Annotated in this window: 45 protein-coding genes and 4 tRNA genes (1 of these 49 running past the window's edge); 21 read left to right on the top strand and 28 right to left on the bottom strand. The window is 43.9% G+C overall.

Translation table 11 applies throughout. The features are described 5' to 3' along the window. On the bottom strand, positions 1 to 128 hold the start of the coding sequence (locus JMX83_RS08145; protein WP_201600439.1) for an aldo/keto reductase. It extends 913 nt beyond the left edge of the window; only the first 128 of its 1,041 coding nucleotides appear in the window; it begins with the start codon at positions 126 to 128; its stop codon lies off the left edge, out of view. Between the two features lie 64 nt (positions 129 to 192). Further along, on the bottom strand, positions 193 to 690 hold the full coding sequence (locus JMX83_RS08140) for an FKBP-type peptidyl-prolyl cis-trans isomerase (RefSeq protein WP_201600437.1): 498 nt from the start codon (positions 688 to 690) through the stop codon (positions 193 to 195). A gap of 283 nt (positions 691 to 973) precedes the next feature. On the opposite strand from JMX83_RS08140, the gene JMX83_RS08135 reads away from it, so the two are divergent. Both JMX83_RS08135 and JMX83_RS08130 read left to right on the top strand, forming a co-directional pair. After that, on the top strand, positions 974 to 1,291 hold the full coding sequence (locus JMX83_RS08135; protein ID WP_075107839.1) for a hypothetical protein: 318 nt from the start codon (positions 974 to 976) through the stop codon (positions 1,289 to 1,291). A 131-nt stretch (positions 1,292 to 1,422) separates the two neighbouring features. After that, complete coding sequence (locus JMX83_RS08130) at positions 1,423 to 2,127, top strand: DUF1294 domain-containing protein (RefSeq protein WP_227675785.1); 705 nt, start codon at positions 1,423 to 1,425, stop codon at positions 2,125 to 2,127. A gap of 142 nt (positions 2,128 to 2,269) precedes the next feature. Here the strand turns inward: JMX83_RS08130 and lspA are convergent, their stop codons facing one another. The 4 genes from lspA to JMX83_RS08110 form a co-directional block, all read right to left on the bottom strand. Then, complete coding sequence (gene lspA, locus JMX83_RS08125; protein WP_201600434.1) at positions 2,270 to 2,914, bottom strand: signal peptidase II; 645 nt, start codon at positions 2,912 to 2,914, stop codon at positions 2,270 to 2,272. Further along, positions 2,907 to 5,768, bottom strand: a complete 2,862-nt coding sequence (gene ileS, locus JMX83_RS08120; RefSeq protein ID WP_201600432.1) for an isoleucine--tRNA ligase — start codon at positions 5,766 to 5,768, stop codon at positions 2,907 to 2,909. The genes lspA and ileS overlap by 8 nt, the downstream gene beginning before the upstream one ends. Positions 5,769 to 6,216: 448 nt before the next feature. After that, a complete protein-coding gene (locus tag JMX83_RS08115) occupies positions 6,217 to 6,765 on the bottom strand; it encodes a protein disulfide oxidoreductase (protein WP_201600429.1) in 549 nt (182 codons plus the stop codon). Positions 6,766 to 6,901: 136 nt separating this feature from the next. Beyond that, positions 6,902 to 8,539: a carbon-nitrogen hydrolase family protein gene (locus JMX83_RS08110; protein WP_201600426.1), complete on the bottom strand. Its 1,638-nt coding sequence runs from the start codon at positions 8,537 to 8,539 to the stop codon at positions 6,902 to 6,904. Between the two features lie 542 nt (positions 8,540 to 9,081). Here JMX83_RS08110 and JMX83_RS08105 point away from each other — a divergent pair. Then, entirely contained in the window at positions 9,082 to 9,711 is a 630-nt protein-coding gene (locus JMX83_RS08105; RefSeq protein WP_201600424.1) for a BLUF domain-containing protein, read from the top strand. Positions 9,712 to 9,827: 116 nt separating this feature from the next. Here JMX83_RS08105 and JMX83_RS08100 read toward each other — a convergent pair whose 3' ends face one another. Next, complete coding sequence (locus JMX83_RS08100) at positions 9,828 to 11,270, bottom strand: FAD-binding oxidoreductase (RefSeq protein WP_201600420.1); 1,443 nt, start codon at positions 11,268 to 11,270, stop codon at positions 9,828 to 9,830. Positions 11,271 to 11,604: 334 nt separating this feature from the next. Between JMX83_RS08100 and serA the strand changes: the two genes are divergently transcribed. Next, complete coding sequence (gene serA / locus JMX83_RS08095) at positions 11,605 to 12,831, top strand: phosphoglycerate dehydrogenase (RefSeq protein WP_201600417.1); 1,227 nt, start codon at positions 11,605 to 11,607, stop codon at positions 12,829 to 12,831. 89 nt (positions 12,832 to 12,920) lie between these two features. On the opposite strand, the gene trhO is transcribed toward serA, so the two are convergent. The 5 genes from trhO to metX all read right to left on the bottom strand — a co-directional run bounded on the left by trhO (position 12,921) and on the right by metX (position 18,435). Then, the gene (trhO, locus tag JMX83_RS08090; protein ID WP_201600414.1) at positions 12,921 to 13,994 is read right to left on the bottom strand and encodes an oxygen-dependent tRNA uridine(34) hydroxylase TrhO; all 1,074 of its coding nucleotides are present in this window, start codon (positions 13,992 to 13,994) and stop codon (positions 12,921 to 12,923) included. 191 nt (positions 13,995 to 14,185) lie between these two features. Continuing rightward, a complete protein-coding gene (locus tag JMX83_RS08085; RefSeq protein WP_201600411.1) occupies positions 14,186 to 15,313 on the bottom strand; it encodes an HNH endonuclease in 1,128 nt (375 codons plus the stop codon). 146 nt (positions 15,314 to 15,459) lie between these two features. Continuing rightward, entirely contained in the window at positions 15,460 to 16,041 is a 582-nt protein-coding gene (locus tag JMX83_RS08080) for a tetratricopeptide repeat protein (protein ID WP_201600408.1), read from the bottom strand. A gap of 400 nt (positions 16,042 to 16,441) precedes the next feature. Continuing rightward, positions 16,442 to 17,059 carry a methionine biosynthesis protein MetW gene (metW, locus tag JMX83_RS08075; protein ID WP_075107829.1) on the bottom strand — a complete coding sequence of 206 codons (618 nt, stop codon included), beginning with the start codon at positions 17,057 to 17,059 and terminating at the stop codon, positions 16,442 to 16,444. Then, complete coding sequence (gene metX, locus JMX83_RS08070) at positions 17,056 to 18,435, bottom strand: homoserine O-acetyltransferase MetX (RefSeq protein WP_227675788.1); 1,380 nt, start codon at positions 18,433 to 18,435, stop codon at positions 17,056 to 17,058. The genes metW and metX overlap by 4 nt, the downstream gene beginning before the upstream one ends. Positions 18,436 to 18,892: 457 nt before the next feature. Between metX and hemH the strand changes: the two genes are divergently transcribed. Together hemH and JMX83_RS08060 are read left to right on the top strand one after the other, a co-directional pair. Beyond that, positions 18,893 to 19,912 carry a ferrochelatase gene (gene hemH, locus JMX83_RS08065; protein ID WP_201600401.1) on the top strand — a complete coding sequence of 340 codons (1,020 nt, stop codon included), beginning with the start codon at positions 18,893 to 18,895 and terminating at the stop codon, positions 19,910 to 19,912. A gap of 272 nt (positions 19,913 to 20,184) precedes the next feature. Beyond that, positions 20,185 to 20,940 carry a BPSS1780 family membrane protein gene (locus JMX83_RS08060; RefSeq protein WP_201600398.1) on the top strand — a complete coding sequence of 252 codons (756 nt, stop codon included), beginning with the start codon at positions 20,185 to 20,187 and terminating at the stop codon, positions 20,938 to 20,940. Positions 20,941 to 21,073: 133 nt separating this feature from the next. On the opposite strand, the gene JMX83_RS08055 is transcribed toward JMX83_RS08060, so the two are convergent. The 4 genes from JMX83_RS08055 to JMX83_RS08040 form a co-directional block, all read right to left on the bottom strand. After that, positions 21,074 to 21,424 carry a hypothetical protein gene (locus tag JMX83_RS08055; RefSeq protein ID WP_075107827.1) on the bottom strand — a complete coding sequence of 117 codons (351 nt, stop codon included), beginning with the start codon at positions 21,422 to 21,424 and terminating at the stop codon, positions 21,074 to 21,076. A 376-nt stretch (positions 21,425 to 21,800) separates the two neighbouring features. Beyond that, entirely contained in the window at positions 21,801 to 22,226 is a 426-nt protein-coding gene (locus JMX83_RS08050; protein WP_201600395.1) for a hypothetical protein, read from the bottom strand. Positions 22,227 to 22,482: 256 nt separating this feature from the next. After that, positions 22,483 to 25,461, bottom strand: coding sequence for a DNA polymerase I (gene polA / locus JMX83_RS08045; RefSeq protein WP_406947622.1), 2,979 nt, complete (start codon positions 25,459 to 25,461; stop codon positions 22,483 to 22,485). A 207-nt stretch (positions 25,462 to 25,668) separates the two neighbouring features. Then, positions 25,669 to 26,082, bottom strand: a complete 414-nt coding sequence (locus JMX83_RS08040) for an Ohr family peroxiredoxin (protein WP_201600394.1) — start codon at positions 26,080 to 26,082, stop codon at positions 25,669 to 25,671. 258 nt (positions 26,083 to 26,340) lie between these two features. Here JMX83_RS08040 and JMX83_RS08035 point away from each other — a divergent pair, with 258 nt between their 5' ends. The 12 genes from JMX83_RS08035 (at position 26,341) to rimI (ending at position 36,579) form a co-directional block, all read left to right on the top strand. Further along, positions 26,341 to 27,243: a hypothetical protein gene (locus JMX83_RS08035; RefSeq protein ID WP_201600392.1), complete on the top strand. Its 903-nt coding sequence runs from the start codon at positions 26,341 to 26,343 to the stop codon at positions 27,241 to 27,243. 182 nt (positions 27,244 to 27,425) lie between these two features. Continuing rightward, a complete protein-coding gene (locus tag JMX83_RS08030) occupies positions 27,426 to 29,021 on the top strand; it encodes a peptide chain release factor 3 (protein ID WP_201600390.1) in 1,596 nt (531 codons plus the stop codon). Positions 29,022 to 29,247: 226 nt separating this feature from the next. Continuing rightward, positions 29,248 to 30,093 (top strand): DUF3298 and DUF4163 domain-containing protein, encoded by an 846-nt coding sequence (locus tag JMX83_RS08025; RefSeq protein ID WP_227675784.1) that lies wholly within the window; start codon positions 29,248 to 29,250, stop codon positions 30,091 to 30,093. A gap of 116 nt (positions 30,094 to 30,209) precedes the next feature. Continuing rightward, on the top strand, positions 30,210 to 31,412 hold the full coding sequence (locus JMX83_RS08020) for an FHA domain-containing protein (RefSeq protein ID WP_201600386.1): 1,203 nt from the start codon (positions 30,210 to 30,212) through the stop codon (positions 31,410 to 31,412). A gap of 237 nt (positions 31,413 to 31,649) precedes the next feature. Next, positions 31,650 to 33,146: an anthranilate synthase component I gene (gene trpE, locus JMX83_RS08015; protein WP_201600384.1), complete on the top strand. Its 1,497-nt coding sequence runs from the start codon at positions 31,650 to 31,652 to the stop codon at positions 33,144 to 33,146. Positions 33,147 to 33,340: 194 nt separating this feature from the next. Beyond that, positions 33,341 to 33,416: transfer RNA gene (locus JMX83_RS08010), tRNA-Thr, on the top strand. 67 nt (positions 33,417 to 33,483) lie between these two features. Continuing rightward, a tRNA-Tyr gene (locus JMX83_RS08005) sits at positions 33,484 to 33,567 on the top strand. Positions 33,568 to 33,651: 84 nt separating this feature from the next. Continuing rightward, positions 33,652 to 33,725 (top strand) — tRNA-Gly (locus JMX83_RS08000). Between the two features lie 103 nt (positions 33,726 to 33,828). After that, a tRNA-Thr gene (locus JMX83_RS07995) sits at positions 33,829 to 33,903 on the top strand. 211 nt (positions 33,904 to 34,114) lie between these two features. Beyond that, positions 34,115 to 34,432 carry a DUF6122 family protein gene (locus tag JMX83_RS15230; protein WP_071002261.1) on the top strand — a complete coding sequence of 106 codons (318 nt, stop codon included), beginning with the start codon at positions 34,115 to 34,117 and terminating at the stop codon, positions 34,430 to 34,432. Positions 34,433 to 34,708: 276 nt separating this feature from the next. Next, positions 34,709 to 35,899: an elongation factor Tu gene (tuf, locus tag JMX83_RS07990; protein ID WP_201599904.1), complete on the top strand. Its 1,191-nt coding sequence runs from the start codon at positions 34,709 to 34,711 to the stop codon at positions 35,897 to 35,899. A 191-nt stretch (positions 35,900 to 36,090) separates the two neighbouring features. Further along, entirely contained in the window at positions 36,091 to 36,579 is a 489-nt protein-coding gene (rimI, locus tag JMX83_RS07985) for a ribosomal protein S18-alanine N-acetyltransferase (protein WP_201600381.1), read from the top strand. A 79-nt stretch (positions 36,580 to 36,658) separates the two neighbouring features. On the opposite strand, the gene JMX83_RS07980 is transcribed toward rimI, so the two are convergent. From JMX83_RS07980 to trxB, 3 genes are read right to left on the bottom strand one after another with little or no spacing between them, the layout of a single operon-like run. Continuing rightward, entirely contained in the window at positions 36,659 to 37,093 is a 435-nt protein-coding gene (locus JMX83_RS07980; RefSeq protein WP_201600378.1) for a MerR family transcriptional regulator, read from the bottom strand. Positions 37,094 to 37,126: 33 nt separating this feature from the next. Beyond that, positions 37,127 to 37,939: a leucyl/phenylalanyl-tRNA--protein transferase gene (gene aat / locus JMX83_RS07975; protein WP_201600375.1), complete on the bottom strand. Its 813-nt coding sequence runs from the start codon at positions 37,937 to 37,939 to the stop codon at positions 37,127 to 37,129. Then, a complete protein-coding gene (gene trxB / locus JMX83_RS07970) occupies positions 37,940 to 38,962 on the bottom strand; it encodes a thioredoxin-disulfide reductase (protein ID WP_201600372.1) in 1,023 nt (340 codons plus the stop codon). Positions 38,963 to 39,508: 546 nt separating this feature from the next. Here trxB and JMX83_RS07965 point away from each other — a divergent pair. Together JMX83_RS07965 and JMX83_RS07960 are read left to right on the top strand one after the other, a co-directional pair. Further along, on the top strand, positions 39,509 to 42,835 hold the full coding sequence (locus JMX83_RS07965) for a DNA translocase FtsK 4TM domain-containing protein (RefSeq protein WP_201600369.1): 3,327 nt from the start codon (positions 39,509 to 39,511) through the stop codon (positions 42,833 to 42,835). A gap of 232 nt (positions 42,836 to 43,067) precedes the next feature. Then, complete coding sequence (locus JMX83_RS07960) at positions 43,068 to 44,561, top strand: amidase (protein ID WP_201600366.1); 1,494 nt, start codon at positions 43,068 to 43,070, stop codon at positions 44,559 to 44,561. Positions 44,562 to 44,610: 49 nt separating this feature from the next. Here the strand turns inward: JMX83_RS07960 and JMX83_RS07955 are convergent, their stop codons facing one another. The 8 genes from JMX83_RS07955 to dapC all read right to left on the bottom strand — a co-directional run bounded on the left by JMX83_RS07955 (position 44,611) and on the right by dapC (position 53,607). Beyond that, positions 44,611 to 45,504, bottom strand: a complete 894-nt coding sequence (locus JMX83_RS07955; protein WP_201600363.1) for a DODA-type extradiol aromatic ring-opening family dioxygenase — start codon at positions 45,502 to 45,504, stop codon at positions 44,611 to 44,613. Between the two features lie 85 nt (positions 45,505 to 45,589). Further along, positions 45,590 to 46,078, bottom strand: a complete 489-nt coding sequence (rlmH, locus tag JMX83_RS07950) for a 23S rRNA (pseudouridine(1915)-N(3))-methyltransferase RlmH (RefSeq protein WP_201600360.1) — start codon at positions 46,076 to 46,078, stop codon at positions 45,590 to 45,592. A gap of 89 nt (positions 46,079 to 46,167) precedes the next feature. After that, the gene (locus JMX83_RS07945) at positions 46,168 to 46,716 is read right to left on the bottom strand and encodes a DUF421 domain-containing protein (protein ID WP_201600357.1); all 549 of its coding nucleotides are present in this window, start codon (positions 46,714 to 46,716) and stop codon (positions 46,168 to 46,170) included. Between the two features lie 149 nt (positions 46,717 to 46,865). Beyond that, the gene (locus JMX83_RS07940) at positions 46,866 to 47,351 is read right to left on the bottom strand and encodes an ABZJ_00895 family protein (RefSeq protein WP_201600354.1); all 486 of its coding nucleotides are present in this window, start codon (positions 47,349 to 47,351) and stop codon (positions 46,866 to 46,868) included. A gap of 152 nt (positions 47,352 to 47,503) precedes the next feature. Continuing rightward, on the bottom strand, positions 47,504 to 49,546 hold the full coding sequence (gene dacB / locus JMX83_RS07935) for a D-alanyl-D-alanine carboxypeptidase/D-alanyl-D-alanine endopeptidase (protein ID WP_201600352.1): 2,043 nt from the start codon (positions 49,544 to 49,546) through the stop codon (positions 47,504 to 47,506). Between the two features lie 99 nt (positions 49,547 to 49,645). Continuing rightward, positions 49,646 to 50,251, bottom strand: a complete 606-nt coding sequence (locus tag JMX83_RS07930; protein ID WP_201600350.1) for a 3'-5' exonuclease — start codon at positions 50,249 to 50,251, stop codon at positions 49,646 to 49,648. Positions 50,252 to 50,285: 34 nt separating this feature from the next. Further along, positions 50,286 to 52,232: a DUF294 nucleotidyltransferase-like domain-containing protein gene (locus tag JMX83_RS07925; RefSeq protein ID WP_201600348.1), complete on the bottom strand. Its 1,947-nt coding sequence runs from the start codon at positions 52,230 to 52,232 to the stop codon at positions 50,286 to 50,288. 142 nt (positions 52,233 to 52,374) lie between these two features. After that, entirely contained in the window at positions 52,375 to 53,607 is a 1,233-nt protein-coding gene (gene dapC, locus JMX83_RS07920) for a succinyldiaminopimelate transaminase (protein WP_201600346.1), read from the bottom strand. A gap of 260 nt (positions 53,608 to 53,867) precedes the next feature. Here dapC and JMX83_RS07915 point away from each other — a divergent pair, with 260 nt between their 5' ends. Then, on the top strand, positions 53,868 to 54,539 hold the full coding sequence (locus JMX83_RS07915; RefSeq protein ID WP_201600345.1) for a hypothetical protein: 672 nt from the start codon (positions 53,868 to 53,870) through the stop codon (positions 54,537 to 54,539). Between the two features lie 22 nt (positions 54,540 to 54,561). Here the strand turns inward: JMX83_RS07915 and glnD are convergent, their stop codons facing one another. Further along, complete coding sequence (glnD, locus tag JMX83_RS07910; RefSeq protein WP_201600343.1) at positions 54,562 to 57,318, bottom strand: [protein-PII] uridylyltransferase; 2,757 nt, start codon at positions 57,316 to 57,318, stop codon at positions 54,562 to 54,564. Positions 57,319 to 57,671: the final 353 nt, after the last annotated feature.

Genomic DNA, 57,671 nt, shown 5'->3' with positions numbered 1-57,671 from the left:
CCTTCAGAGAGTGCCATGTCCATTTGCTCATGAGCCTCAGCTTCATTGTTTTGCTGACCCCAAGTCATCGTACCTAGACAGATCTTAGATACTTTTTCATCGAGTTGCGGTAAATTTTGATACTGCATGCAAGTCTCCTTTTTGACTGTTTTTATCGATATTTATTTTTAGAAGGGTTGTACTTATTGATATTTACATCAATTGGATACCAGTAACACCAGGCGGTGTGACCTTAAAGACTTTTACTTTGAATAGCACGTCTTGTCCTGCCAGTGGATGGTTGAAGTCTACTTCGACTTGGTCCTCATCGATGGCGCTGATCGTACCGGGCAGGGTGTTTTTGCCTTTGTCTTCGAACTCAACCATCATACCAATCTCTGGGTTGTCAGCGACGAGTGCAAACTGAGTACGACTAAAGTGTTGGATGTTTTCAGGATTCCACTCACCAAATGCTTGCTCTGGTTCAAGGTGCGCAGTACGAGTGTCACCGGCGCGTAGGTTCATCAGTACTTGCTCAAAACCAGGTAACAAACTCTCATCACCGATAGTCAATGATACAGGCGCATCACGATTAAAGGTCGAGTCGATGATGGTACCGTTTTCTAGTGAGACTTCGAAGTGTAGCTTAACAAGGCTACCGTGAGTGATACGCGTGTCTTCGTTTGGATTAATAAATTGAGATTGGGTCATAATGGCTATTTCTTTTATAAATTATAGTTGATACGTTAGTATTTGCAGCTGTATTTTTAGTAGACAAATAGTCTAGCATAGTCACTATATTACATGCTGTTATATCAGAGAGTAGTATAAAAACGTAGATAGGAAAATCTCAAAAACCGACTAAAATTCAATTTTTTCTGTCAAAAGGTAAATTTAAGTTGACTTAAGTTTCTAAAATGTATATAAATGTTTACTCTTCGTTAACAAGCCATTTATATCTAATTGTATTTAATTTAACAACTTTGAGATGACTATGAAAAAAGCTATTTTGGTAATTGGTGTATTTGCATTATTAGCACAAGGTTGTGCGACTCCACATGTCGTACAGACTAAGAAAGTAAGTGATGTTAATTTATCATGCCAACAAATTCTTGGCGAAATTGAAGAAGCTGAACAGTTTGAAAAAGAAGCACGTGCTGAACGTAAAGTGACTGGTAAAAATGTAGCTGCTGCCGTATTATTCTGGCCTGCATTGATCGGCACTTACTCTAATACGGAAGAGGCGATTGAAGCAGCCAAAGAACGCCGTGAGAACTTAAATAAACTTTATGAGCAGAAAAAATGTAGCTAATGTTATGTCAAAAATATAACAAGTAGTAGGATAAAAAAGCTGAGAATATTTTCTCAGCTTTTTTTATGGTAAAAGTAATCCTTTATAATCGATACTATTGAATCAGCTACTCACCTGAGTACGATTATGTTATGACTATATTTGTTTTATTTCAAAATGATTATGAGAAGGTAGGTATGGATAATCGGCAGCAGGGCACTGTCAAAAAATGGCAGGACGATAAAGGGTTTGGCTTTATTGAAACTGAAGCGGGTGAGTCTGTTTTCTTTCATGTGAGTGAGTTTAGAGCGCAGCGCCGTCCTGATGTTGGCGAGCAAGTCGTCTTTAGTATTGGACAAGATGCAGAAGGGCGCAGACGAGCCACGCAAGTACAAGAACTTGGTTTTGTAAAGCAAAAAATGGCACAAAAAAATCAGCAAATCCGTCAGCGCAACCAAAGACGTAGCCATCAAGCGGAGTTTGAAGCAGGACAAAAGAAACGTTCGTTCCTTGGACTGGCTTTTTATGGTGTCTTAATTTTATTAGTAGTAACAGATAAACTGAGTTGGCTAGTGATCGGTTGGTATATAGTATTAGGAATTATCACTTATGGGATTTATGCCAAAGACAAAGCTGCTGCCCAAAGTGGCGACTGGCGTACACCTGAGTCTACATTGCATATACTAAGCGCGCTTGGCGGTTGGGTAGGGGCGCTATTGGCTCAGACGTATCTGCGGCACAAATCACAAAAGCCTGAGTTTCGTGTCACTTATTATTTGACCGTTGTCATTAATATGGCAGGCTTGCTATTTTTATTGGCAGGTGGCGGACTAGAGACTGTGACAAACTTATTATGATTTTTGCTATAAGAACGATACAGATACCGCAATGATTAGTAGCATCGACGTATATAAAAATAAATAAAATAGAAGACAAAAAAAGGTGGGTTACGACTGCGTAACCCACCTTTTTATTTATAAGTAATAATACTATTTAGAATTATGATTGTGGCATTTCACGCTTCTTTTCCAAAAACAGCATATCGATGACAATCAGTACAACCCCGAGAGAAATCCCAATATCTGCGATATTAAAAATCGGATAATGCCAAACATCAGCATAATGCACATGAATAAAGTCAATCACATGACCATGTAGCAAGCGATCGATCAAATTACCAAGCGCACCGCCCAATACCATGGCAAGTCCAAGCGAGAGTAGCGTGGCTTTGCGAGGCGCTTTGAGTAAATAGATAATCAAAAATAGCGACATGAGTAATGCGAGCCCTGAAAAAAACCACTTCTGCCAACCGCCAGCATCTGCCAAAAAGCTAAATGCTGCGCCGTAATTATAAGCGAGTGTCCAGTTGAGAAATGGCTCGATCACTGGCACTGGATCATGAAAGGTCAGCTTGGTTTCAGCCAGCCACTTCGTCCACTGGTCAATGACAATGATAATCAGCGCCAGCGCATACCACATAAAAGCACGACTACCGTTAGCTGCCATCTTTGGTGTCTTGGTCAATCGACTTCTAGGTGTGGTCGAGCTACCTGTAGTCGCATGAGCAGGCTGAGGCGATTTATCGACTTCAGCTTGCGACGGCTTATTGTGCTGGCTGTCAGATGAGTCTGTTGGGTTAGGCATAGTGACGCACCTCGCCATCGCCACTGACATTAGTCATGCAGCGCGCGCATAGCTCAGGATGGGCGCTATCCGTGCCGATATCATCACGGATATGCCAGCAGCGTACACACTTAGTACCAGTGGCAGCGCTAACTTGTACCACTAGGTCTACAGCCTCTTCTGTATTCGTTTTGGTCGCTTCATCTGCTTGTACGGTGCTATCAGTAGGTGCTTCGCTCATTGGCTTTAGTTCTGCGTTACTAGTGATGAGTACAAAGCGCAGTTCTTCATCAAGCTTGGCTAGACTTTCATACATTGCACCGTCAGCGTATAGGCTCACATCGGCAGATAAGTTGGCATTGATGATTTTTTCGCCACGTGCGGTTTCGATATGCTTGTTTACCATGTCTTTGGCAAACATAATACGCTGCCAGTCATGATTGCTGATGGCGCTTAGCTCAAATGCTGGGAACTCGTACCACTCTTGAGTAAACACGTAGCCACCTTTATCAGCCTCACGTTGGTTCAGCACTTCCCAAGCCTCTTGAGCCGTGAATGATAAGATCGGTGTGATCCAGCGAATCAGTGCATGAGTGATGTGATAGATGGCCGTCTGTGCAGAGCGACGCGGCTGTCCATTTGCCTGCGTGGTGTACTGACGATCTTTAATGATATCTAAATAGAAGCTACCCAAGTCCTGCGAACAGAACGCCGTCACATGCTGGGTGACTTGGTGAAAGTCCATCGCATCATAAGCGCTCATGATTTGTGCTTGCACGGTTTGCGCGCGCTCAATGATGAATTTATCAAGGCTGACCAATTCATTGATATCAATGCTGTCAGTCGCTGGATCAAAGTCATCGGTATTGGCAAGTAAGAAGCGTAGTGTGTTACGGATACGGCGATATTGATCTATTGCCCCTTTAAATGATGCTTTACCGGCGCTCATCTCATAGCGATAATCGCTAGATGCAATCCATAGGCGTAGCATATCCGCGCCCGTTTTGTTGATCTCTTCTTGCGGTGTGATGATATTGCCCAGTGACTTACTCATTTTGCGACCGTTTTCATCGACCACAAAACCATGGGTCAATACTTGCTTAAACGGTGGGCGCTCATACATGGCTTCCGACGTCAGTAATGACGTCTGGAACCAGCCACGATGCTGATCAGAGCCTTCTAAATACATGTCAGCTGGGTTGGTCAATTCATCGCGTTGCTCAAGTACGGCGAAATGCGTTGTGCCTGAGTCAAACCAAACGTCCAATGTGTCCGTTGCTTTGTCGTAATCAGCTGCTTCACTACCTAAGAAATCCTCGCAGCTAGCATCAAACCACGCTTCAACACCGCCCTCATTGATTTTTTGCGCGGCAGTTTCCATCAGCTCAAGCGTGTTTGGATGCAGCTCGCCCGTTTCTTTGTGCGTAAAGAAAGTGATGGGCACGCCCCACGTACGTTGACGTGAGATACACCAGTCAGGGCGACCCGTCATCATGGCTTCGATGCGGTTTTGTCCCCATGCTGGTGTCCAGTTGACTGTAGGGATATCAGCAAGCGCACGAGCACGTAAGCCTTTGGTTTCCATATTGATAAACCACTGCGGGGTCGCACGGAAAATAATCGGCGACTTGTGACGCCAGCAATGCGGATAGCTATGTTCAATTTTGGTATGGCTGATTAAATGGCCGTTCTCATGTAAGGCAGCGATGATTTTTGGATTGGCTTTATAGATGTGTTCACCAGCAAATACCGCAGCACTGTCTAAATAAACGCCCGTACCGCTCACTGGGTTTTCCACTGGTAAGTTGTATTTTAGACCCACGATATAATCGTCAAGACCATGACCGGGTGCAGTATGTACCAGACCAGTACCACTATCGGTGGTCACGTGATCGCCCAAGATGAGTGGTACTTGACGGTCTTCAATCAGTGGATGCTGAGCGCTCAATCCTTCAAGCTCACTGCCTGATACGGTCGCTAAGATGCCATTATTTTCTAATTTCAGCTCACTCAACGCAGTTTCTACAAGATCAGCTGCTAGTAGCAGGTTGCCTTTTTCGGTCGCAACCACGCTATAGTCATGCTCAGGATGTACTGAGATGGCTTGGTTAGCAGGCAGTGTCCACGGCGTGGTCGTCCAGATAACCGCAGCGATGTTGTCTGCGATATCTGCCAATGCGGTCACTTTGTCCGTACCGAGCACATCAAAGCTGACATAGATGGCGTCAGAGACTTTGTCTTGGTATTCGACTTCAGCTTCTGCGAGAGCAGAGCTACAGTCCAAGCACCAGTTAACTGGCTTCATACCGCGAGTCACATGACCATTGTCATAGATCTTGGCAAGCGCGCGTACGATGTTGGCTTCTTGATGGAAGTTCATGGTCAGATAAGGGTTGTCCCAATCGCCAAATACGCCTAGACGCTTAAAGTCTGCTTTTTGCAGTTCAATCTGCGTGCTCGCATATTCACGGCATAGACCGCGAAATTCGGTAGCAGACACTTTTTGACCCACTTTACCGACCTTGGCTTCGACTTTTTGTTCGATTGGCAGACCATGACAGTCCCAACCAGGGACATAAGGCGCATCAAATCCTGACAAGGTTTTTGATTTTACAATAATGTCTTTTAGTACTTTATTGACTGCGTGACCCAAGTGAATCTGACCGTTGGCGTATGGAGGGCCATCGTGCAAAATATACTTAGTCGCACCAGCACGCGCCTGACGAATTTTACCGTACACGTCATCCGCTTCCCAAGCAGCCAACCAATCTGGCTCGCGTTTGGCAAGGTTTGCGCGCATTGCAAATGGTGTATCCGCAAGATTCAGCGTGTCTTTGTAATCTTGGCTTGGTGTGTCAGTGCTTTTATCAGTCATAGAAGGTATCTTTTTAAAAGGTAGGTTTGTGTGTCGGTTAAAACCGGCTACAAGGCTCGATGTTCAATGTATTTCAATATAGTACTGAGGGTTACGCTGTGTTGATAATGCTTAATTACTAATAGTAGGTATATTGCTCATGATAGTCGGTTTATCAACCGTCATGTCAATAAATACTCATTGTCGCTCATTAGTCCGCAAATAGTTACGTCAATAATAAATGGTAACGAGACGATTGCAACAGAAAATATGCTAGTAAAAATAATTCAAGAAAATATTTAGATCGGCAGCTATTATATGACAAAAAGGGTAGGGTAAAAAGAGCTGTGCAGTATCGGACTTATTTTGTCTAAGGTCGCGCTTTTATCTACATACAAGGTCATCTATTAAATCATATGCTGGTTGCTTATAAGTGTTTATTTATTGAATATAAGACATCAGTTAATGACTAAAAAACAGAAGATAGCCAAAGTCGCAGCTTTAATGACCAAAGTGGTTGAATGCCTGTCAATCCTTGTGTCATCTTACCATTCTCTAATACCACATAAGATGGTGTGACTTGTCCTTGCCAATCTGCAAAGATATCACCTTCTTGGTCATTTATCGCGGTGAAGTCAAACTGATGCTGATCGAGGTAGCTGCGTAGCTCTTGGTTTGAGCCTGACTGTACGGCGATAGTGACAACGGGATAGTTATCTGCTGCTAGTTTATTGATGGTGGGCGAGGTAAAGCTACAGACGGAACACCACGTACCCCAGAAGTATACCAGCGTCGGCTGCTCATGACTCATCGCTGCCAAGTCGATAGTTTGCCCTTGGTAATCGGTCAGTTGTAGCTGAGGGCTGGCAGGCATGATAGGCTGTCGCCACCAATTGACCGCGCTATAGATTACGACAAACATCAAAGCGTATAGCGCAACCGTTTTAATTAGCGAAATTACTTTCTGCTTTAGCTGCTTTTTTGATTTGATGTCTTTTTGATCCAGATCAGTCGTCATGGCGTTGGCTTTTTAGTTTAGATATTTTTATTGAGCAAAAATTTAACAGGTATCAGATAAAAATAAACGGCTGAGATTCAGCCGTTTTATTTATGAAGTTTACTCTTAAGTCATTATGTCAAGCGCACACAACCAACTATGGCTTTTGCGCACGATTCTGTAATGGATCACCGATAAGCACACTGCCTGAGTTTTCACGGCGTTCTTCGTCACTTAATTTGCTTGCAGGAATTTTAGATTTACGTTTCCATTTTAAGCTAAATAAGTCATCACGGCGGTCAATCAAGTTATGTACTGAGCCTTCGTGACGAACGTGAGTCAGCTTGTCTAAGTTCACATCTGAGAAAAATACCATTTCGGTATTGGCGGTGGTTTCTGCCATAATCGCATCATGTGGGAATGCAAAATCTGACGGTGAAAAAATCGACGACTGTGCGTACTGAATATCTAAACTTTCGACTTGTGGCAAGTTGCCTACCGAGCCGCAGATCATTACATAGCATTCGTTTTCAATCGCACGTGCTTGAGCACAGTGACGCACACGCAAATAGCCGTTTTTGGTATCTGTCCAGAAAGGCACGAACAAAATATCCATGTCATCAAGTGCTAATAGGCGTGCAAGTTCAGGGAACTCAACGTCATAACAGACCAAGATACCGATACGACCAGCATCAGTATCAAATACTTTGACCTCGTCACCACCTTCGATGACCCAAGCGCTACGCTCATGCGGCGTGATATGGATTTTACGTTGCTCTTCAACCGTACCATCACGGCGACACAAGTAGCTGACATTGTATAAGGTATCGTCTTCGTCTAAGAATGGCATAGAGCCTGTAATGACGTTGACGTTATAACTGACGGCCAAATGCGAAATCTCATTTTTGAACCATTCGGTATAACCTGCCAAAAAGCGAATGGCGATATTTTGATCGGTTTCTTCGCATAGACCCATCAACGGTGCGTTAAAGAACTCTGGTAAACAAGCAAAGTCTGAGTTGTAATCAGCCATGATATCAACGAAAAACTCGACCTGTTGTAGTAGCTCTTCAGGTGACTCGACTTCGCGCATTTGCCACTGAATACCACCAATACGCACCTCAGATTTGCGTGTGTTGGGCTTATAGTCTTTTGGCTCATAGTAGATATTTGACCACTCAAGCAAGGTAGCAAACCCTTTAGATTGTTTGTCATCTGGTAGGTAAGCGGTCAAGATACGCTTGACGATAAACCCGTTTGACAACTGAAAAGACAATGCAGAGTCGTGAATTTCGCGGCTCTCAACGGCATCAATATACTCGCCTGGGCTCAAGTCTTGGTGGTTATGATAGTTAGGGATGCGGCCACCAGCCAAAATAGCGCGGTAGTTTAACTGACGACACAGCTCTTTTCGGGCGTCATAAAGGCGACGACCAAGGCGATAGCCACGATATTCAGGATCAATCAGTGCGTCTAGACCATAAATGGCGTCGCCTTCAGGATTGTCGCGGATAATTTCTTTTTGCCCGATCAAATCATCATAGGTATGCGGGTTGGAAAACTTTGCATAATCGACACGCATGGACAGTACAATACCAATCAATTGATCATGGTCAAACATTGCAATCTGACCTTCAGGAAACGCATCAATCAAAGTATGAATGGTCGTCTTAGACCAAGCACCACCTAGGTTTGCATAGACGCGGTCCATCAGTTCTTTTAGTTGTGGGTAGTCTTTTTTCTTGATCTCAGCGATCGTCAGGTGAAGGTCGTCTAATTTTTCAATTTTGCTCATAATATTCCTGTGTTAAATCTCTACTAAATGTGATGATATTTGATATGACAGTATTAAAGGGGCGAGTGACGCAAGTTTTTGCATAAAAAAGCAATAAAAACATTCCAATAGAAGAATATTGCCGTTACAATAATTATTGTCGTGTTTACAATAGGTTACGATGAGATTCTATCTCATTTCGAATACGAGTTTTGATGTTTATCACGGTTGAAGCAGTTCTCAATTGATGAAAAGTTAATGTATTAAAAACCGTCATCGTGATCGATATAATGCTAACACTTATTGAGTTACTTGGAAGAGCTGAATAAGCGGTTCCTCATATATTAAGTTAGATTAACCTTATATTTTCTTGTATCGACCTTATATACTGTCAGCGCCCTTTAGTTTGTTTATTATCATAGCAAGCTGTATGAGTAATAATAGTCTCAGGTAGTAAATATTTGCTACGTTTTTGTGAGTCAATATCTTCATTTACTTCAGGCATAGTATCGTTTTGCTTGTCATATTTAGCCGTATGTGTTCGGCCGTAGGATTATTTTATTATGCCCTTAACTCGTAGCAATAGAATCAAGCAATGGGATGAAATAGAAGAGTCATCATTGGTTCAGCTGGTCTATGTCAGTACGTTGACCATTGCGTCACGTCTAAACACCTCTATATTTGAGGATGTAGAGGCCCATGCTCGCGATTATAATGAGCAGCACGGCATTACCGGTACATTATGTTATGGCAATGGTCAGTTTTTGCAGTGCATCGAAGGCGAACAGAAACATGTATTTGCGCTACAAAAACGCATTTTTGCTGATAATCGTCACAAAAACGTTGAAGTATTATTATTGCAAGAGATTGATCATCGCAGCTTCTCAGACTGGCGTATGCGTCTGCTGTTTTTGGAGCGCTGGCTATGGTCACCTGCAACCAAAGAGCAAGCGGCGCAGCTTTCACCATTTTTACCATTTGCACCGCACGGCTGGTCACCTGATCGTACTGAGCAGTTTTTGCAAATTATCAAAAATTTCGACACCCCGCCACATATCAAAGCAGCGGGCATTACTTACAATGCGCTAGGCAATATGTTCCGCCATATAGCGGCACCGCATCAAGCATTTTTGATTATTCAAGGGTTTTTGAGTGTCTTGCTAGTTGTGGCGCTGGTACTGTTATATCTATAAATCATGTTTTTTTAAACGTAAATTTGGGTTTTCCAAATATAAAGTTGCAAACATAAAAAAGACGCTAGCCTTTAGGTTTAGCGTCTTTTTTTTGAGATAAATCGTTAGCCTACCAATCACATATCAAAAATCTTGCCACGATTCATAATGTTGTTTGGATCAAACACCTTTTTGACCTCACGCAAATACTCAATCTCCGTCTCACTACGGCTGTATTGCAGATACGGCTTCTTCGTCATACCCACCCCATGTTCAGCAGACACCGACCCACCATAGCGCTGCACCGTCTCAAACACATGCTTATTCACCACCTGACACTCGCTAAAGAACTCATCCTTGCTCATGTTTTCAGGCTTCAAGATATTCAAATGCAAATTACCATCACCAATGTGACCAAACCAGCACACCTCAAAGTCAGGATAGTTACTGCTCACAATCGCATCAATCTCTGCGATAAAATCGGGCACATGACTGATCAGCACGGACACATCATTCTTATAAGGGGTAAATACCGAGATGGTCTCTGAGATGTACTCGCGTAGTTTCCACAGCTCAGCTGCTTGCGATAAGCTTTGACTCATCACCCCATCAACAACCCAGCCCTCTTCCATACACTGCTCAAAGATGGCCATGGCTTTTTCCATGATTGGCTCGTATGGTGCTTCAAACTCTAATAAGGTATAAAACTTGGTACGTGACTCAAACGGCTCTTGTACTTGACCATGGGCCATCAGCTTATCAATCGCCACCTCATCAAAGAATTCAAAGGCAGTCAAATCAATCTGGGCTTGAAAGGCAGAGAGCACATTCATGACGTCACTAAAGCTGTCCATACCCAGTACCATGACGTTTAAGTCTTGCGGCTGACGCTCAAGTTTGATTTGCGCGTGAGTGACAAGACCAAGGGTACCTTCAGCACCGATAAAGAGTTGACGTAAGTCATAACCCGTGGCGTTCTTGACCATGCCGCGGTTGAGATGCAAGATGTCACCTTTACCAGTAACGACCGTCAGTCCCATGATCCATTGACGGGTCATGCCATAACGGATGACTTTGATGCCGCCGGCATTGGTACCAATATTGCCACCCATTTGACTAGAGCCTGCAGAAGCAAAGTCGACAGGATAGTAGAGGTCTTTTGATTCGGCAAACTGTTGCAGCTGTTCGGTAATGACGCCGGCTTCAATCTCGACGATGCGGTCGGCTGGATAGAACTGGCCAATATGATTCATTTTATCCATGCTGACGACGATCTCGCCATTGGCGGCAACGGCGCCTGCAGAGAGTCCAGTACGACCACCGCTTGGGGTTAGGACGACGTTGTGTTCATTAGCAAGCAGGACAATCGCTTGGACTTGTTCGGTGGTCTTTGGAAAGACGATGGCAGCGGCGGCTGGGGCGAAATGTTTGGTCCAGTCTTTACCCCAGTGCTCTAAGCTCTCTGCGTCGGTTTTGATTTGGGTCGGGTCAAATTGATGAGTGTCAGTCAGCGTGCTTAGGATCGTTTGCACAGCATTGGTATGGGCTTGGGAGGTGGACTGTTCGGTAGTTAGCGTCATGGTCAAATCTCAATATTAGCGTAAGCACGATGTTGGGACTGTTTATTATATAGCGAAATGACTATAAATTCAGTGAGGAGTCGGCTCGTGATGGTAATAAGTGGGTGATAGTTTTTAAATAAAAAATGAGACAAATAATAAAAGTGGTTTGTTTGATTTCAAACCGAATGATTCACTATAGCATAAAAATTTTTCAGGCTTGATAATCAATAATTCATCTAATCTGCTAACATCGGCGTCAAATTTTGTGTAAGATATCGGGACTGTTTTCGTTTCATCCATCACAGATTATCCAACAGGTAATCTTATAAAACAATTATAGGACAGTTCTCATATGGCGTTATCACTACAAAAAGACAAAATCCGGTTTTTATTGCTTGAAGGTCTACATGACAATGCCCTAAAAGTATTGGAAGGCGCTGGTTATCACAACATCGAGAATATCAGTCATGCGTTAGATAAAGAAGAGCTGATCGAAAAGATCAAAGATGCTCACTTTATCGGTATTCGTTCGCGTACTCAATTGACGCGCGATGTACTTGAGCATGCAAACAAACTTATCGGCATTGGTTGCTTTTGTATTGGTACCAACCAAGTCGATCTAGATGCCGCTCGTGACTTGGGTATTCCTGTCTTTAACGCGCCATTCTCGAACACCCGTTCAGTGGCTGAGCTGGTATTAGCTGAAGCCATCATGCTATACCGCGGTATCCCTGAAAAGAACGCAACTGTACATCGCGGCGGCTGGGGTAAGTCTGCGACTAACTCACATGAAGTGCGCGGCAAGACCATCGGTATCGTCGGTTATGGTTCTATCGGCTCGCAGTTGTCTGTGCTAGCAGAAAGCTTCGGTATGAAAGTCATCTATCATGATGCCGTGACCAAATTGCCACTAGGTAATGCGGTACAAGTTGGCAGTCTAGAAGAGTTACTATCAACCGCTGATATCGTGACCTTGCATGTACCTGATGTGCCAAGCACCCGCTATATGATGAAAGCTGAGCAGTTCGCTCAAATGAAAGAAGGCAGCTACTTTATCAATGCGGCTCGCGGTACGTGTGTCGAGATTGACGATCTGGCGGATGCGCTTGAGTCTGGTAAAATCTTGGGCGCGGCGGTTGATGTGTTCCCGAAAGAGCCAAAATCAGCTGACGAAGAGTTTGAGTCACCACTGCGTAAGTTTGATAATGTGATTTTGACGCCGCATATCGGTGGATCAACGCAAGAAGCGCAAGCGAATATTGGCCTTGAAGTAGCAGATAAGTTCGTCAGATACTCTGACCAAGGTGATACGGCGACTGCGGTTAACTTCCCAGAAGTTTCTATTCCGTTCAAAGAAAACTCGCATCGTCTGCTACACATTCACAAAAACGTGCCAGGCGTACTATCTCAGATCAACCGTCTGTTTGCCGAAGCTGGCATTAACATCCTAGCGCAGAGCCTGATGACAGAAGGTGATGTTGGGTATCTAGTGATGGATGTCGATTACAATGATTCGACCGCTGCACTCGATCAATTAAAAGATGTAGAAGAGACTATCCGCGTACGTATCTTATTTTAATTGGTACGAATAGCTGATATAAAAAAGAGAGGCTCTATTCATTAGAGCCTCTCTTTTTTTACTTCTTTTTTATTGTACTAATGCTAAGTTTAATGGGCTTTAGCGTTGTTTGCAGCTTCTGCTTGTAGACGAGCTTCCGTCTTAGCAGCTTTGCGTTTTTCTATGACATCCATCACGTCACTACCAATATGAGCTTCACCGCGCTTTTTCGCTAGCTGCATTTGATGCTCACGCTCACGGAATCTTGCTTTTTGCTCATCGGTTGCTTTGTCGATACAGTGTGGGCAGGATTCGCCTTTGACATAGGCTGGGCTTTGCATGTCATCGCTAGTGATTGGCATACGGCAAGCAAAACACTGCTCATAGTTGCCTTTTTCTAAGTTATGATTGACTGATACACGGTTATCAAACACAAAGCAGTCACCTTGCCACATAGAGTCACTGGCTGGGACTTCTTCTAGGTATTTTAGGATGCCACCTTCTAAATGGTAAACTTCTTCAAATCCTTGCTCGCGTAGATAGGCAGTCGACTTCTCGCAGCGGATACCACCCGTACAGAACATGGCGACTTTTTTATGCTTGGTTGGATCCAGCTCTTTTGATACGTATTCTGGAAACTCGCGAAAGGTCTCAGTGTTTGGATTGACGGCATTTTGGAATGTACCGATTTGCACCTCGTAATCATTACGTGTATCAATCAGGGTCACTTCAGGATCTGAGATCAATGCGTTCCACTCGCTAGGCTTTACATAGCGACCGACCGATTGTAATGGATCGATGTTTTCTACGCCCATAGTGACGATTTCTTTTTTTAGCTTTACTTTGGTGCGATAGAACGGCTGTGCATTGGTATAAGACTCTTTAAAGGTAAAGGTACCAATGGCTCCAATACTGCGTAGGTAATCAAGGATAGTGTCGATGCCTTGACGCGTGCCAGAAATCGTACCGTTAATGCCTTCGCTTGCAAGCAACAAGGTGCCTTTGACATCGTTATCTAACATCGCATTTAAAATCGGCTCACGATACTGCTCAAAGTCAGTAAAGCGTGTGAATTTATAAAGTGCGGCGACGACGATATTATTGGTTTCACTGTCGTAGGCGGGGGCTGATTGATTGTCAGTTATCGAGGCTTCTTTGATATTACTATCTTGAGTGGTGCTCATGTCTTTCTCCTGCTGGCTAGGTCGCAAACCTAGTGCGTTGGGTTTAAAGTATCTTTTCAGTTTAAAGCATTAACAAAATTGTGGGATTGATGAATGCGCGCGTAGTGTAGCAAATTTTGGCAGGGTTTTGAATAGTTTGTAGTGCTTGGCTTGATGTTATAGAAAACATTATATGAAAAATTTAGTATTTTTCAGCCTTGTTTATAGATAGATTTTCTATGATATTTTAAATACTTCTTATGCTCAGACGAAATATTTGATAGCTTCATCTCTTTATTGATAGATAAGGCTTGAAGGTCATTGGCACTGATTTTATTTGAGATTAGTATGTGACCTAAATCATCGAAACTTATAAAACCTGCATCAAAACACACATCCAAATTTGGTGATAGAAGTAAGCCGTTGTAAAGGCTAAGACGTTCTATGTCTCCGCATTCAGACCAAGGTTTGATATGAGATGCTCTTAATAGTTTAAGTTCCTTACATCCAGTGACAGCACAAGCAGACCAATATTCGATAAGACTTTGTCTAAACTGACCTTGACCAATACGTGATTTTACAATTGAGTCTCTTTCTGTACTACTACAACTTAAATACTCACTAACATCAGCAAGCTTATCTTCTTTTTCCATTTGTGCAGAAAGCATCCAAGCAAACGAGTGAGCATCTAACAAGCTAACCTCATTTTTTAGTTCTTCAATTAGCATTATTTTGATAGTACTAATAAGTTGTAAATAAACAAAGTAATTTTCCCAAGAACAACGTTGACTAGTTTTGAACTCTATTCCTAATAATGAGAATGCTCTATCAAAATAAGTAGGTGCGATAGGTAAGTATTTTGAGTTATCTTTAATAAAATAAAGATAAGCTAAAAGAGAATAATTCCTTCCAAAAATTTTAATCAACTCATCAAATATTTGTTCGTCATTTGATGAATAGTAAAGATTAAATAAAACGCTCTCAATTTCCTCTGTCTTAACAGGGTTACCAATTGCTTCAAAAAGTGGTTGATGTGGTCGATTTTGTTCGCCATAGCGATTTTGCCATGGAACTAAATTATTATCTGGAAACTCAATGGCCTCAATGGTTGCCAATATAATTTTCCCACTTCCAATGTCATGATTTTTCCATGTATGAAACGAAAGCTTATTGCGAGCAACTCTGTAAATCTGATACTTATATCCTTCTTGTTGATCTGTATAAGGATGTGAAGCAAAAGACACAAAAGGTATATTTGACTTTTCTTCTACAAACCTTATAAAAGCATCGTACTGTTTTTCAAAGAGGTATGGATTTGTTATTGGGGTAACTGTTTGCATAACATTCCTTCGACTTAGGAGGCTACAAGTTTATTAGGCGTATATGATTAAACTGATTTCACTTTATATAAATTTTTTGCTTTCGTACACAAAAAATCCAGCTCAAAGGCTGGATTTTTACTATACGCTAAATATCTAGTTAGAGTTTATTTACTCTGGAACCAAGTATCTGCTTTGTTGCGGGCACTAGCGATATCTGCACTAGATAAGTTCAATGCCAATTGGCCGATTTTACCACGCGCCTTGTTACGAACTTTTTCATCGAGCATGCCATCACGGGCAGCTAAGTCATACCATTTATAGGCATCTACCAGATTTTTTTGTTTTTCATCTAACAATGCAAGTGTATAGCTGGCACGGTTGTCGCCACGCATCGCGGCTTTTTCTAGCCAAAGACGCGCTTGTTGCAAGTTAGGCTGTACGCCTTCACCGCGTAAGTACATGATAGCAAGGTTCAACTGAGCAGGAGCAACCCCTTGTTGAGCGGCTTTGGTGTACCACTGGATGGCTTGTTGAGTATTTTGAGCGATACCTTCGCCTTTTTGCAAGCGCTTGGCTAGATAAAACTGAGCATGATCGTTACCTTGGGCAGCGCGACTAGACAGCTCGCTCACAGGCATCAGCTCAAAACGTGAGGTATCAAGCGGTACGTTTGATATTAACTCAGCATTGGCCAAACCAGCACAAGAAAATAATGCAGTAAACAACGCAGCTTTTAATAATTTCATAGCAGCTCCAAAATTAGGCAGTTAATAAGCAAAAATTGTACCGCTAAGCATTGTCTCGCTAAAGACAGTTAGACGGCGATAACAATTAGGTGACATCTTGCGATATGAACTTACCTAATCATCAGCAATAGAGTTTTTAATTTTGTATTATCGATTTGGCCCTAACTGATTAGACAAATGGTCGTAATAGTGGGGTAACTGACAACATTTTGCTAGCTTAACACCCAAACTTACGAAACTCAAATACTAATTACAAGATTTAATCGCTGCTTATACCTGATTGTCCCCAGTAAAATCATAGAGTTACTATAAGACAATCATTAGTTAACAATTTGCTAAGATAAATGGTTCGTCAATAACGGTCATTTTGTCCTTTTAAGCAAAAATCAAATATCTGACATTACTTCGTTTTTTTCTTTGTCACTCGATAGATAGCGACATCTGCGAGTAAATTGGGTGCCTGTCTAATCAATGCTGTCATTAGTGGGGAATGACCTTTATCAGAGTCGCTTACCGCAAAGCGATTGACGATATGAATATCATGCTGCGCACACAGTTGCTCAAAGTCTTTAAAGGTACATAGATGAATATTGGGGGTGTTGTACCATTCATAAGGCAGTGCCTCAGATACAGGCATCATCCCTTTGAGCCCTAAATGAAGACGGTTTTGCCAATGGGCAAAGTTAGGGAAGGTGATGATCGCCTCTCGGGCGACGCGCAGCATATCGAGCAGCAGCACATCAGGCGATTTTACTGCTTGTAGCGCGCGTGCCATGACGACGGTATCGAAGCTGTTATCAGCGAAGCGTGCCAAGCCATCGTTGAGGTCTTGTTCAACAATCGACAAGCCATTGCCAATGGCCTCGTTGATTTTGTCTTCGTCAATCTCAAGCCCGTATCCGGTGACGCCTAACTTCTGCTGTAAGTGCGCAAGTAGCTCGCCATTACCGCAGCCCAAATCCAGTACATGTGCTTGCGGTGCAATCCAACGCTCTGCTAACTGGTGATCCATTCTCATGAGCGCTCTCCTGTTGGTTGCTGATGGTTATAGCGACTATTTTTTGAGTGGCTGTCGGTGATAAAGGGCGCGGTTAAGAACCCTTTGACAGCGCCCATATAGCGAGGAATATCAAATAAGAACGAATCATGTCCATGCGGCGCATCAATATTGATATAGCTAACAGGTTTGCCAGTAGCCATCAGTGCATCGACAATTTCTTGCGAGCGTTCTGGTGCAAAGCGCCAATCGGTGGTGAATGACACGACCAAATATTGGCATTGTGTATGGGCGAATGCAGCTTTGAGCGCAGAAAGCTCTTGCTGACGATCAGACTCAATATCTTCAATCGTTGCTACCGCGTCTTCTAACTCATTCTGTGCATTGGCTTTGCTAGACTCGACTGACGCTGCGATAGAATTTTCTAGTTGTACGGCTGACTCTGTATTATCTTTTGCTACCGCTGATGAGTAGTCACGCGTCGGGTCGAAATAATCTAGCGCCTTGGTCATGAGTAGATAAGTATTGGCATCGAAATTTTCGCTGAAGCGCTCACCTTGATAGCGCAGATAGCTCTCGACTTGGAATTCAACATCATAGCCATACATAAACTTGCCAGATTTTAAGTCACGACCAAACTTGGCTTTCATCGCATCATCAGTCAAATACGTAATATGACCAACCATACGAGCCAAGATAAGGCCGCGGCGAGGGTACGTGCCTGCTTGTATATAGCGTCCATCCTTAAAATCAGGATCAGACAATATAGACTGGCGTGCGACTTCGTTAAAAGCAATATTTTGCGCAGACAGCTTCGGCGTACTGGCAATCACCACACAGCGTTTTAGCCTATCTGGATAATCAACAGACCATTGCAGCGCTTGCATACCGCCCATCGAGCCACCAACGATGGCATGCCAAACATCGATACCAAGACGATCTGAGAGCATGGCTTGGGTTTTTACCCAGTCTTTAATCGTGATAAGCGGAAAGTCAGGGCCATAAACTTGCGGCTCATTACTGTTATTTGCACTACTATCGCTTGAATCGATACTGTCATCCGAACTAATGCTATCGGGATTAACAGTTGTAGGCCCCGTGGAGCCAAAACAGCTACCGATATTATTAACGCACACCACGTAAAAGCGATTGGTATCGATGGCTTTGTTGGGACCAATCATATTGTCCCACCAGCCCGCTTTTTTGTCATCAACGCTATGAAACCCTGCCGCGTGATGGTTGCCCGATAACGCATGACAAATCAAAATCGCATTTGATTTATCGCTATTGAGCGTGCCGTAAGTCTCTACCATCAAGTCAAACGAGGGCAGAGTACGGTTACATTCTAAGGTCAATGGCTCAGCAAAATGGAATTTTTGTGGCGTAACCACACCCACAGATCCAGCAGCAGTATTGGCTGAGCTGTTTACGTGAGTTTGAGAATTAGGGGACTGGTCACTGGTATTATCAGAGCGTGCGTTCAAAGCTACCTCGCAAGACAACAATCATCAATAAAATAAGAGCAAAATAGGAAAGTGTTGACAGACTACTTTGCCTACACCGTTTTTATAAACTGGGCTTGCCTATTGTATGGTGATGCGCGTAGGAGTACAACCGCCGAGCAGGTCTTTTAAACGCCGTTTTTATAGACCCAAATATCAAAGGTGAGATAGTAGGCGACTGGCAACTGCGTATCAAATTGTACAAGTACGCTTTTGCCATGCGTGATTCATGGATAAAATGCTACACTAATGCGGTGTTTATTCAATGATGTCTTAACAATCCTGCATCTTATACTGCACCTCATGTTGTGACATCGCTTATAATAACTTACTGCTGATAAATAGTGCTGCTATGAAACCTGAATTGCCTCCACGTATTGCTGTCCTGTTAGTCAACCTTGGTACGCCAGATGAACCAACGGCACCTGCCGTACGCCGCTATCTCAAACAGTTTTTGTCAGATCCGCGAGTGATCGAGATTCCCAAGTTTTTGTGGGCCATTATCTTGAATTTGTTTGTCCTGCCGAGCCGTCCTAAGCGCGTGGCAGAAGCTTACGCCAGTATCTGGGAAGGTGATTCGCCGATTCGTAAGATATTAAAAAGCCAAGTTGAGCTATTAGAGCCGCGTCTGGCGAATAGTGTGGCACCATTTCGCGTCTCTGTGCATCCTGCGATGAGCTATGGTAATCCTGGATTGCCTGATGTCATGGATGCTTTGCGCGGTGAAGGGGTGGATCACTTTGTCATTTTGCCGTTATTCCCCCAGTATTCAGCCTCTTCAGGGGGCGCGGTATATGATGCGTTGACAAAATGGACACTTAAGCAACGTAACTTGCCAAACTATACCATTGTCAAAGACTACTTTGCGCATCCACTATATATTCAGGCATTGGCTAACTCGATACGCCGTTTTCAAGAGAAGCATGGTAAGCCCGAAAAGCTGATGTTTAGCTTTCACGGTATCCCGCAGCCCTATGCTGATAAAGGCGATCCCTATCCTAAGCGTTGTAAATGTACCGCTGCGCAAGTGGCACATGCTCTTGGTCTAAAAGACGACGAGTGGATCATCAGCTTCCAGTCACGCTTTGGTAAGCAAGAGTGGGTAAAGCCGTATACTGATGTGGTACTGGAAGATTGGGGCAAATCTGGTGTGCGCTCGGTACAAGTGATTAGTCCTGCATTCTCAGCGGATTGTCTCGAGACGCTAGAAGAGTTAGCCATTGAGAACCGTGATAATTTCCTTAACGCGGGCGGGCAAGAGTATCACTACATCCCAGCACTTAACCTTGATGAGACGCATATTGAGTTGCTTGAAGCATTGAGTTTGCCTCTCGTGAAAGGTTGGGCTGGCACGTTGGATGGTTGGGTTTAATCGGCTAAATGTAACAGTTGCTATGAAAAAATAATTATAAGAAATACCGGATATAACGTTCGGTATTTTTTTGTCTTGACTATTTGATAAATAAAAGTTGGGTTTTATACTATTCGATATGTAAAATAGTCCAAACAGATTTCGTTTTATATGATTTTTTGATTTGTATTTGTGAGATTTTATTTTTGAGGATCAATATATCTAACGTTAGTAGTTCGGAACCATATATATCAGTACAGAAACCCAATGGCCAACCTTCAAGCCTTCCGCCAATGGACGAATATGGTAATCTTTTACCGCAATTATTGGATGAGCCAAGATTTTGTAAAGTATCATGGGGGATAAAGTGGATAATTCAGCCTTTTGAAATGTTTAAAGGTAACTTTTTAACATGGTTAGCCGTCAGTGTCATATTGTTTGCCATTTCAATCATAGGTTCTTATGTTCCTATAATTGATTATATCTTTGGAGCTACAAGCATCATAGCAGCGGCTATTATCATACTTATTTGTTCAGCACAGTTCCAGAATGAAAATCTTGACCTCCATCAGCTTTGGGTTAAGCTCAAAACAAACTTAAGATCTATCATTATTCTGAATATTCTGTTTTTAATTGGACTAGCTGTTGTATTCATACCTGTATTAATTTTCTTTAGCGGTATATCTTTAACGCTCCTGTTGGATATTGAAGCGATAAAAATAAGTGACTTCCCAATGACTCCTTTTGTGTTTAGTATTTTAGTCTCATTGGTATTATTTTTACTGTTATCAATGGCAATGTGGTTTGCTCCAGCATTGATTGTATTGCATGGTTTAGACCCAAAAAGCGCAATGAAGCTCAGTCTTAAAGGGTACTTAGCTAATATATTACCAATGATTGCTTATGGGCTGGGTCTTATTATTGTGTTGCCATTTTTTCTAAAAATCACATTAGGTTTAGGAGTTATCATAGCCGTACCATGGGTAATGATGAATTGTTATATTAGCTACCGTGATGTCCTGACTGATCAACCATTATCAATAGTTTGAATGATCAATAGTTTGAATGGTATGGCTCAAAAATTTGAACGAAAACAGAGTTATTAGGTATAAAAAAGCACGCTTAACGATATTAAGCGTGCTTTTTTGCTCTAAAGGGTTATATCAACCGCGGTGCTAATTTCTAAAAATCATCGTCATTACTACGCTCTGCGGCATCTCTATCAGCAATATCCATTGTATCTGGATAATCATTATCATCAAGATTGTCCTGAACCAAAACTTCATCCACACGTGATTCATCAAGGTTTTGACGATGCATAGGTGTTAATCCTTGCGTAGCAGCACTACCGACTTCTGAATTATCAAACCCTGCACTGTTATCAATCACATCATCGTTGTCGATCGTATGCAGCATCGGATTGTCTAAATCGACCAACTGGTTGTCTTGATTGTCAGTGCTGTCATTATTGTCGCGGCGATTGCCATCGATATGATCCATCTCTTCTGGTAGTGGGTTCTTTGTGTTTTCCATAAGTCATTCCTTATTGTAATTATTAGCAGTAAAGTCATTGTAAGGGCTTATAAAAGCGCTGCTTATAGCGACATTGATAATCTGTCCATAAGTTTGTACGGTTATTGGGATTTTCACTAGTAGTAAGGTGTGACAGGATGTTCAAAAAATGTAAGGCAATTGCCAAAATGCAAAACGGCTACTCATATTGAGCAGCCGTGAGTTTTCATAAAATTGCTTAAAAGATCTTTGTTACTACGTCATTAATAGTATCGTGACTATAATTTCAATTATCAGCGTGTTTGAGCTCATAGTTTAATTTCTGCACAAGACATGATTCATAATCAGCCAGTTTGAATCGCCATAAATACGTCAAGGCAATACCATAGATGACAGTCTAAGCCAACTCTTCGACAATTTCACCAAATGTATGCGGGAACATAATGGCGTTTTCTCCCATATATTGAATGATTGCCAGCGCGGTAACGATGAGGTAGAGCGAGACCGGCACATTCTTTAATACTGCCCAAAGGTAGTGCCTCGAATAGGCCAATAGGCCAAGCGCGACGAGATAGATAACGGTCAGTACACTGTCTTCCCACCAATCATAAGATTGATTTAAAAACGAGAAATCGCTCGGAACCAACAAATCTGGTAGATAGTTTAGCTCCCGACGAATGACAGCGACAAATATAAGTACAGAAGCCAACCAAAAGGACTGAACTTGTTTGATGTGACTTTTTATAAAATATTGCGTGCAGCGTAGCAAGCAGATGAATAATAGGATAATACCGGGGGCTTCAATAATGCCATCTGAACTCAAAATAACTGGCTCCTGCATATCAAAAAGAATGTGTCAAAAACAAAAAAGTGAGCCCGCAGGCTCACTCTAAACCGAAAAATATCTAACGAAATATGCATAATCTACTATGACGCTATTATAACCCAATATGGTAATAACGACGTCATAGAATATAACCAAGTAGTCATAAGTGGTTGTTTATATAGACGATACAGTGGGTTTCAAAACCCATCATATCTTTAAGCTCGCTAGCGTTCTAAGTTGACCAAAACAATGATTAATGCGCCTCATCCCAGTTTTGACCGCTATCAGTCTCAACTAGTAACGGTACAGCAAAGTCGACATGCCAGCCTTTATCTACGGCCGTAGTCGTCAAGACATCTTGCATGGCATCGGTAATCAATTGGCTAACCGCGTCTACTTTATCGGCATCCACTTCAAACACCAGTTCATCATGAACTTGTAGCAGCATTTTAGCTTGATCTTTTGGCAATACCTTATCAACGGCAATCATGGCAAGTTTGATCAAATCAGCAGCAGAGCCTTGTAGTGGCGCGTTAATCGCCGCACGCTCAGCGCCTTGCTTGACCATACGATTGCTATGATTAATATCAGGTGTATAGAGTTTACGGCCTAATATCGTCTCGACATAGCCTTGCTCGTACGCGCTAGCACGCGTGTTGATCATATAGTTCTTGACGCCTGGATAGCGCTCAAAGTACATATCGATATAGTCTTGTGCTTCACCGCGACTCATTTGTAATTGCTTGGCAAGTCCAAAGGCACTCATCCCGTATAGCAGACCAAAATTAATCGCTTTGGCATTACGGCGCTCAGTTGAGGTTACGTCCGCAACATCCTTGCCAAGTACTTCAGCGGCAGTCGCAGCATGAATATCTAGGCCTTCATTAAAGGCATGCGTCAAGTTCTTATCGCCTGAAAAATGCGCCATGAGACGAAGTTCTATTTGTGAATAATCCGCGGCCAAGATCACGCGACCTTCTGGGGCAATAAAGGCTTGACGAATCAGGCGACCAGTCGCAGTACGAATTGGAATATTTTGTAAGTTAGGATCGGTTGATGACAGACGGCCAGTACTGGTGAGTGCCTGATGATAGCTGGTGTGCACGCGGTCGGTCTCAGCATCTGCGACATTATCGAGTGCATCGGTATAAGTGCTTTTTAGCTTAGACAGCCCGCGATACTCTAAGGTAATATCGACCAAGGGGTGATCGATTTTTGATAAGACCGCTTCACCAGTCGAGTATTGACCAGACTTGGTTTTTTTGCCACCCGGCACGCCAAGCTTGTCAAACAGCATCTCACCAAGCTGCTTAGGTGATCCTAAGTTAAACTCTTCACCTGCCACTTCATAAGCACGTTTTTCTAGGGCGATGATTTCTTCATCAAAGCGCTTTGATAACTCGTTTAAGAAAGAGCGTTTGATGAGAATACCATGTGCTTCCATTTGGCAAAGTATCTCTGCCGTTGGAATTTCTAGCTCGTGTAGTAATTTGGCATTATTGGCATCGTTAGCCAACTCAACGCTGAACACGTCAAATAACTGATAAGTAATATCAGCATCTTCACAGGCGTAGTCGCTCGCGATATCGATAGCTACTTGGTCAAAGGTGACTTGCTTAGCCCCTTTGCCCGCGACTTCCTCAAAGCTGATGGTTTGCGTTTGTAGATAATGGCGCGCTAAGTCGTCCATACCGTGGCGAGTCGCTGCCGCATTGATGACGTAGCTGGCAAGCATGGTATCCATCGCCCAGTTATTTGGCTGCTCATGTATGGCGCCAACTAAGTCAATATCATAGTGAGCGAGGATGTGCGCGTCATATTTCAGATGCTGTCCGATTTTACCGATGTTTGGATTCTCTAACACAGGCTTTAAGCGCGCCAATACCGTATCGCGGTCGAGTTGTTTTGCTGTCAGCTCATCACCTTCTAAGCTATGGGTGAGCGGAATATAATAGGCTTCATGCGCTTGCACAGCAAAAGACAGCCCGACGATTTGTGCGTCACGCCAATGGACGCTGGTGGTTTCAGTATCAATGACAAAGTGCGGAGCCGCTTCTAATAATTTGACCAAGCTATCAAACGCAGGCTTGTCGAGTACAGTATGCCACGCTTTATCTTCATGGTTACTGCCCGTCATATTATCAATATTGGCAGATTGCAGCGATTTGGCAACTTGCGCTTGTGACTCAGCATTGGCTTGGCTATCAGCAACGCTTTGTGAGCCATTTGCAGGATGGTTTGGGTGATCAAGCGACGCCAGCTCATTTTTGAACTCAAGCTCATTGTACAATTCGCGCAGCTCATCTATATGTGCACAAGGATCGGTATTGATTTTTAAATCATTCCAGTCTTGGCCGATTTCCAAATTCGTTACGATGGTAGCGAGCTTTCTATTAAAAGGAATATCATCGGCGTGCTCGATCAAGCCTTTAGCCCCGCGACCTTTGATAAAGCCAATATGCTTGAGCATGTTTTCGATATCACCGTACTCAACCAGCAAGTCTTTGGCGGTTTTTTTACCAATGCCCGGTACACCTTTGATACCGTCAGAGGCATCGCCCATGAGCGTCAAAAAATCAATCATTTGGTTTGGATTAATACCGAACTTATCGATAACCGCTGGTGTATCCGTGACTTTACCAGTAAAGCTGTCTTCTAGGATGACGCAATCATTGACCAGCTGCATCATGTCTTTATCGCCGGTTGAGATGACGACATGATGACCTTGCTCGACCGCACGATGGGCAAGTGTACCGATGATATCATCGGCCTCTGCACCCTCAATACGTAATAGCGGAATACCCAAGGCGCTAACCAAACGATGAATATAAGGAATTTGCTCTACCAGTTCTATATCGATGGGCGGACGAGCTGCTTTATAGTCAGACGACATATGATGGCGAAAAGTCGGCGACTTGGTATCAAAGCAGACGGCCATATGAGTAGGGTGATAACGACGCATGAGTTTGAGTAATGCGTTCAATGTGCCGCGTATCGCATTGGTAATCAGGCCCTGCGAGTTTTGCATGGTTTTTGGGAGGGCATGATAGGTGCGAAACAAATAATAAGAGCCGTCAACCAAGATAAACGGGGGCTGATCTTTGTCTACGTGACTGGTATCCATCAGTGCGACGTTAGGCATGTCGTCAAAATTCGGTAAGGTTTTAGGATCGAGTGCTTGATGGGAGTTGTGGTCGTTATCGGCGGTATTGTCAGCTATGTTATCAGTCATAAAAGTCACTTATCAGCTATTAGATAAAAATATGCCCTTATTATAACGATAAAAACAGTGCGTGCCGAACTGCTTAACCGTTACGAGATGTTCTAGCAGTTTTATTTTTTCACCAAAATTTCAAACAAAAAAAGAACCCAGACCAGCTGAGTTCTTCTATAATTAATATATTCTTAATTAATCATTGATAATGAGTCTCATAATACGTTATTTTACTTCTGAAGAGACTTCAACATCGATATTACCGCGTGTGGCTTTAGAATATGGGCAGACGTCATGCGCCTTTTCAACCAGTTTTTGGATCTCATCAGCTGACAGATCAGTGTTGTCGGCGATTACATGGATCTTTACTGAGAGTTTGTACTCGTGGTTGTCACCTTGTAACAAATCAACAGACGTTTCAGTTGTGGAACCAAAGCGTGCGTTTTCCATCTTTTTGACCACGCCAAGCGCGCCATCAAAGCAAGCACCGTAGCCCATAGCTAGCAATTGCTCAGGATTATTGCCTTTTTGATTGCCACCTGGTGGTGTCATGTTGATCTCAAGGTCGCTATCGCTCAAGGTTGCCGTACCCATACGACCGCCAGTAACAGTAGATTTAGTAGAATATAAAGTTTTCATAACACATCCTTTGTTGTGGTTTTTGGGTTTGAATAGTGAATCTAAATATGCAGCTTAGGATAACAAATCATCAGCCCAGCTCAGTAAGTCGGTAGTAAATATTTACGACAAGTTTGTAAATATGACTTTCAGAGCCATCTACAATAACAGTAGATGCTGGTACTCATAAACAGAATGACCGAAGCCAGCCATGTGGTTGGTCATACTAATATCATCAAATTGGGTGATAAAAAATCTAAATCATAAGGACATTGTTCGATGAATAGAGTGGTTGCGATATCTGGTGTTTTCTTCTGGTCAATGCTTGCTTTGATAGGCTGCGAAGTAGATGACGGCAGTTATGGTTCTGATAGCGACAATATTACGCTGACGAGCTTTGCCAATAGTTACGATAGTAAGGCCAACGATACTGCCATTGCGCGCATCGATGAGACTTATCGCACAGGTGCACGCAACATCAAAACTACCAATCTCATCAACAGTTATAGCAATCAGAGCCTGAATGATTTAGACAGAACGGTACTGGCAGATGATTTCGAAGGTCGACTCGAAAACAAAGACATCGAGGTCAATGGGCGCACGGTCAAACGTCCTATTTATGAAAAAAACAGTAATAACAAACTAGGCTACGAAACCACCTACCAAACACTCAACTTATCAGGTCTAACGACCCGCAGTTATAGTGCTGGCACGAATATCGAAGACCGCCGAGGTATTCTCACCGATTTGAGTAATTACTCTAATATCCCCTCTAATGTTGCGTTTCCAGAAGGCTCCGTTTGTTATATTCCAGTGGTGACAAGCGAGCGCTCATTCTTGGCTTTCAACGACAAAAACAAGACAGGCTATTCGTCATTGGAAAAATGGATCGACGCTGCCAAACAACGCTTTAGTGACGACAGAGATCATAGAACCTCTCAGTTTGGTGTTGGTATAGCAAATAAGCAAAAAGCAGCGCAGGTGATGTTCTTTGAATATAAAAATCAACCTGCCTATGAATATAGTGGCGTTGAGTATGGAAAGGATATCTATGAGGCAAATTATGTTGCCAAGGGTAGCACCAATCCGAATATAGATAGCCGCTTTGGCGTGGTAGATTGTACGCTTGTTAATGAGGTCGCAGGAGACTTCTTAGCTGAGCAAATCAAGCGCTACTATTAAAATCAAGCAAGCCCTACGCTGACGGTTAAAAATTTTGTTAACACGCTTTGTCTGACTGATAGAGCGTGTTTTTTTATACGCTAACTCTGCACCCTAACGCTAAATCGGCTACAATACGCTCATTATTGATTCTATTTATTTAGATTAACTTCTAAATGACACAACTGTTGAAGCTGAAAATTATGAGCGTAGATCCAAAAAAACTAACCAAAGAAGTGGCCAAGCGCCGCACCTTTGCCATTATCTCGCATCCCGATGCTGGTAAGACCACCATGACCGAAAAGCTGCTGTTATGGGGACAAGCGATTCAGGTAGTGGGCGAAGTCAAAGGCCGTAAGACCGATCGTCATGCCACTTCGGACTGGATGAGTATGGAGCAAGAGCGTGGTATCTCAATCACCACGTCTGTCATGCAGTTCCCGTACAAAGACCACATGGTCAACCTATTAGACACCCCAGGTCACGCCGACTTTAGTGAAGATACTTATCGTACCTTGACCGCAGTAGATAGCGCATTGATGATGGTGGATGGCGCAAAAGGTGTCGAAGAACGAACCATCAAGCTGATGGAAGTTTGTCGCATGCGCGATACGCCAATTATTTCGTTCGTTAATAAGCTCGATCGCCAGATTCGTGAGCCGCTTGAGCTACTGAGTGAAATCGAAGCGGTACTAAAGATTAAATGCGTGCCAGTCACATGGCCGATTGGTATGGGGCAGGATTTTGTTGGGGTATATCACCTTGCAGAAAACAAAACCTACTTATACGAGAAAGGCAACGGCGGCAAGATGACCGTTTCTGAAACTCGTGAGGGTTATGATTATCCTGATATCCGCGAGCGACTAGGGCAGTTGATGTTTGATGCCTTTGAGGAGTCACTTGAGCTGGTACAGATGGCGCTAGAAGAGTTCAGTGTTGACGCGTTTTTAGCGGGCGAGATGACGCCAGTATTGTTTGGCACGGCATTGGGTAACTTCGGTGTCAACATGGTACTTGATACCTTGGTCAAATACGCGCCGCCACCAAAGGCCCATCCAACGACTGAGCGTAAAGTATCAGCAACAGAGACCGATTTCACAGGTTTTGTTTTTAAGATTCAGGCAAATATGGATCCGCGTCACCGTGACCGCATCGCTTTCTTGCGCGTGTGCTCTGGCAAGTACGAGAAGGGTATGAAAATGAAGCACGTGCGTCTGGGTAAAGACGTCCGTATTGCTGATGCGCTGACCTTTTTGGCAGGCGACCGCGAGGCGCTAGAAGAAGCCTATCCGGGCGATATTATTGGTTTGCACAACCACGGAACCATCTCTATTGGCGATAGCTTCACTGAAGGCGAGGAGTTGAGCTTTACCGGTATTCCTCATTTTGCCCCTGAATTGTTCCGCCGTGTGGTGCTAAAAGATCCGCTTAAATCAAAAGCATTGCAAAAAGGGCTACAGCAGTTAAGCGAAGAGGGTGCCACGCAGGTATTTATGCCGCAGATTAATAACGATTTGGTATTGGGCGCGGTTGGTGTGCTACAGTTTGAAGTGGTCGCGCATCGTCTCAAAGAAGAGTACAAAGTACAATGTACCTTTGAGCCGGTATCGATTGCCACCGTGCGCTGGATTCACTGTGATGATGAAGTGGCATTGGCGAAGTTCAAGAAAAAAGCCCATGACCAATTATCATTAGATGGTGGCGGTTATCTGACTTACCTTGCGCCATCACGTGTCAACTTACAGTTGATGCAAGATCGTTATCCCGAAATCACCTTTAGCAGCACGCGTGAGCATTAAAACGACTGTTATCAAATCAGCCGTATCACTGTATTGTTCATTGATTAAGACACGCTAGCCGTGTCTTTTTTATTGTCCGTTATCTATGCGACAAATGAGTCAAGAGAGGTTTTGAGTGATTAGCAACACTTCAAAAACACAAACAGTGTTCCTACAATACAGCGTCATTGTTACGGTAGAATGTTATGCAACACTTTATATTTATAAAAAGGGATGTATGAAAGCTATGGTTCAATCTCATCTTAATAGGTTCACGCTGACGCATATTTCTTCAGGCAGAGTAGGGCGTATACGGCGAATTGGTCTCTTAGCAAGCGGTTTACTGATGGGTGCCGCTAGTCTGTCCGCAAATGCAGGTAGCCTGATCAGCTCAACAGAATATCTCGATTATCAGTTACCAGAAAAAATTCAAAAGATGTGTACTGAGCGTGATAATTGCCCAGAAATTGAGATTAAATATCTTAAGACCAATCATGGCTGGATAAATAAGACAGTCAATGCACGTATCGATAATTTGGTGGTGAATAGCAAGCCAACTGAATCAGCACCTATTAAGACAAAAAGCAGTCAGGCAGACGTAACTGCTGCGATTAATGACTTTGCGACATCGCAGTTTCAAGATATGCCTGAAGAGGTTTCATGGTCTTATAGCTTGATGGTGACGCCTGATTACTTGGGTCACGTTAATAACTTTGAGCTGTTTGAAATCAACTCCTACGTCTTTACTGGTGGTGCACACGGCATGCCTTATAGCGAGTATCTGACGTTTGATCTGACTACCAAAAAACAAGTCACCCTTGATGACATGCTAATCAAAGGCAAAAAGCCTCGTTTTGAAGCACTCGCGCATGATGCGTATAAAGCATGGGTTAAAACGGTCGCTGATGATGTCAGTAGCTATGAGAAAAGCTGGCCGTTTATGCTGAGCGACAATGTGACCTTGACAGAGACAGGGATTAACATTCGTTATCAGCACTATTCTATCGGTCCATACGCCTACGGTATGCCGGTATTGAGCATTCCGTATAGCCAGCTTGATAAAGTCATCAAGCCTCACTTTATACCAAAATAGACCAAGCACATGACAACTAATTATGCTCTCTATCATAGAGTGGTCAGTGAATAAAAATTGACAGTAATTTGCTTAAAATCGTTTGAAAATTAATAGAAAAAATAAGGAGTGATAGCATGACGAACAATACAGATAGCGTGAGCACGACAGCAGAGATGAATACTTGGCAACTAAATGCGTTAACAGAGGCGCTGGGTGATCTGACGCTGACAGTCAATGACAGCTTGTCTATTGGTCGTGGCAGTGATAATGACGTGGTACTAGGCAGCAAGCAAGTATCTCGCAATCATGCCATTCTAAGCATACTTGATGGTCAGTTATACGTAAAAGACTTGGACTCTTCTAACGGTACCTTTATCAATGATCAACGTATCGCGGGCAACGAATCAAACCTTCTACAGGCTGAGGATACGCTTGGATTTGCAAGCTTTAGCTTTCAGGTACAAGCGCCTGTCGCTGCTAAAGCAGATGAGACACTAGAGCCAGTCACAACAGAAGCTGCAGTAAGTAATGTCAGTGATGAGACTGCCCCAGCAGAAGCCACTGAGAATTTGCACGACGAATATATCATCGAAGAACATATCGCCAGCGAGCCAATCGTAAAGCAAACGAATATTGAAGAGATTTTACCCGCTGCAGAGGATGCAGAGAATCCATCTGTCGATACTACTTCAGACACCGTAGTAGATTCAGCAAGTGCGCCTGTAGTTGACAGAGCGGAAGTAACTGAACCAGCGCCTCAAGAGTCTCAAGAGCCAGTAGTCAAAGAGACAGGTATCGACGATGTCTTGTCGGCCGCAGAAAGTGCTACGCCTGCATCGATTGAAACAGCACCAGAAGAGTCAGAGATAGTATCTGAGACGTCTGTATCTGAAACGCCTGTATCAGCAGCGACTGAGTCAACAGCAATGGAGTCAGAAGCTGTGACGACTACAGAGCCGTTGACCCCAACAGTATCTACTGATGATGAACCATCAGTATCGCAGCCAACAGTAAGTGAAGAACCAGTAGTAAGTGAAGAGCCAGTAGTAAGTGAAGAGCACGATAAAACGACAAAGACTGAATTACAAGAAGAAGCCGATCCTGAGGTTTTAAAAGCCAAGCAAGCAGCGACCGCGCAATTTTCGGGTACGGCCAACTTAGGGCAGGCTCATGATCTTGGCACTGAAGGTAATAATGCCAAGGATCAAGAAATCAGTAATCCAGCTCATACAGGACAAGTAGAGAAAAAATCTAGCGGTGGTTGGTTTATATGGGTATTTGCTGCCATTTTGATTATTGGCTTGGCATTATGGCTATTTAACATGGGCGTTATGTAGTGACATCAATCCATAGTTTGAATACGATCGTTTATCCATAGCTATCTTAATTGATAAGCAGTCTGTTACCTCAGTTAGTTTATGAGGGTCGAGACCTGAACTTAACTGTTGTATAAGTCGTCATGCAAGCAAACTGCTTTTTATAGCGCCAACATTCAAATACGGTGTTGGCGCTATATTTTATGGTTCAGTCCACTGTTTTATTTTTTACCATTATGCTGCTAAGAGAGCGTTACTATGATGACTTTCCAAGAATATCAAGCGTTTAAAGATCGGGGTTTTAGTCATGCACCCTTAGTAAAAAAACGTTTGATGGATGCACAGACGCCAGTGTCTGTATTTTCCAAAGTGCGTGATTTAAACGGCTCTGCTTATTTGTTTGAGTCTGTGGTAGGCGGTGAGCGCTGGGCACGATACTCGATGATCGGCTTGGGTAGTGATCTTATTTTACAATACGCTGATGGCAATATGACCACCAAGCGGAACGATCATATCGATACAGAAGCAGTAGAGAATCCTTTTGATTATATCCGTCAGCTGATGGCACAGTATCAGATGCCGACCGCTGAAGATGTGGCCACCATGCCAAGCTTTAGCGGCGGCCTAGTCGGTTACTTTGGTTACGACATGGTACGTATCATTGAGCCTAGTGTGGGCCTATCTGACGCACCCAATCCGATGTCGATGCCAGATATGTGGCTGATGCTTTCCATGAGTGTCATTGTTTTTGATAATTTAGAAAATACCTTATCGATCATCGTCTATGCTGACTGTCAAACCGAGGAGGGCTACAGCTTAGCTATCCGTGAGTTAGAAAAAATTGAAGAGAAGTTGGCAGAACCGTCCAATTTGTCCGCGCCAGTGATGCCCACACCAAAATTTATCTCGCAAACCGGTATGGAAAAGTACTGCAGTGACGTTAAGAAAATAAAAGACTATATCGCAGCAGGCGACGTCATGCAGGTGGTTCCGGCACAGCGCTTGACAGCAGATTACACAGGCGACTCTCTGGCTGTTTATCGTGCACTACGCTATCTAAATCCATCGCCGTATCTGTTTCTGGTGCATGGTTATACGCTTGATGATCACAAACGCTTTGATATCATTGGCGCTTCTCCTGAAATTTTGTCCCGTATCGAAAACGGCAAAGTCACCGTACGGCCACTGGCAGGGACACGCAAGCGTGGTCAAGACGAAGCGGAGGATCTGGCACTTGAACAAGAACTGCTCAATGATGAAAAAGAGACTGCCGAGCACTTAATGCTTATTGATTTGGGTCGCAATGATATCGGCCGTGTTTGCGAATATGGCAGTGTCAAAGTCACAGAAAAGATGTTTATTGAGCGCTACTCACAAGTGATGCACATCGCGTCCAATGTGGAGGGTACGATAAGGTCTGATAAAGATGCGCTAGATGTATTTTGTGCCACGTTTCCAGCGGGTACACTATCAGGCGCGCCCAAGATTCGCGCGATGCAAATCATTGATGAGATAGAGCCAGTACGTCGGACAGTATTTGGTGGTTCAGTGGGCTATCTAGGTTGGAATGGCAATATGGATACCGCCATTGCTATTCGTACAGCAGTGATGCGCCGCGGTGAAATCCATATCCAAGCAGGCGCAGGTGTTGTTGCTGACTCTGTGCCAGAAGTGGAGTGGGATGAAACCAATAAAAAAGCATTGGCATTGGTCAAAGCGGTAAAAATGGCCTGTAATGGACTACGCATTCGCTAGTTATATAGCCAGCTATGCAGCGCATATAATCACAATAGATCAGAAAAGCAATTACGTTGTTATTTTCCTCTCAAAAAAATAACAACGTAATCAGTAGCTTAAATATTATTATTAAAATAATTGAAAAAAAGATAAAAAAGGGCTTGCGCATCTCAAAATATTTGATAGAATAGCCACCACTTTAGAGAGAACAAGCCGACTTAGCTCAGTTGGTAGAGCAACTGACTTGTAATCAGTAGGTCGCCAGTTCGATCCCGGCAGTCGGCACCATCTCTTTTAAAGTAGCTTTTTATGAATTTGTCTTAAATGAAAGTCATTTTTGTTCAAAGCACCCTTAGGTGGGATTGGGGAGCGGTCAAACCCAACAGACTGTAAATCTGTCGCGAAAGCTTCGAAGGTTCGAATCCTTCTCCCACCACCATATTTTTTAAAAGTTTGTTATAGCGCCAAGCATGCTCTATATAGTTTCTAACTCTCAATTAGAGTTATTAAGATTAGAGTAAATGCGGGTGTGGTATAATGGTAACACCTTAGCCTTCCAAGCTAATGACGCGGGTTCGATTCCCGCCACCCGCTCCATATATACACCATCGCAAAGCCTATTAATTATTCATCACGACATCAGTTATTATTACTGTATCGTGATATTTTTTTTAGTGCAGCTCAAAGGTTTATACTATACGCTCATATAGCTCAGCGGTAGAGCACTCCCTTGGTAAGGGAGAGGTCTCGAGTTCAATTCTCGATATGAGCTCCATTTATTATGTAAACCCTCTATGCTTGTTTTGCTATTTATATATAGCTTTGCGTCGATATCGAAAATATAAAATATTGAAACATATAAAATTAGTACGACAGGTAATGATTTAAAGGTGACACTGAGGTGTTGCCTTTTAGTGCTGTCAGCATATTAATAAATATTGTTTTTAATGATTCGATATAAACAGAATTAAAACTGGTAGACGAGTATGCAAACGTTTATACATTACTTTTTGCATTTTGGTTTCCCTCTCGTTATCGCAGTTGTATTTTTTAAGAAAGAGTGGAAAAAAGCATATCTGATATTGCTCGCGACTATGTTAGTTGATTTGGATCACTTAGTAGCAGACCCGATTTTTCAGGCTAATAGATGTAGCATTAATTTCCATCCGCTACATACGTATTATGCAATGCTGGTATATGTTGCTTTACTCTTTTTTCGTAAGCCTTTTAACATCATTGGAATTGGATTGCTTTTTCATATGTTAACGGATTTTACGGATTGTTTGATGATGTCATCTAGCTGATATAATAGCGTTGCACATCGAGCCGTTAAACAGTTATAAGTAGTAGCATGTTTGAGACCTCTTTAGATAATAGAAAAATAGGTTTCGAGCAAGAGATATATGACTATTGAAGATAAGTCGGCGTATAATAACGGATACAAAAATTAGTTCGAAGTGCTGTTTGATAAGAAGCAGTGATTCGTGCGGTTGATAGCTAGGTTTATGATGAGTTAGTTTTATTATGAGCCATTAAACAGCTTTTTATTGATCATTCACCAAAAAAAAGAGGAAATACCCATGGCAAAGGCCAAGTTTGAACGTAGCAAGCCACACGTCAACGTCGGTACCATCGGACACGTTGACCATGGTAAAACCACCCTTACCGCTGCAATCGCAACCGTAGCTGCAATCACCTCTGGTGGCGAAGCAAAAGACTACGCGTCTATTGACTCAGCACCAGAAGAAAAAGCACGTGGTATCACCATCAACACCTCACACGTAGAATATGACACAGACAGCCGTCACTATGCACACGTAGATTGCCCAGGTCACGCCGATTATGTTAAAAACATGATCACCGGTGCAGCCCAGATGGATGGTGCAATCCTAGTTGTATCAGCAACTGACGGCCCTATGCCACAGACTCGTGAGCACATCTTGTTGTCACGTCAGGTTGGCGTACCATACATCATCGTATTCATGAACAAATGTGACATGGTAGATGACGAAGAACTGCTTGAGCTAGTAGAAATGGAAGTTCGCGAACTATTGAACGACTATGACTTCCCAGGTGATGACACCCCAATCATCCACGGTTCTGCTACTGAAGCCCTAAAAGGCTCACAAGAAAAATACGGCCAACCAGCCGTTGTAGAACTACTAGGCGTACTAGACACCTACATCCCAGAGCCAGAGCGTGACGTTGACAAAGCATTCCTAATGCCAATCGAAGACGTATTCTCAATCTCAGGTCGTGGTACCGTAGTAACTGGCCGTGTTGAATCTGGTATCGTAAAAGTTGGTGACGAGATCGAAATCGTTGGTATCCGTGACACTCAAAAAACCACCTGTACTGGTGTAGAGATGTTCCGTAAATTGCTTGACGAAGGTCGTGCAGGCGAAAACTGTGGCGTACTACTACGTGGTACTAAGCGTGAAGACGTACAACGTGGCCAAGTACTAGCGAAGCCAGGTTCAATCACTCCTCACACTAAGTTTGACGCTGAAGTATATGTATTGTCAAAAGAAGAGGGTGGTCGTCACACACCATTCCTAAACGGCTATCGTCCACAGTTCTACTTCCGTACTACTGACGTAACTGGCGCAATCCAATTACAAGACGGTACTGAAATGGTCATGCCTGGTGATAACGTTGAGATGGGCGTAGAGCTTATCCACCCAATCGCTATGGACAAAGGTCTTCGCTTCGCAATTCGTGAAGGCGGCCGTACTGTAGGCGCTGGTGTTGTTGCTAACGTATTGAACTAATCACTAAGCCTCAGTAATGAGATTATGAATTAGTGATAAAAAAGCCACCCTATCTAGGGTGGCTTTTTTTTGGTATCGGAAAAAGGTTAATTACTTGTTTATATAATTATATTCTTATACTAATGGATCATTAGTCAGTAAGCGTGCGATAAACTTCATATATATAATTTCAGCATAATAAAAGGACAGTCATGTTTCTGGTAGAAGCGTTATCAACCAATACAGCAGAGCTTGAACAAGCGGTTCAAGCCGTAGCGAATATCGAAGCCATCGTCCAGCCGCAAGACGCGTGGAGTTACCAGACTTTGATCGAACTGCTTGAGCAAGACAGCATTAATATGCTGATAGTGTACGCACAAGATAAAAGTGCAAAGAGCAACGTAATTGGTTACTGCTTATATCAAATGATATTTGAGCAAGCAGAGATTTTGCGTATTGGCACGCATCCTGATTATCAACGACAAGGCATTGCTTCGCAAATTATTGATAAGTTGCATAAAGTATTGCAGAGTAATCAAGTGGAGAATTTGTTGTTAGAGGTGCGAGCAGACAATCATGCTGCGATAGCCCTATATAAGCAGCAAGCATTTACTATTATTCATAAACGCAAAGGCTATTACCAGTCACCGAATCAGTCTGCAGTTGATGCACTCATCATGCAACATATCTATTGCGAGTGAAGAGGGTCAATTCTTATTAGGAGTTATAAGCGTAGTTTCTTTCAAGGTAAATTATTTATCTCAACCTACGTTATCGTGTTTAACTTGATGATATTTTCTTCTTACAGATATTAGTGTCTAATTGATAATTGCTGTCTGCTTTCATCCGTGCAAGAACGTCTATACGCTCGCTCAATAACTCTACCATCACGCTTATATTGGCTTGCTGTTTTCTGACTTGTTCTAGCTTTTGCTGAGTCAGCATGAGCTGCAAATCAATATCCAATTGGCCATCATAATAATCGTTTAAACTGTTTTTGATTTCAGTAAGGGTAAAGCCGATGGCTTGAGCGCTTTTTATTAGCTCAATACGCTCGACACACTCGGGATGAAACTCAGTGTATAAACGTGAGCCTGCTTGACGCTTACGTGACCTTAGTAGGCCTAACTGTTCATAATGACGCACGGTATCTTTGGTTGTATTGGCTTTTGCTGCCAGCGCTCCGATTAGCAGAAATGAGGTATCAAGCGCCATAAGACTCTCTTAACTCTTTAGATTTTGTAGACTTCATGATGAATGCTGCCAAGGTTCAGTCGTATCGAGAAGGGATACGGCTAATGGTTTGTGAGAATTATTGTGCCAATTGATGGAGCGACTGCTTATTAAGCGGTCTAATTGAGCAAGAAAGTCAGGACGCGGTAGAGTGGTGGCACCCAAGCTCATGAGATGATCATTCGGTAGCTGGCAGTCGACAAGTGCAACATGACTTTGCTCACACAATCTCATCAATCCCCAAAACGCGAGTTTTGACGCATTAGAGGCACGATGAAACATGGATTCGCCAAAGTAGATGCCGTTTATTTTTAGCCCATACAATCCGCCAACAAGCTGACCTGCCTCGTCCCACACCTCAATGCTATGGGCAAAGCCTTGCGCATGCAGTTTGGTATAAGCCTCAATCATCTCTTCATGAATCCAAGTGTGTTCGCCTTCGGGCAGGTCATTATTAAGACTATCGCTACGAGGCAGACTACAGGCATGTATGACATCATCAAAAGCTTGATTGAGCGTCAATTGCCAACGCGCGCGACTTGCTTGCTTGCGCAGGGACTTGCTCGGTTGATAATCAGATGGGACGATCACACAACGTGGCTCAGGACACCACCAAGCGATAGGCTCATCTTCATTGAACCATGGAAACAGCCCCTGTGCATAAGCAGATATCAATGTATCGGGTGCAAGATCGCCACCCATTGCGACAATGCCAATGCCATCAGGATCGATAGAGATAGGATCAGGAAAGTCATAACGCCCAAGACTCTTTAAAGTCTCAGGCGTGATGTATTGATCGTTATCGTTGAGCTGTATGAAGTTATTCATTTAGTCTTCTTGATCAGCAGTTAGCGTTGACGCATAGGTATGGTCTTTCGCCGTTGCCTCACCGATAGCATCCAAATATTTTTCAGCATCAAGTGCTGCCATACAGCCAGTACCAGCAGAGGTGATGGCTTGGCGATAGACATGATCAGCCACGTCACCTGCGGCAAACACACCTTCGATACTGGTTTGCGTGGCATTACCATTAAGGCCACTATTGACGACCAGATAGCCATCTTTCATATCCAATTGACCTTTGAATAGGTCGGTATTAGGTTTATGACCGATGGCGACGAACATACCCATTGCATCTAGTTGTTTGGTGCTGCCATCAATCATTGATTCAATAACGACACCATTGACGCCCATGTCATCACCGACGACTTCTTTGACTTGATGGTTCCATTCGATTTTGACGTTACCGTTTTTGGCTTTTTCAAACAGTTTGTCTTGTAGGATTTTTTCAGAGCGTAGGCTATCACGGCGATGCACTAAAGTGACTTCAGACGCAATATTAGATAAATACAAAGCTTCTTCAACGGCTGTATTACCACCGCCAATCACCGCGACTTTTTGATCTTTATAAAAGAAACCGTCACAAGTGGCACAAGCGGATACGCCAAGCCCTTTAAATTTGGTTTCTGATTCTAAACCTAGGTACTGAGCAGAGGCACCTGTGGAGATAATCAGGGCATCACAAGTATAGGTGCCGTTGTTACCTGACAGCTCAAAAGGTCGTACATTCAAGTTAACATCATTGATATGGTCATAAACCAATTCTGTACCGAAACGCTCAGCATGTGCCTTCATACGCTCCATTAATGCAGGACCTGTCAAATCATGCGCATCGCCTGGCCAGTTATCGACTTCAGTGGTGGTGGTTAATTGGCCACCCACTTCCATACCCGTTACCATAACAGGCTTAAGGTTGGCGCGTGCTGCATAGACCGCAGCCGAATAACCGGCAGGGCCTGAGCCTAAAATGATGAGCTTTTCGTGACGTGGAGCAGTAGTGTCAGTTGCCATGAGTTGTTCCTTTCTAAATATACGAATGAAAAATATGAGTTATAAATATAATAAAAAAACGTCAAGCGTTGCTACTAATATGGTTTTTCTAATTGCTGTGTGATAATAACATAAGGGCAGATGGCAAAAAGTGCAAGTTTGCTAAAACAAACACAGCTATCATTAGAATCAAAGCATAATAACCTTGAAATACTCGTGCTAGAAACAGCTGGTATTTTATAGGGTCTATAAGAAATTGTTAGCAGTATTCTGTTAGTAACCTTTGGCTTATTCGCAGATTTTTTGCGCAAATTGTACATTGATTTACTTTCTTGCACGCTTTCTTTATAAGAGTGTCGCCACTGTACCTATGTATTTGTTATTATAAGAAGTTATGCCAAGTGTGGTAGAGCTTAAGCGATAACTGCTATGCTCAGGCCTTTTGAGAGGCGAATCTCAACCAAACACTTTGCTAGGTACCTTTATATGTCAGCACTTTATGTCAGCATGATTAGACTTAGTCATGCACTGGCGACCATTTAGTATTAACAACAAGGCAGATTTTACGTGATATCAGCACCGCTTATTGAGTATTTAAAAAAGGGAATATTTACCCTCCTTGGGTTAATACTGGCTGTTTATTTGTTTGTTATTTTGATGACTTACACAGGCAATGATCCTAGCTGGTCGCACATCAGTAGTGATATGACGACTATTAACAATATGGGTGGCCAGACGGGCGCTTGGTTGTCCGACTTGCTCTATAGCTTTTTTGGCTATGGTGCATGGTGGTTTTTAGCGTTTGTGGTTTATGAGTCTATCCTTATTTGGTGGGACAATAAGCCGACGTTTTGGCTCATGCGACTGGTCGCTTATGTGTTTTTGCTGTTGAGCGCCAGTGCATTATTTGCACAACTGGTTGCATTGGTTCAGCAAGTAGCCAATCCTGCATCAACGGGACTTGAGAGCGTGGCTGGCGGTATCATCGGTCTTGAGTTGCAGGAACGCTTGGCACAGTTGTTATCGCAGTGGGGGAGTGTGGTTTTCTTGGCGGTATTTGTCGTGATTACGGCTACCTTTGCCTTTAACATCCATTGGCTTGCTATATATCAGAAGATTACAGCATTATCTTGGCTTGGCTCAGGGTTGAAAAATAAAGACACGGCTCAAGCGGATCAACAAAGTAATGTCTCACAAAACGCTGATAACGTCACAGAAAATAATCCCAATCAAACAGCTGAGTACGAGCAGCTGCCACTTGAGTTGCAATCAACTGACGATGCGAATGGTGCTCACGCAGTAGATAATAGTGGCAGATTCAGCAATGTATTGTCGGATTTTTTATCGACGTCAGGATTGGCTGATAGTGTGAAAGCCTCTATGGCGACAGCAAAAGCAGCTACGTCTAGCGATGAAAAAAGTGAGCCACAATACGCGGCCGCAGCAACTGCTAATGCTACGGTTGGCAGTACAGTCAGTGACACAAACACATCAACGATATCAAGCCCTATCGTAGCGCCTGCTCGTAAAGTCGAGCCAAGCTTTGCGTGGAATGATGCAAATACGGTTGATGATTTGCTCGCGCGTGAACAGATGGCTTATAGCACTAACAGCATAGATAATTCTACTGTGCCTAACTATGTACAGAGTGAAGCCAGTACCGACGTGTCATTAGAAGAAGCAGTACAAACCTCTGTGGCAGCACCAAAGGTAGAAACAGAAACTCAATCAGATTTATCTAATCAAGAAACAGCTACTCAACCATCAATGGATGAATCAACGAATGCTCAAGCTTTCAATCAGGCTATTACTGAGCCGGCAGACTCTTACCCAGATGATATAACGGGGAATGTCGATAAGTTAGCAGAAGCATGGTTGGCTGAGCATGGCAATATATCAGAACCCATTGCAAAAGCGCCAGTTGCCCCTGCTGAGAAAACTAATGTCAATAAGCAAGCTCCGCAAGAAGAGCTATCAAGACCTACGTCAGACACCACTAATAGCATCCTAAGTGACGCTTCTTATGGGTTCTCTGATGCACAGGCCGAACTATTACAACATAATGAGTCGTCGCCTGTACCTGAGGCCACAATGGCTCAGTCATCGGTAGAAATGGCTGCATCGGTATCAGAAATTTCGGATATGACACCGACCAATACGCCGCCTGCCAATCCAAAAGTGGCACCGACTGTGGAAGTGGACAGTTCGGCCTCAAATACGCAACCTGTGGCTCCAGCTAAACCTTCTGTCAGCTTTGCCGTGCCAGAAGGTGATAGTAGCAACCATATTACTGACATGATGCCGGAGGAGGATAGTACTGACGACACCAGTGCACCCGTTATGCCGCATATCAGTGACGATGCGGCGTTCAGTCAAAAATCTCGCTCGATGCAGACGGCTGCCTATCGCAGTAGCCTAACCCCTATTCCAGAAGTGTCTATATTGGACAAGCCTGACCCTGACCGTAAGCCTAGCTATACCATTGCTGAGCTTGAACAATTATCTGAATTGTTAGAGATCAAGCTCCAAGAGTTCAATGTAAAAGCTAACGTCGTCAACGCTATCCCAGGGCCTGTCGTAACTCGCTTCGAAGTGGAGCTTGCGGCTGGCGTAAAGGCCAGTAAAGTCACTGGTATTTCGCGTGACTTGGCGCGCTCATTATCGATGGCCTCATTGCGTGTGGTCGAGGTCATCCCTGGTAAGCCGTATATCGGTATCGAAGTGCCCAATAAGAAACGTGAAATGGTGCGCTTGATTGAACTGTTGAATACCGAAAAATTCAAAGACCCTAAAGCACAAATCAGTATGGCGATGGGTAAAGATATCGGTGGCAACCCTATCATTACTGATCTTGCTCGCGCACCGCACATGCTGGTCGCTGGTACGACAGGCTCTGGTAAATCCGTACTGGTAAACTCGATGCTATTATCGATGCTACTTAAGTACACGCCCAATGAGCTGCGCCTGATCTTGATTGATCCAAAGCAGCTCGAGCTTGCTAATTATAATGATATTCCACATCTACTAACGCCCGTTGTCACCGATATGACTGAGGCTGCTAGCAGCTTGTCATGGTGCGTGGCCGAGATGGAACGTCGCTATCAGCTAATGAGCTTGCTCAAAGTGCGTAAGCTCAATGAGTTTAATAAAAAAGTCATCGTGGCAGAAAAGTCAGGCAATCCAATGCTCGATCCTTTATGGCGACCGAATGACAGCGTGAGTATCAGCCAAGCGCCAAAACTCAAAACCTTACCCATGATTGTTATTGTCGCGGATGAGTTTGCCGATATGATCATGCAGGTTGGTAAACAAGCCGAAGAGCTGATCACGCGCTTGGCGCAAAAATCACGTGCGGCGGGTATTCACTTAATGCTAGCGACTCAGCGTCCATCAGTCGATGTCATTACGGGTTTGATCAAAGCCAATATTCCTGTGCGTGCAGCACTACGTGTGAACTCAAAAGTCGATTCACGAACGATCCTAGATAGTGGCGGTGCTGAGGACATGCTGGGTAACGGTGATATGTTGTTCTTGGGCCCAGGACAAATCGAGCCAGATCGTGTGCATGGTGCTTATGTCAGTGATGAAGAAGTCAACCGTGTCTGTGACGCATGGCGTGAGCGCGGTGCTCCCGATTATATTGACAACATGGCAGGCAACTTTGAATTATCTAGTCCGGGCGGTGGTAGTACGGCTAATGCTTCTGGTGAAGATGATGATCTATATAATGATGCGGTCGCCTTTATTATGGAAACGCGTAAGGTCTCAGCTTCTAGTATCCAGCGTAAATTCAGCATCGGCTATAATCGTGCTGCCCGTATTGTCGACTCGATGGAAGACGCTGGACTGGTCAGTTCTATGGGCAAAAGTGGTAAGCGCGAATTATTAATGTAGTGCTTAGTATTAGGTTTATAATGAAAAAACGAGTCATAAAAGTGGTTCGTTTTTTTTATGAAAGAGATTTAAGATTAATTTCATTCATAAACGAACTAGCTACCAAAACTTTCAAATGACCAGTGAGTTTGTTTATCAACCATAAGTCGTGGTTTTTTATAATAAACTGACAGTTACTGATGAAATAAGTATTCCAAAATTTACGACAGTTACTCTCCAAGGAAGGTCAGTTATGTTTAAAGAATATACCCAGTACGATGCACTCGCCTTAGCGGCACTGGTTAACTCAGGTGAGGTCAGTGCAAAGGAGTTATTAGACGCAGCCGTTTATCAGGCCAATAAACTAAATCCCAAGCTAAATGCCATTATTCACCGTTTCGATGAGCGCGCTTATAACGCTGCGCAGGCAGGGTTGCCATCTGGTGTGTTCAATGGAGTGCCTTATCTGCTAAAAGACTTGTCATTTAGTTTTGCGGATGAACTCATCACGATGGGCAGCCGTAGCGTCAATATCATCTCAGAAAAAGACAGCGAAATCGTCAAGCGAATGAAAGCCACGGGCGTGAACACCTTTGGCAAGACTAACACTCCTGAGTTTGGTTTAATTATCACGACTGAGCCAAAAGCACATGGTGCTACTCACAATCCCTTTAAAAAAGGCTACAGCTCTGGCGGCTCATCGGGTGGTAGTGCTGCAGCAGTGGCGAGTGGTATTGTGCCGATGGCAGGTGCTGGTGATGGTGGCGGATCGATACGGTTTCCGGCGTCTTGGTGCGGTGCGTTTGGCTTAAAACCAAGCCGTGGCCGTAATCCATTAGGTCCTAATCTTGGTGAAGGGTGGGATGGTGCAGTGGCCGATCATGTGATTACGCGTTCGGTACGTGACAGTGCCGCGATGCTCGATGCCACCAGTGGTGCGGAGATTGGTGCGCCTTATGTCATTGCGCCGCCAGACGGCACATTTTTGCAAGCAGCGATGCGCGCACCGCGACCATTGAAAATTGCTTTGCAGCAGCAGCCACTGATTGCCAATACCGTAGTAGACAAAGAAGTCCTTGCTGTACTGGAGCAAACCGCTAAGCAATTAGAGTCTATGGGTCATCAGGTAATACCCGCTGAGCCAAATATCAATATCGAGCAGTTTTGGCATGACTTTATCGTCGTGGTCTGCGCGCATACCGCCTTTACGATTGATAATATCGAGCGCGAGTTTGGCACTGCCCATGTCAAAAACCTAGAGCCACAAACCTACAATATGGCGCTGCTCGGACGATCATTATCGGCAGTGGACTTGGTTCATGCCAAACACGGTTGGCATAACAGTCAGTATCAAACGGGACTGTTATTAGAAACCTACGATATGATTTTGTCACCGACAGTACCGACGCCTGCGGTCAAACACGGCGTGCTACCACCTAGCCGCATGGATGAGATGATGATGCGTAGCGCTGGGGTACTGAATAAAGGTTTTGATATGGGCGGATATGCCTTTAGCTCGGGTATGATCGAAAAGCTAAGTGCGCCTGTGCTAGGAAAAATGGGCTTCACGTTGTTAGGCAACGTCACAGGATTGCCAGCCATGTCGGTGCCAGTCGGTATGAGTAAAAAAGGCTTACCAATTGGTATGCAACTTATCGGACGTATGAATGATGAGGCGACGCTATTTAGTCTGGCAGGTGAGATGGAGCGTGCGGGTTTATTTACCAAACCTGCTTTTGAGAAATAGGTTTGGTTTGTGTGCTTTAATTAGATAAGTAGGCACTAATAAATATGAGCTAATCAAAACGATAGATATCCATACCTAGGCTGTGGTGCGCCATGCTTTGATGAACAACCGAGACGCGCTGACCCGCACCTAACGCAAAAAACAATGGCAGCAAATGCTCGTCACTTGGATGAATGTCTTTGTATTGTGGATATTGCTGCCAGTCAAGGGCAGTGGGGATATCTATCTTGAGCTGCTGGAGCAACCATTGCTTAAAGGCTTTGGCAGCCTGATCGATGCTGTCGGCTTCCCAGCGTAGCGCTTGTAAGTTGTGAGTGATATTACCCGAGCCAATCACAAGAATTTGCTCGTCACGCAAATGCGCGAGCTGCGCGCCCAATTGATAGCAAGCAATGCTATCGTAATGCTGAGGCAATGATACTTGAACGATAGGCACATCTGCCTCTGGGTACAGGTGTCTGAGCGGTGCCCAAACTCCATGATCACAGGCACGTACAGGATTGACACTACAAGTGATACCGCGTGCGGTGAGCTGCTGAGCAAGTGTCTCAGCCAGCGCTGGTTGACCTGATGCAGGATACCGAAGCTCGTAGAGTTCTGGCGAAAAACCCGAGAAGTCATGCCACGTCTTTGGCTGCGGGTTGCTGCTGATCTCGAGCTTTGCTGATTGCCAATGCGCCGACATAATAACGATAGCACGTGGTTTAGGTAAATTTTGCCCGATACGTGCCAATGCACTGGTCGTGGCAGATTGCTCAATCGCAAGCGTAGGTGCCCCGTGCGAGATAAATAACGCAGGTAGTTTAGACGCATTGGGCATTATAGCAGACGCACTTTCCCATGCTGCAGCAGAGGTAATAGGTGTCTGTACAGTGTCGTGATGATAGTCACGCTGATGCGTAGTCTGAGAGGCTTTGGATGTCGCGCGTTTTGGATATTTCATGTTCCATTTATTAGGGCGTACGCAGGTTTTTCAATCCATTGCGTGACGGATATTTTTCGATTCAGTCTTCATTTTTGGTTCTGGTTTAATTACCGCGATGATAAGGGTGGTTATTATTGATACTCATCGCGCGGTATAGCTGCTCCATTAGTACAACGCGTACCAGCGGATGCGGCAATGTCAGTGCTGACAAAGATAATTTTGCGTCGGCTTTTGCCAACACTGCTGGTGATACGCCATCTGCACCGCCGATGACCAACGCAATATCATCACCTTGCTGCATGCCATCAGCGAGTTTATCAGCTAGCCCTTCTGTCGAGATCATCTTACCTTTGACGTCTAGTACCCATAATTGCTCACGGCTTGCGGCATTGTGAGCGGCCAATATCGCTTGACCTTCTTGCTCACGGTACTGTGCTAGATTAGCATCTGAAGGGCTTTTTGCCCGTTTTGCGGCGGCAATTTCCATAATCTCTGTGCTCAGCATAGGCTGAATACGCTTAAAGTACTCATCAAAACCCGTCTGCACCCAGCTAGGCATCTTATTACCAACAGTCAAAATTCTTACCTTCATAGTACGTACCATTTTTTAAATTGAAAAATTTTTACATTCGAGCACTGAATCTGAGTATTGATAGCCATCAGTGCTCGATTATCTAATCACTACATCAAAGGGGTAATGGTCTCTGATACGCTATGATCTGCATCCTGATTATCATCACTCGTATCGGCTTGGCGTTGTTTTGGAATCACGCTGAGTTTGGCGTCAGATTCAAAGACAATAGCTTCGATATCATCAAAATTATTGATGCCTTCAGCACGCATCGCACATTCGATTTCTTGACGAGTCAAGCGCTCGGCACGCATCGCCTCTGGCAAAAACTGCCCTTGATAAAAGACAATACGTGGATCAGACAAAATAACACTGCTAAATTGCGGTGAGATAGAGGCGTATTTGGTCACCAAAAACTGTAAGAGATAGAGTACCAATATTGATGACACCCCTTCGATGAAAGGGATGTTTTTGAGCAAAATGGTACTGGCGCCTAATGAGCCAATCATTACCGTCACGATCCAATCAAAATTATTGAGCTGTGACGTCGAGCGTTTACCCGAGGCTTTGGTCACCAACACAATCAACACGTAGACCATAACAGTCGTTAAAACAATGCGCCCGAGCTTATCGATGTTGTCAAAAAAAACCGTTTCCATGATGTCTGCTCCTATTATAAAGTAAAACAAATAACCGCTAAAATTTGACTGCTTAAAGTTAGCCTAACGGATTTTACGTATAAGTAGGAGAAAACTTTGTATTACCTTGTAGGTGGTTGGTTATGCTCGTAGTAAATGGTCGGGTGTGCTCATAGTGTTTTGAGAGCAGGGTTCAAGAAATGGTTGATGGCCCATAGGCTGATACGCGTACTGACCAAGGTGAATACCAGCATCAACACCAGTGAAGAGAGCAAGGGCAAAGGCCGCGCCATGGCCATCTCGAGTAATACCTCACGGCTAACCACATCAAATAACCAAAACCATATGGCTAAAAAATAAAGGACCGTCAATAACCAAACCACTGCAACACCGCCAAACATGAGCCGGTTGATTTCATTTTTAGCCAAGGCGCGCTGCTGATGCTTGATGAATTTGCTGACAGCAATATAGGCACCGACGATGATAGAGACGACCATGACCAGTTGCGAGTTAAGCGCAATCTTGGTCTGAATCATCATAAATATGGCGCTGGCTAGGATGTAACCAATGGCAAAAAACCCGATATATTGCGCCAGTTTAGGCTGACTGGACGTAAGCGGTCGAGGCTTACTAAGATTGGGTGTCTGGCGTGACATAAGCTGGCCTTTGTAAAGGTAAGAATAAAAGTTTTAAAAATGTATTCATAAACATAGCAGTCATGATTGCCGTGCAAATAATCATACCACTTTCGTCAAAATATCTGCTGCTGCTTTACTACTGCTCACTAAGCATCGCTTTAGAAAAACCATCAGCGCTGAGCGGTCCAGTCGAGTACTGCATCTAATACAGGTCTTGCTGTATAAGGATTGAGCGCTTGATCTGTATTAATCATACCCACAACGACATAGTCTTGACCTGACAACCCTTTGACATATCCTGCCATTGAGGTGACGTTATTTAATGTGCCTGTTTTTATCCATGCTCGGCCAATCGCTGCTGAGTCAGGTAGTCGCTCACTATGAGCGGCAATGGTGCCACTGACTCCAGCGATACCTAACGAGTCTACATACGCATCAAAGCTTGGGTGACCATAAGCGTAGGTCAACAGCTCGATTAGATTGGCGGCGGTGATGGTACAGTCGCGGCAGAGTCCTGAGCCATTGGTCAAATAAGGTGGCGGTGTGCTTAGGTTGGTTTGCCACCATTGATTGATGGTCTGTAAGGCTGAAGAATAATCAGTACCAGCAGGTGTGCCAAACTGATATAGGCTATCAGCTTTTTTATCGGTATTAGTAGCTTTTGATTGAGTCGGTCCTGCTTTGTCATAGGCGCCTATAGATAGGGCCACTTGTTCAGCCATAACATTGTTTGAAAAATGATTGATATCATGAATTTGCTGCGTTAGGTTCAGCGAGGGATAACTGACCATAGGTAAGGGTGACATGGTAATAGCCGTGAGACCATGTATTGATTTTGAGGTTTTTTTGGCATTGTAAGGGGTTTCTTGCGAGATCACTTTTCCGCTCAGGGTATTACCTAGTGCTTGCCATTTGGCAGCAATGACGTGTGCTGCAAACTCTTTGGCATTAGGATACGCCACATAAAACACATGCTCGCCGCAGCTCTCTGGCAGGCTGGCATTGAGTGTTAGCTGCTCCGCTTGCCACTGCGGCGATAGGCTGTAGCTTGCCTGTCCACAGTAAGCGGCACGGGTATTTATCTTATCAGGCAGCTGATAGTTGGCCAGTCGCGGCTTATAGGTCAAGCTCGCTTGGCCATTATCTGAGGGGTAGGTTTTGATACCAATGGTGCTAAAGTTGACCAAAAAACCATCAGGACTGGCGTTATAAGGGCGCAAAGGTGAGTTATCAAAGGCAGCAGGATCTTCGCTCACGTTTTTGAAGATTGCACTGTCAACGATGATGTCACCGTCGATATGGCGAATACCTGAGGCTTGTACTTTATACAGTAGCTCTTTCAAACGCTCGTGGGTCATTTTTGGATCGCCACTACCTTGAATGATTAAATCACCATGTAGACGGTCGCCGATGACAATACCAGTATGATAGACGCGTGTATACCATACAAAATCTGCCCCTAATGTGTCCAAAGCGATAAAACTGGGAACGAGTTTCATAGTGCTGGCAGGGGTACGAGGGACATCAGGTTGATGATTCAATAATGGCGAAAAGGAGATTTTGATAGAAGTTTTATCAGTGCTCACTGCGTTATTGTCATTGTTAGCAGGGGTTGGCTGTTCGTCAGGCACTACCGTTGGGATGCTTTCTACACTCTGATAAGTATAAGGATCATCAGTATAATCGTGTATCTTCTGCTCGTGCTGTTCAATCGTGCGCTTTTCAATAGTAATCAATGCGCTTTGTTGGTCAGGATTACTGGCGGCATGGTTGTTATTATTTTGAGTCGCTTTCTGACTGCTACTATTTTTATCAGCAGATATATTGGTAGTCGTATTGTTAGATGGTGTCGTCGGCATCAATTGACTATCAACATCACTGCTATCGATCACCTGAATAGGAGCAGGCAGACGACTGGCATTCTTGTTCCCTATTGGCGTGACGATGATGCTGATATCAGATTCTGTCAGATTTGCACGCGATAACGCAGCCTGAATGGCTGTTGGCAGAGCGGCTTGTGCGTAAGTAGGCACCAGCATAACCGCTGACAGTAGCGCAAGTACAGGCAAACGTTTTTTAGATTGATTCAATAATGGCACATGGCGACAGAGCGTGGTGAGCTTTGCTGTAACGGGTATGTGGCTACTGCGTTGAGAGAGATCGCGTTGAGATGGGTCGTATTGACAGAGATCGCGTTGAAGAGGGTATCGCATGAGCATCTTTCATCAGGTGGCAAAAACTGCCTATAGTAACATGAGTTGCTGTTTTCGCACATGCTCTCAAAAGCTCAATTTTATCGTCAATGATAAAGGCTAGCGTACATGCAAAAACGCCATCGCCGTCATAATCGCGTCATTATAAGCATCATGCGCGCCTAGCTCAGGAATATCATAATGCGCCAAAATATTATTCAAATGCTGCGTTTGATTGGGGATACCTTGCGTACGGTCGCCCATACGTCGACTGTATAATTGACGCACATCGATGACTTTGTTGGGCAGGATCGTTCCCATATAGCGTTTGACCAAAGGATTTAAAAATGCCATGTCGAGCTGTGTGCAGAACCCAACGATGGGGCGGTTATCAATAAAAGGTAACAAGAGAGCCAGCATGTCGTCATAACTCATGCCATGCTCGACATCAGCGGTACGCAGACCATGAATGACAATCGTGTCGCGGTTTGGCATTACAGGCGGTCTGCATACCAGATGCATGCCATTACCCGTATCGATCGTATTGCCATTAATATGTATCGCTGCCACGGACAATAAATGGTGCTTTTTGGGGTTCAGTCCAGTCATTTCACAGTCAATCGCTACCCACTGCTCAGCCGATGGTGTGGTGAACATTGAGGCCAGCTCCGGACGCTGTAGCTGCGTCTTTTGCCAAGCGCAAGATAACTGCTGTAACCAGCTCATATTGGTCATCCATTCATTTATGCTATTTCTATATTTATGCTATTTCTAATTGATAGTGTTGACGCAGCTGATTTTTAAAACTTTTTACCACGGCCAGACATTCTTTGAGCAGGTCACGTTCTAGTGCCGTTAGTGTCGTTGGATCGACTTGCCTTGCCTGTTTGTCATCGGTTGACAGTGCGACTGATAAACGCTGCGCCATAAAAAACTCCAAGGCTTCCAATAATGTATCAGCGCGCTCTTGGGTCAGGGCATGAGACTGTACCAATGCTTTTAGGCGATCTTTACTGCTAGGCACATCGAGCACATCATTTTCTAATGCCAACGTACGAATACCATGCACCAATGGAAAGATCCCTGCTTTTTTTAGATCAATATCTGCTGATATAGATTTACCCCCTATCAAAGGCACAAACTTTTGCCACCACTGATTGACATCGCCAAACTGTAGCGCTGCACGGGCAAACTGACGTACAAACATTGGATCGGCTTGTCTGTGAGCCATTCTTAAATGCTGACGTACCTGTGTAAGTAGGGTTTCATCACCGCAGACATATTCGCCATCCATTATGGCGGACAAGTAGATGCCATGCATGGGGTCAGTGTTTCTAAACCATAAGCCAATCTGCGCGGTAAACTGCTTGAGCGGTTGTCGCCACATGGGATTGGTCATCATGATATTGCCATCGCACAGCGGATAGCCAAGCGTTGCCAAGTGATTATTAAAGGTATCGGCAAATTGCGCCAAATCCGGATGCGTATAGCCATCACGAATGATTAGCGCGTTATCTTGATCGGTACGCATGATTTGCTCGCCGCGACCCTCTGAACCCATGACGATGAGACAAGTATTGCTTATCACATCATCAGGCACGATAAGTTGCCACAACTTGGTAAATACCTGTGCATTCAGGGTCTGCACCATACGGCTGATATTACCGATTTTGACACCGTTTTGATGCTGCGCACGAATATAGCGACCGATGAGTTCGACTGCGGTATCTAGGCTCGGCAAGTCAGTTGCTTGCTCGATTTGAATACTAATAAGCTGTGAGTGATGACCAATGTGGGCGAGCATATCGCTTTGTCCAAGTACCCCGACGACATCACCACTGCTGTCAATGACCGGCAGTCTGTGAATGCGATAGCGAGTCATGGTGAGCAACGCATCGCCAATCTCGTCAGTGGCCTTGATCGTACGTAGGTTAAAATTAGCATAGCCTTGGCAAAGCGTAATAGCGGGATCTTGTCTGTCACTCACAGCACGGCAAATATCCGTATCGGTGAGAATGCCTAGCAGCAGTTTTGGCTGCTCAGTGTCTCGTGTATTTTCTACATAGTTTAGCGGTCGTACCAGTACGTGTTTTAGTCCAGCCTTGGTCATGATACGAGCGGCTTCGTACAAGCTGTTATTGGCATCGACAATATGTACTGGCAATAAATGGACGTCGATGACAGGTTGCAGCATGATTTGCTGCACTTCTTGTTGATGGGTATAGCCATCAGGGTCTAGAGTTTTGTTGCTACGGCGCTGTCGTAGTGCCTTTAGTCTTTCGGGTAGCTTGTCTGAGAGCATTTGGCGCACTAGATGATTTTGCGCGCTGATTTTATCGACAGTGGCACCATCGACTTGTAGCAGCAATGTCTCCTCACTGGCCCGAAACTGGTACGGCTGTATAGGCGTGTCCTCACTTTCTGGCACACCATTTTTTATGAGCGACTCAGGTAAGCGGCGACTATCAAACCAGTCATTATTGTTTGGATCATCAGAATGGTTGCTCCCCAGATAAGAGGCGACAAATTCACCACTCAGTGATTGCTCAATTTGTCCTTTGATGACCACATATAGATACTGCAAGTCTGCTGCGGGTAGGATCTCATCTCTAGCAAGATAACGGATTTTCGTGTTTTTTCTGATGCTTTGACGTTCAGCTAGACTCAGTACGTCAAAGGGCGGCTGGGTAAAGTCAAGATGGGGCATGGCATCATCCTTGATGGCATATTTTGCAATAGAGACTTTACTATAGCACTATTCATACAAAAAGCCTCTAATAACCCTATTTATATTGTGGTTATTAAAGGCTTTTTTATTAGCTCAAGATAAAAGATTTTTGAATGGCTATTTATGCCGCTAGCAATTTGCGAATACGATTGATTGCTTCGCGGCTCTCCTCGACACTCGCGACCAAAGCAACACGGACATAGCCTTTTCCAGGATTATTCCCATCAACCTCGCGTGACAAGTAGCGTCCTGCCAATGCATGGATATTGGCCTGCTCGTATAATGCTTTGACAAATACTTCATCATCGCCATCGAACGGTTCAGGTACTTTTATCCAAAAATAAAATCCAGCTTCTGGCATGCGCAAGTCTAGCAACTCGCCAAGCTCGGACATCCATAGCGCGAACTTTTCTTGATAAAGGGCGCGATTGTGTGCGACATGCTTTTCATCTTGCCACGCAGCGATAGAGGCAAGCTGATGCGGTATCGGCATCGCACAGCCTTGATAAGTACGATATTGCAAATAAGCCTGCAAAATCTTGGCATCGCCCGCCACAAAACCAGAGCGTAAACCAGGTAGGTTCGAGCGTTTGGATAATGAATGGAATACGATGCAGTTTTTGAAATTACGGCGACCAAGATTCGCACAAGCCTGCAGTAAGCCGATCGGAGCAGTATCAAAATACAGCTCGCTATAGCACTCGTCGCTGGCAATGACAAAACCGTATTGGTCTGATAAACGAATGAGATATTCCCAATCCTCCATAGTCATAACCGAACCCGTTGGATTATTCGGACTACAGACAAATACAAGCTGTGTGCGTGCCCAAACGTCTTTTGGCACCGCGCGATAATCCCCCTTAAAGTCATTATCTAACGTACAGGGAACAAAGTGGGGCGTCGCTTGTGCCAATATTGCCGCACCTTCATATATTTGATAGAACGGATTGGGCATGACAACCAGAGGTGACGCATTAGATGCTAAAGAGGACGTGCTTTCGCTATCAGCGGTATCATGATTTATGACGGCTTGTACAAAGCTAAAAATGGCCTCGCGAGTACCCATTACTGGCAAAACTTGGGTGTTAGCATCGACGTGGCTAAGAAAAAAACGCTTCTCTAACCAGTGTGCAATCGTCTGACGTAACTCAAACATACCATTGGTGGTCGGATAACGACTTATTTTGTCCAAGTTTTCGCGTAGTACGTCCAGTACAAATGCTGGTGGCTCATGTTTTGGCTCACCAATACCCAGTTTGATTTCGCTGTAACCACTGGCAGGCTTGCTGTCAGCGAGTAAGGTTGCCATCTTGGCAAAGGGATAAGGATGTAGATGCGCTAAGTTGTGATTCATAAGTGTGGTAACTATAATAGACAATTAATAATAAAGTTATAAAGAAAATTTACATTAGAGCAGTGTAGTACTCCTCTTATTTTTTGCCTTTTTCTTTTCATAACGTGAATGCGAATTTATTGTGCTTGAACGGCTGACCTTATCATAGCCCATTCAGTCGTACTTACAAAGCGCATTGAACGCTTCGCGTCTGATAACTTATAACAATATAAAAGATGACTGTCAGTGCCAGAGACAGATCATTTTAAGGATAGTTTGATATGCCTAGTGTACTAAATCATAATAACTTCATCGCTAAAAATATCAATAATGACATTCCTGATGCAGGTGCGCATCCTATTAACGTATATGCGCTGCTAAAAGAACGTGAAGCGTGCTGGTGGCAGGCGAGGCAGCAATTGATTGAGCATCAAGAGAAGAAAATCTTTTGGTATGGCGAAAATAGCTTGATCATGTGGTTGTTATGGCAGTTGGTCGGTTACGTGGTTGTCGCCATGGCACTGATGCTACTGAATAATATGTTGAATCTATCGTTATCTTTGTGGCAATACATTGCTTTATTTATCTTACAGACCATATTTTTTGTCAGTATTCTTGCAGCGAAAGAACGTCTAGCGAATAAGTTGCAGAATGAGATAGATAAAGATGAGCTGCTAGGTGAGGAAGCACTGAATGAGATGATTGTGCTCGCAGAGGACAGTCTCTATCCTGATGTGCATGCCAAGTCGCCCATTTCTTTAAGGCAACTGGGTGACTATCTTAATGGCGAGTTTCATTTATCAAGCTTGCATTGCTTATTACAAAAAGAAATCAAGGCTGGGCGCTTAATACTAAGTCAGATGCCAATTGAAGTCGATATCTTACCGCCAGATCTTGCTGATGTTGAGCTGATAGAACATGCTGACAATATAATATACAAGAGCACGTTATAAAACGTGCTCTTGATAGTGTCAATTAATAGCTATAAACCACGTTGTTTTCTCTTTTGGTCGCTAGGCTGGCGAGCAATGCTGATTTTAATGCATCAAGTCGTTCAGCAGATAATGGCTTATCGTTTTGGTCACTGATATAAAACATATCTTCTGCGCGCTCGCCTAAGGTCGTAATACGAGCCGCATGAACCTCAATTTGCTCCTGCAAAAATATCTGTCCAACCCGAGCCAAGAGTCCTGGCTGATCCAGTGTCTCTAAGCTCATGATGTGCTGATCTGACGCTTCATTAAACTCAAAGTTGATCACCGTAGTCACTTCGAAATGCCTGAGCTGACGCGGTATACGTTTATTGGTGAGCTTTAGTACCGTTGGGTCTTTAAAGGCATTAATCAGGCGCTGTTTAAGTTCTTGCTGACTGTCTTCATCGACCAACAGCGTACCGCTAGGATCTAGCAGCACATAAGAATCCAAGGCAAAGTCGCGGGTAGCAGTAATAATACGTGCATCTAATACATCAAGATTCATCTGATCGAACACCGCCATCGTAACGGCAAACAGATTCATCTGATCTTGGGTATAAACAAAAACCTGTACCGCATCAAGTGCCAGCTCACGATGCTCACGCAAGACGACTAGTGGTGGACTATCCGCATTAGAAGCAAGCCCAATCGGTGGATGGTTCAAGATGGCTTCGGTGTGCCACAAGATATCCTCTGCAATCTCTCGCAAAAAGTACTCATCGCCCAAATCATCCCATAGTCGCAATACTTCATCGCGATTCATGTGCTGGTTGTTGACATTATCTAGCATCGCGAGCGCTTGCGCACGTGTGGCACTGATCATATCTTGGCGATTGGTAGGCGCATCGATATCGGCGCGCAAAATGCGCCGCGTCTGCGAGTATAGTTGTTTCATCAGCGTCGCCCGCCAGCTATTCCATAGCTGTGGATTGGTCGCATTCATATCAGCAACCGTCAGTACATACAGATGATTTAGGTGCGTCACATTACCAATAAGATCTGCAAAGATAGTCACCACCTCAGGGTCTGAGATGTCTTTTTTCTGTGCGGTAATCGACATCAATAGATGATAGCGGGTCAACCAGCCAACCAAATTGGCATCTGCCAAACTCATGCCGTGTGATAAGCAAAACTCCGTCGATTCAGTCTGACCAAGCTCACTATGATCGCCGCCACGACCTTTGGCAATATCATGAAACATCGCGGCCAGTACCAAAATTTCTTTGCGTTCGATGCGCTGAAAGATAGCGCTGACCAGCGGAAACTCTTCAGAAAACATAGGATCGGTAAAGCGGTGCAAAATTCGAATCAAAAATAAAGTATGCGCGTCCACCGTATAGCGATGGAACAAATCATATTGCATCAGACCAGTGACTTGCGCGAAAGCAGGAATATAGTTGCCCAATACCCCATAGCGATTCATAGTACGCAAACGATGGAACAGATAGTTTTGCTCTTTTAGATTAGATAAAAATAAAGCTTTATGAACGGGGTTGTCCCTATAAATTTGATCGATGCCGCGTGCTGCAATTTTTAGCGCCCGTAGCGTATGGGTACGAACCTTGTCGATACCATGCTGACCCATTAATAAGAACATCTCTAAAATAGATTCAGGATGCTGAGCGAAAACCCGATGGTGCGCTATAGCAATATGATCACCAACACGGTTGAATCTTGCATTGATCGGCTGCTTTTTGGGGCGCTCATCATCAGGCAAGTTGGGCTCTATGATGGTCTCGTAATAGTGGTTGGTCAGCATCTCAGACAGCGTTGATATTTGCATGGCGCAGCGGTAGTAATCACGCATAAAGCGTTCAACGGCCGCATTGGGCTGGTCATCTGGCTGGGTCTCGTACCCCATTAGTTGAGCAATCTCACGCTGATAATCAAACAACAGCTTGTTTTCATTACGACCTGTCAATACATGTAAATAATGACGTATCTGCCATAAATAGCCTTCTGCAAAGCTTAACTCATCAAACTCTTTTTCGGTCAAAAAGTTCTGTTGTACCAAGTCATAGAGCTTGCCCACTCGAAAGTAGCGTTTGGTGACCCAGCCGATGATATGAATGTCACGCAGACCACCTGGAGCCGTTTTGATATTTGGCTCAAGGTTATACTCGGTGGCATTGTGCTGTAAGTAGCGAGTTTTGGACTCTTCCATTTTTACATCAAAAAAGGCGCGAGGAGACCACTGCTTGTTAACGATTTGGATGGGCATATCTCGCAATGCTTCGTTGCCGATTAACAATCGAGCTTCGAGCTGGGCACTGGCTATCGTATGGTCAAGTGCAGCTTCTAACGCATCGTTGACGCTACGTACAGACAGCGCAGGCTCCAGCCCGATATCCCACAGCAATGCGACCAATTTATCAATCTTACTGCTGGCATCAGCGCCGATTTCGTCAGGAGATAACAGCAGAATATCGATATCTGAATAAAGCGACAGCTCACCGCGTCCATAGCCACCCGTTGCGAATAATGCCAAATCCGTCTTATCTAATTCAAACCATTTGAATAGCGCAATGAGTAAGCTATCAATAGCGCAGGCACGTACTTCGACCAATTGACGAATATTGGTACCACGCTCTAGTAATCGGCTGATATCCTCATTGATTTGTGCCAGCCATTCAGGAATGCCGAGTAGCGCTTTATCTGTCGTATTTTGCTCTGACAACAGCGAGTTATCTGTCGCCGTATCATTTGATAGTAGCGGTAGGGGCGTTAGATCAATAGAAGCGACATCACAAGTAAACATGAGTGTTATCCAATTAAGAGTTTAAAAATAGAACGTTTGAGCTGCAAAGCATCAGGCAATTCGCTTGCTGATAGCTGATAAAAGTTACCAATAGAATGTACTAATAAATGTATCGATATAAGTTATTAACTCATCAGAGTATAAAGACAAAAAGCCAGTAAGCACAATACTCAATCTGTCCTAACTCGATATGCGCTAATGATTGGCCAAAAAAAAGACCGCCTAGGTTCTTTATAGTACCTAAAAGTGTGTAATTCTGACAATAGCCTCCTGTAAAGGGGGTTATTTTTTGCTTGAAATTTACACGTACGTATAGTATAATGTGTGTAATATGTGTAAGGAATCGAGATGAT

Source organism: Psychrobacter piscatorii (genome assembly GCF_904846415.1).
GTDB lineage: Bacteria > Pseudomonadota > Gammaproteobacteria > Pseudomonadales > Moraxellaceae > Psychrobacter > Psychrobacter piscatorii.
This window is presented reverse-complemented; position numbering and strand designations above follow the sequence as displayed.

Excerpts from the sequence above, each read along its gene's own strand:
- JMX83_RS07960 (WP_201600366.1), top strand. The coding sequence starts at position 43,068 with ATGTTTAAAGAATATACCCAGTACGATGCACTCGCCTTAGCGGCACTG.
- JMX83_RS08055 (WP_075107827.1), bottom strand. The coding sequence starts at position 21,424 with ATGGAAAACACAAAGAACCCACTACCAGAAGAGATGGATCATATCGAT.
- lspA (WP_201600434.1), bottom strand. The coding sequence starts at position 2,914 with ATGCCTAACCCAACAGACTCATCTGACAGCCAGCACAATAAGCCGTCG.
- JMX83_RS08110 (WP_201600426.1), bottom strand. The coding sequence starts at position 8,539 with ATGAGCAAAATTGAAAAATTAGACGACCTTCACCTGACGATCGCTGAG.
- JMX83_RS07930 (WP_201600350.1), bottom strand. The coding sequence starts at position 50,251 with ATGAGCTGGTTACAGCAGTTATCTTGCGCTTGGCAAAAGACGCAGCTA.
- JMX83_RS08025 (WP_227675784.1), top strand. The coding sequence starts at position 29,248 with ATGGTTCAATCTCATCTTAATAGGTTCACGCTGACGCATATTTCTTCA.
- metW (WP_075107829.1), bottom strand. The coding sequence starts at position 17,059 with ATGAGAATGGATCACCAGTTAGCAGAGCGTTGGATTGCACCGCAAGCA.
- JMX83_RS15230 (WP_071002261.1), top strand. The coding sequence starts at position 34,115 with ATGCAAACGTTTATACATTACTTTTTGCATTTTGGTTTCCCTCTCGTT.
- trpE (WP_201600384.1), top strand. The coding sequence starts at position 31,650 with ATGATGACTTTCCAAGAATATCAAGCGTTTAAAGATCGGGGTTTTAGT.
- JMX83_RS08080 (WP_201600408.1), bottom strand. The coding sequence starts at position 16,041 with ATGAAATTATTAAAAGCTGCGTTGTTTACTGCATTATTTTCTTGTGCT.
- tuf (WP_201599904.1), top strand. The coding sequence starts at position 34,709 with ATGGCAAAGGCCAAGTTTGAACGTAGCAAGCCACACGTCAACGTCGGT.
- JMX83_RS08105 (WP_201600424.1), top strand. The coding sequence starts at position 9,082 with ATGCCCTTAACTCGTAGCAATAGAATCAAGCAATGGGATGAAATAGAA.
- trhO (WP_201600414.1), bottom strand. The coding sequence starts at position 13,994 with ATGAGCACCACTCAAGATAGTAATATCAAAGAAGCCTCGATAACTGAC.
- JMX83_RS08085 (WP_201600411.1), bottom strand. The coding sequence starts at position 15,313 with ATGCAAACAGTTACCCCAATAACAAATCCATACCTCTTTGAAAAACAG.
- rlmH (WP_201600360.1), bottom strand. The coding sequence starts at position 46,078 with ATGAAGGTAAGAATTTTGACTGTTGGTAATAAGATGCCTAGCTGGGTG.
- JMX83_RS07945 (WP_201600357.1), bottom strand. The coding sequence starts at position 46,716 with ATGGAAACGGTTTTTTTTGACAACATCGATAAGCTCGGGCGCATTGTT.
- JMX83_RS08030 (WP_201600390.1), top strand. The coding sequence starts at position 27,426 with ATGAGCGTAGATCCAAAAAAACTAACCAAAGAAGTGGCCAAGCGCCGC.
- dacB (WP_201600352.1), bottom strand. The coding sequence starts at position 49,546 with ATGCGATACCCTCTTCAACGCGATCTCTGTCAATACGACCCATCTCAA.
- polA (WP_406947622.1), bottom strand. The coding sequence starts at position 25,461 with ATGACTGATAACATAGCTGACAATACCGCCGATAACGACCACAACTCC.
- aat (WP_201600375.1), bottom strand. The coding sequence starts at position 37,939 with ATGAATAACTTCATACAGCTCAACGATAACGATCAATACATCACGCCT.
- JMX83_RS08100 (WP_201600420.1), bottom strand. The coding sequence starts at position 11,270 with ATGACGCTAACTACCGAACAGTCCACCTCCCAAGCCCATACCAATGCT.
- JMX83_RS07980 (WP_201600378.1), bottom strand. The coding sequence starts at position 37,093 with ATGGCGCTTGATACCTCATTTCTGCTAATCGGAGCGCTGGCAGCAAAA.
- JMX83_RS08140 (WP_201600437.1), bottom strand. The coding sequence starts at position 690 with ATGACCCAATCTCAATTTATTAATCCAAACGAAGACACGCGTATCACT.
- JMX83_RS08115 (WP_201600429.1), bottom strand. The coding sequence starts at position 6,765 with ATGACGACTGATCTGGATCAAAAAGACATCAAATCAAAAAAGCAGCTA.
- glnD (WP_201600343.1), bottom strand. The coding sequence starts at position 57,318 with ATGTTTACTTGTGATGTCGCTTCTATTGATCTAACGCCCCTACCGCTA.
- JMX83_RS08060 (WP_201600398.1), top strand. The coding sequence starts at position 20,185 with ATGGACGAATATGGTAATCTTTTACCGCAATTATTGGATGAGCCAAGA.
- JMX83_RS08130 (WP_227675785.1), top strand. The coding sequence starts at position 1,423 with ATGACTATATTTGTTTTATTTCAAAATGATTATGAGAAGGTAGGTATG.
- JMX83_RS07925 (WP_201600348.1), bottom strand. The coding sequence starts at position 52,232 with ATGCCCCATCTTGACTTTACCCAGCCGCCCTTTGACGTACTGAGTCTA.
- JMX83_RS07915 (WP_201600345.1), top strand. The coding sequence starts at position 53,868 with ATGCCTAGTGTACTAAATCATAATAACTTCATCGCTAAAAATATCAAT.
- serA (WP_201600417.1), top strand. The coding sequence starts at position 11,605 with ATGGCGTTATCACTACAAAAAGACAAAATCCGGTTTTTATTGCTTGAA.
- ileS (WP_201600432.1), bottom strand. The coding sequence starts at position 5,768 with ATGACTGATAAAAGCACTGACACACCAAGCCAAGATTACAAAGACACG.
- trxB (WP_201600372.1), bottom strand. The coding sequence starts at position 38,962 with ATGGCAACTGACACTACTGCTCCACGTCACGAAAAGCTCATCATTTTA.
- hemH (WP_201600401.1), top strand. The coding sequence starts at position 18,893 with ATGAAACCTGAATTGCCTCCACGTATTGCTGTCCTGTTAGTCAACCTT.
- JMX83_RS07940 (WP_201600354.1), bottom strand. The coding sequence starts at position 47,351 with ATGTCACGCCAGACACCCAATCTTAGTAAGCCTCGACCGCTTACGTCC.
- JMX83_RS08020 (WP_201600386.1), top strand. The coding sequence starts at position 30,210 with ATGACGAACAATACAGATAGCGTGAGCACGACAGCAGAGATGAATACT.
- dapC (WP_201600346.1), bottom strand. The coding sequence starts at position 53,607 with ATGAATCACAACTTAGCGCATCTACATCCTTATCCCTTTGCCAAGATG.
- JMX83_RS08135 (WP_075107839.1), top strand. The coding sequence starts at position 974 with ATGAAAAAAGCTATTTTGGTAATTGGTGTATTTGCATTATTAGCACAA.
- JMX83_RS08035 (WP_201600392.1), top strand. The coding sequence starts at position 26,341 with ATGAATAGAGTGGTTGCGATATCTGGTGTTTTCTTCTGGTCAATGCTT.
- JMX83_RS07955 (WP_201600363.1), bottom strand. The coding sequence starts at position 45,504 with ATGAAATATCCAAAACGCGCGACATCCAAAGCCTCTCAGACTACGCAT.
- rimI (WP_201600381.1), top strand. The coding sequence starts at position 36,091 with ATGTTTCTGGTAGAAGCGTTATCAACCAATACAGCAGAGCTTGAACAA.
- JMX83_RS08040 (WP_201600394.1), bottom strand. The coding sequence starts at position 26,082 with ATGAAAACTTTATATTCTACTAAATCTACTGTTACTGGCGGTCGTATG.